The sequence below is a fragment of the Metabacillus sp. 22489 genome, from assembly GCF_052044855.1.
Taxonomy (GTDB): domain Bacteria; phylum Bacillota; class Bacilli; order Bacillales; family Bacillaceae; genus Metabacillus; species Metabacillus niabensis.
In genome coordinates, this window is the sequence record NZ_JBQENT010000046.1 from 1 (window position 1) to 44,927 (window position 44,927).

Genomic DNA, 44,927 nt, shown 5'->3' on the forward strand with positions numbered 1-44,927 from the left:
TTCCCAATGTTGGTGTTTATCAAAAAATATTCTTCTCAATATATTGGTCTCCATAAAATGAAAATACCACAGCTTAAATGACTGTGGTAGACCCAAATTTTTATACTTTCTTATCTTTTTAAAAAGACAAAAAAGGTTGGTCGAGTAAACCAACCTTTTTTACTCTCTCAATAATGGATAAAACACAGAGGTGATTTTTCATGATATATAAAATAAAACAAATTAAAGATCAGTCTTTTAGTATTAACGGTTATCGGAATAGAATCAGGATGTAACGGAAGCCAGAATCAGTTGGGTGAAAATAATAACGATTTAAGTATTTCACAGGTACATACAAGCTTTCTTTTTCGATTCTTAACACGTTTTTTCATTGACATCAACAAACTTTATAAACACAATGAGACCCCTCACAACATCGTGGGTGGTTTTTTTGCCTTCATTTTTAATTCTCTTGGGTGTATTGTGTCAAAAAGGTGAAGGTTGGATTGGTAGGGGTGAATTAGCAAACAGCGAACCCGATGGATATACGCTTGGTTATATGGTCTCTCCAAATATCTTTACTGGTTAATAAATCCTACTGCCAATAGAAAAGAAAATTTGGACAGTTTTTAATTTAATATCAGTCACCATGAAGATTCCAAACTTATTGTCGTAAAAACGGGATGACCCCCGGTTTGACAATATTAAAGAGTTCATTGGATACGCAAAGGAATCGAGTTAGCTGTGTAGATTTATAAGGTAACAACTAACATACGAGATTGACTGCTTATTAAACGGCTATTTAAAAAGGTTTGAGAATTGTAGAAGCACTATCGCTCTTTATAGAGGACTTTATTTTTGATCATAAAAATGGACACCAATTCAGTTGAAATAGATAGAGGGGAGTTAATCATCTAGTTCTTGTTTGATGATTACCTTTATGAATTCCTTGATGAATTAGCGATTGATACCAACTTTATATTTGTAAAATTGGTGATGAAGCCATTATGGAAAAATTAATTTTAGAAGTGTCTTAAATGAATCAAGTGCACGCAAGCACAACGCTATCAACAATGTCGATATTCATTGAACGGATTGAAGCGCTAAGGCAGCAACAATCACCTATACTAAAACAATATTAACGAGAAATAAATGAGGAAAGGATGCCCTTATTGAATCACTGAAACGGAAGACCAAGAAATTAGAAGGTGATAACAAACAACTTAGTGAGTAATTAGTTGCTTATACAGAGGTATTTAAAAAAGTTTAGTTTATGGAGAGAATGGTGCTCTCCATCCCTGCCTGTTGAACAAACGGGCCATTAACTGAGTAAATTCTTTTCAAATGAGACCTTCTTAAGGCACTATGGATTAAAGCACAAACTCTAAACATAGGAATATGATAATTTTATAAAAATATGAGGGAATGATCAAAATGTATAATGTTCCAATCACGTACCCATATCCTTATTACGTCAACCCATCAATATATAACTCAAACTTGATGTTAAGAAATAGTCAAGGAAAGGATCGACTAGTATTTGAGGCAATACTTGACGGAATAAAAGGAGAAGCTTCAGCCATTGATTTATATAGCCGATTAGTAAATTTAGCACCAAATCAAAAGCATAAAAATGACATTCTGAATATTTTAGAAGACGAAAAGGTACATTGGCAGCAACATACAAATCTGTATATTTCGATGACTGGAAGACAGCCTGTGTACCAAATCGAGAAAGTATCTTTTCGAAATTATCGTGAAGGACTGCAAAAAGCTTATGAAACGGAATTAGCGAATTATGAAGAATATCGAAATGATTATTTGCTTTTGCAAAATTCACCGGTTGGTGATGTATTCCTACGTGCTTCCACAGATGAAATGGAGCATGCTAAACGATTGGCCTTTTTAAAATCATTTAAGAGCAAAGATAAAATTGAATTAAAAGATTATGGACCAGAACCGTTTATCGTTAATATACAGGAGGCTACGAAGCAAAACAATACGTATCGTACCGTTTTATGGACAGGAAGACATTTGCAAGTTACCTTGATGAGTATCAATGTTGGAGAAGATATCGGTTTAGAAATTCACCCCACAGTTGATCAATTCTTGCGTATTGAACAAGGTCAAGGGATTGTTCAAATGGGGGATCGTAAAGATAATTTAGATTTTGCAGAAAAAGTCTATGAAAACTTTGCCATTATGGTACCTGCTGGTAAATGGCATAATGTAACCAATACAGGTAATATCCCGCTAAAACTTTACTCTATTTATGCGCCGCCTCAGCATCCACATGGTACCGTTCACGTAACGAAAGCTGATGCCATGGCTTCTGGTCGTTGTTTTATGGCGAACTAAAATCGCTTGCAGAAAGTACACTATAACTTATCTGAAGAGCAGTAGTAGCCTATCACTGCTCATTTTTTGAAATGTATTTTGCTATTTTCACGTGTCAAATCATTAAAAAATTAAATAATAAAGCTACTTTTAAACACATAGTTTTGTTTTTTATATAAGTATTCAACTAATTAATCCTAAATTGATTCGAATACTTGAATAGCCCTATAGGGAAAATGACTTCATCATTTTCTTTAACATACAGAAATGGGCGCCTTTAACGAAACGGTGCTTGTCCTATTGCAATTGATTATTTTCCTTTTAAAATAAACCATCACCTATTAACCATTAAACTTTGCAAAAAAAGCCTCGAAATGCTTAATTTCTGGGCTTTACTTCTTATATGAACGTTTTTGTTACGGTAATTATATAAAAAAGTCTATTTTATAAAAATTATTTTATTCCATAATCGGGCCAGATTCTTGAACAAGAGAAGGAAATATTAGAATGTGAATCGAATCTCCTTAAGGGACTTTATTGAATAAGGATCTTAAAAATTGGATATTTATATTAAAATCGATATAAGGTTTAAGAATGACATTAGAACAGAATTTAAAACAATAAAATTTTTTGGTGGTGCCATTTGGTTATGAGGTTAGTTGTAATAGGTGGAGGTTTTGTAAAACATTTTGACAATTTTCATATAAATAAGAGGATTGTAGAATTGGTCGGTAAAGTAAATCCTAAGGTTCTATTCATACCTACAGCAAGTAACGATGATGAAGGTTATATAAAAGAGTTTAAAGACACGTTTGAGAAACAATTGAGTTGTCAAGTTGAAGTACTACGTTGTATAAATGAAAATCCAAATGAAAGTCAAATAATCGAGTTATTCAGATCCTCTGATCTTATGTACCTCGGTGGTGGTAACTACGTTAATATGATGAAGCATTGGAAAAAGTACAAAATCGACCATAAGTTAGAAGAAGCACTCAATTCCGGAACTTTAATTGCGGGTATTAGTGCAGGTGCTATCTGTTGGTTTAAGAGTGGAATTCGTTCAAATTATGAAGGAGAAGGATACATAGAAAGTTCTGGGTGGCAAATTATTAATAAAATTTTTTGTCCTCACTATAATCAAAGAGATAGAGCTGAGGCTTTGCATTCAATTTTATTAAATGGTAATAGAACTGAGGATACAATCGCTTTAGAAGACGACAGTGCTTTGTATTTTACAGATAACACTACTGAACTGATAGGTGATCCATCGAAGTCATGGTTACTTCAAGTTAAAGAAAACAAATTGGTAAAACAAAAAATTAATGCTTAATTGTAAATAATCTTTAGCTACTTGAACTACCTATTTTTTCCCTATTTTACATTTCTCATTATTCAATTATCGGGCACAATTCTTTAATAATTGCGTCTTTTTGTAATTGAACTTTAAGTTAAAAAATGTAAATAACGGAAATTTCATTGTGATATTATATAAGTTAATTAGGAAGCTAAATTAAGAGGTGTTAAGTAATGTTATTAAAATTAGAAACTGAACGTCTATATTTACAACCTTTCAACAAAGAAGACTCATTTAGAGTTCAAAAATTAGCAAATAATGAAGAGGTGGCGAGTATTCTAGGTCTTCCTCACCCTTATCTATTAGAATATGCTGAAGCTTGGATCGATACCCAACCAGAATTACTAAAAGAAGGTGTTGAGTACCCTTTAGCAATAGTATCAAAGAATACCAATGAACTAATAGGTACAATAACAATTAGAGTTGATAAAAACAATAGTAAAGGTGAACTTGGCTATTGGATTGGCAGAGATTTTTGGGGAAACGGTTTTGCAACTGAAGCTGTAAAACGGATGATAAATTTTGGATTTAACGAACTCAAATTAAACAAAATTTGGGCATCTGCTATTTCTAGAAACAAAGCTTCAATAATGGTTTTAGAGAAAGCTGGGTTAAAGAAAGAGGGAACACTTAGACAAAATAGACTTCTTTTAAATAATTTTGAAGATGTTGATGTATATGGACTTTTGAAAGTCGAATTTAAATAAGTAAGAACCATGTAAATAAATTTTTCAACAATACCAGTTAATAGAAGCTTCTTTGTTATTCGAAAAGGGCGCTTTCGTTGAAGATCGATGAGCTGTTTGTGCAGTTCTGTTATATTAAATAAACGGGTATTCTAATGTTAGATAAAGGGTGAGGCTTTGTGGCAAAAGGGTTACTTCATCATATTGAAATAAATGTATCTAATTTAAAAAAATCGATTGATTTTTGGAGTTGGTTTCTTGAAGAATTAGGATACAGTCCTTTTCAAGGATGGAAAAGTGGACAAAGTTGGAAAATAGGAAATACTTACATAGTTTTTGTACAAACAGAAGAACGGTTTCTGGACGTTCCATATCTTAGATGCAGAGTAGGTATAAATCATTTAGCATTTCACGCAGGTTCACGCCAACACGTCGATGATATGACTATGAAATTAAAAGATAAAGGAATTAATATTCTTTATACAGACCAGCATCCATTTGCTGAGGGAAATGATCATTATGCTGTTTACTTTGAAGACCCGGATAGAATAAAAGTCGAGCTTGTAGCACCTTAACTATATAATAATAAGGTGCATTTCTGGAGTAACGAAAAAAGTCCAATTTCCCAATTTAATACTGAGAAATTGGACTTTTAATATTGTAATTTCCTTAACGTTTTAACAGAGTTTTCCTGACGCTACCCCTAATAGAATAAGGGTGGACCACCACTATCCTGGCTCCCCTCTATACCACTAGGAAGGCTTATATTTGTAGAGGTTTCAAGAAGTTCTCTGGATTTTTAGACGCTCATGCATATTTAACTTGAATGTCCCGTATGGATTCACATGTGCATAGATAAGTGGTGTTAAGGCTCTAAAGTCCTCCGGTATCAGCTTTTGTAGTAAAGATTTGTTTTGTTCCAGTAGCACTTCTTGAATCATCAATGTATTGATTAATACCAAACAGTTTTGTAGAAGGTGAAGAGCTAGTACAGCAATCTCTTGGTCCTCCATACGATTCGTTTGAATTTCTCCTCCTTTTCCATAAAAAATGAAGCTATTAGCAGAGTTCCAGTTTTCAACCACATTTAATCCCTCATGAATCTCTCTTCTTATTTCTTCCGATGATAAATATTCACACAGAAAAATGGTTTTGAGTGCTTTCCCCAGTTCAGCAAGTGCTCGATATGTTGGGTGCCCACTATTACGAGTAAACCGTTTGAGAACTGCCTCCGTTTCAGCCGTACCTAACCGTAAAGCTGTCGCATACTTAATCATTTGATCATATTGCTGTTCAATTATGCTCCAATTGATTGGTAGAGTTAACACAGGCTGTAAATTTGGATATAATTCTTGCATTCCTACATCTGGACGGTATAGTTTTTGTGAATGAATCGCTTTAAATCGGGGCATGAGTTGAAAACCTAGTAAATGACAAAAGGCGAAGGCCACTTCACTTTGTCCATGTGTATCCACATAGTTCTTTTCAATTTCCATATTTGTACAATGACGAAGTAATCCTTCAATCATAGATGCTACTTCTGAAGAAGAACAAGATTTGAGTTGGGAATAAATGCATGTAGAATTCTTTTCTACATGCCAATAAATCATAACTCCACGCCCCCTGTATCGAATGTGCCACTCCGTCAATAAGTTCTGATCCCAAGCTCCAAACTTTTTGCTATCAGATGCACATGCCGTTGTTCCCTCTCCCCATATTTCAGTTACACGAGTAGCCAAAATAGCATCAGTTACCTTTGATATAGCATTCCGTAAATTTTCTTTATGGATAAACTTACTTACGTCGAACATACAGTAAATCTTTATAACTTTCTCCATGTTCACCTGCAGCGATCCGTTTTAAACCAGTATTTGTTCCCAACCCATATAGACAGAGGATGAGTCTTCGTTGAAGTGTTTCCTTATCAAGAATTTCTCTATTTCCCAACGTTTGAAACATATCTGTCAGGTGGACTCGTAAATCAGCTTCTTTTAAAATATCTAACAGATTCGTCATTGGCCAACGCTTCATGACCTCTGCTTTTACAAGATTGAGGTTAACGGGTTCAGCTTGTGCTTGTAAAGATGATACAGAAATCCAACCATTTCCCTTATTTAAAATACGTACTTTAGAATCGTTCTTTACGCTTTTATCTAACTTCTCTAAAGCTGTATTCATGTTCGTTTTTAGTTCTTGAATAAGTGTTTGTGCCTCAAGGTGTTTCCGAAGCGCATCGTAATGTTTTTCTCTATTTTGTTCAAAGTCCTTTGGTAAATCTTCCTCCGGATTCCTATACCGATCGGCCCCTACACCCCATACTTCCTTGCAACGCAACCGATCTCGTAAGGCCTGAAGAACACAAATTTCATAATTCACTCGGTTCACACGATTTGTTTCTTTATCAATCACGGTATCAATCCAGCCGGGCTTTACAATTCCTTCTATTGGTATGTAATCTGTTTCGTTGTATGTATACTGATTGGTGAGCTTATATTGTTTAAGTAATTCGATGGCTTCTATAACAGGACGGTGTACATCATTATTGGAGCGAAACTCTAGGACATCCAATAAAGCTGGAACCATCCTTCGATAGTGAGTACCATAGGATGATCTCATCACGGTATATACCTTTTGTTTATAGGTTGGACCAGTATACTTCATTTCTTTAATAATATCTTTTAAAGTATCTTCCCCGACAACATGAAATAAAACATCACGTACAATCCCATCCGGTTGTTCCACTGCCTTTTCAGCCATACGAAATAAGAGGTTTGTCTTGCCACTTACCTTACGGAAATCGCGTAAAAACTCTTTTTCGACTTTTCGTTCTGCACGAGCTCCAATACGATTAACAATCTGAATAATAAGTTCCACTAAATTATCCGTTATTTCTCTTCCTCTACACCAGAAGAAAGCTGCTAATAACGTGTATCGGATAGAATCGGGATGCCTGCGTAATTCTCGAATATCTTCAGAGACGGCACGTTGTCTATATGATCGGATCATTTTAGGTGGTATCCCATTAAACAAGTCATAAGGAAGTTGTATATTCCTTACGGTTCGTAGCTTTGCGATTTCTTGTAATAAACTATGTAATCCGATTCTTCCAGGATCAGATACAAGTTCTCGAAAACTAAGAATGGTTTCATTCTCTTCTAATAGTTCTGTATGGGAGCAGGTGCGTATAAAGGCATCTAATTGGATTTTGGAATGTTCTGAAAGCTGCATGAAAATGGTGTGTGAAATATGTTCTTCATATTGACGAATAGCTGATTTAATATTTCGTTCTAGTTGGTAATGAGTCGGAGGAATAAGCTGTTGTTGTCTGAGGTGGTGAAGGACATGTTCTCGAACCCGGTCCATTTGCATTTCTTGAGGTAAAATGTTCGTTTGTAGCCATAACTTTATTTGTCCCATATCTTCAGATGTACTCTCTCGAAACCCCATAAATTCCCGGATTTGAGCACGGTGATATTTTATAGAGCGTCCATTCCAATCATATTCTTGAAAGGAATCTGCAGGTACTCCTACTTGCTTTGCAACGTATTCAATAATATCTTGATTTATTTCCTGCCTTCCTTTTGGAAAACGACCCTGGTATTGAAAAAATTTTAGGGAAACAGCAAATCCAAGTCGTGTACTTCCATATTTATTTCCAATTAAACGTATCTCTTATGGAATAACTGTAAAATGTTCAATGAGTTCCTCTAACTCCCAAGTTTGCTTCATATTATTGAGCCTCCCCTTATGGTACTTTCAATAAAATTTTATAGAATTTTGGCATATAAAAAAAGCTAACTTTATCATCTTTAATTATTACTTTGCCCCTGGTTACAGCAACGCTGGTACTGGGCCTAAAAACCAAGTATTCTTATTTTATAAACAAGGACATAAATGCATTCTTTTTTTCATACTGTATTTTTGAGGTGGAAAAATGACAAGAGTAGCTTACCGAAATGCAGACGTCGATTTAATGGCAAGGATGATGAGAGCAGAAGCTGAAGGCGAAGGATCACAAGGAATGCTATATGTTGGAAATGTCATTGTTAACCGTGTTGTAGCAGATTGTGCTGACTTTAAGGAATTAAGAACAATTAGAGATGTCATTTTTCACGTACAAGGAGGAAATTACTCTTTTGAAGCTGTTCAAAAAGGTAATGTATTTTATCAAAGAGCAAGAGAATCTGAAAGAAGATTAGCAAGAAAGAATTTGGAATATTGGAGAGATCACCCAGCGAAATATGCTCTTTGGTACTTTAATCCATATGGTCCGTGTCCTCCAACATGGTATGACCAACCTTTTACTGGTCAATTTAAACAACATTGTTTTTATGAACCAGCGCCTGGAACATGTGAAAGCGTTTATAGTCCTCGTTGAGGAAAAGATTCGAATATTTATAAAAACTAAAATAAACTTTTTAGTAACCGTATTTACCTAAGAAAGATTGTAAAATACTAACTTAACTAAAAGGTACATTAATTGAGTAAGCAGCAAAAAAGGATCTTCTTACTGGAAGATCCTCAGAGGGTTTGTCAAACCGCTGGGAGGTGCGAACCACTTCGGTTTTATGCCAATGGTTTCTTCAATGAGAGCATTCGTCTTTTCTAACTCTTGTATGGTATCACTTTTAGATCGCTTCTTAAGATCTGGATGACTATAAGCATGATTTCCAATTTCATGGCCTTCCCGATAGATCATCTTAGCTAGGTCAGGATTCTTTTTAACCCAGCTACCATCGAAAAAAAATGTCGCCTTGACCTTGGATTCCTTTAGTGTGGTAAGGATCGTTGGAATGTACTCATTACCCCAAGCAACATTTATTAATAACGCCACCATAGGCTTTTCTGGATTTCCTTTATAAATCGGGATGGGTGCTAGATTTTCTAAATGGACATTTGGAGGTTTTTCCTTATAAACAACTTTGTTTTTGTGAAAATTACCATCTGATTTCATTTTTTTATAACTAGATTCAATATCTACATCCAATCCATTGTATCCAGGAATTGCCTTCCACACTCTATCGACTTTTGCATCAATCGGTTCAATTTTATGTTCCTCTCTATACACTTTAATTTCTTTGTAAAGTTCATCATTTTTCTCCTTTAAGGCTGCTGTACCAGAGCCAATAGTATTAAATGGTCCAATAAGATCCGTAATTGTTAAAATGAAAGTACTTAAAAACACTATTAGTATTAGCGAATTTTTTTCCTCATAAAACTCCTCCGCAATATAAACTAATAATTTTAAAATACCCATCAACAATAGACTTATGTAATTAAAAAAAACAATCATAACACTAATCTTATAGGCTTATTATTCCCATCCCATTAACTACAGCGTAGGAAAAATCGGCTTTCTTCATGTCGATATTGCTTAGCGTATGTTTCCACGTTTGTTGTTGGGACTCTCAATAAAAAATTATTTTCCTTTAATTAAGGATGTTATTAAACCCACAGAGGTAATAGCTATACATGAATAAATGAAGGTATCTAATTTTAATAAAGCCAGACATGCCAACACAATAATTCCATCTATCAGTATGATTACAAGTGCAATATTTAACGAAAAAGTTTCAGAAATAATTTCAGCTAGTAAGTCAGTTCCTCCAGTGCTTGTCTTATATCGCAGCATTAGACCAACACCAACTCCAATTATTGCACCTCCAATTAGTGCGCTTGCAAGTTGGGGAATAAAAAATTGAGAACGAAGAGGAACAAGTAAATCAATAAATAAGGACGAAACCAATAAGCCTTGCAAACTACTAAAAAAATACTCTTTTTTATTTATTGAGGAAAATATACAAATAGGGATACTTAACCCCACCATTATAATACCAGTTGGAAATTTAAAAAAATAATGAAGTAATAGTGCGATCCCAAGGATTCCACCATCTATTAAATGATGAGGAACTAGAAACCCATTCACACCAACTCCTAATAACAGACTTCCAATAAGAGTAGCTATTAATTTCTGAAAAATAACAATCACCTTTTCTCATTTTTAATCTAATAATATGTCGGGGTTTTAAGGTTAAGAATAAGAATGCAGAGGAAAAATTAAATATATTAGGGAATACTTCATTTATTAGGGGATAATCGCCTCCACTTTCCCCCTTTCTTAAAAGGCATTAAAGTATCTAAAGAAAGTAATTCTTTAGGTACTTTAATGCTCCGAAATCCCATAAGTAAAAAATAATTTAAACTTCAGTAAAGTTACTATTACTCCCTTGATCCCATATATCTAAATCCCTTTTTAGTTCACTCCGTTTTTTTATTTATTGTGTAATAAGGTAAGTTTCCTTGAGCTGACGAAATAATTCGTGCAAAACTAAAATCATTTATGTTTATTTCCTTTATAGGCAAGTTAAATTATTTAAATTAATGAGAATTGCACTCTTATCACAAAGACACATATTCTATTCTAAAAATAAATTACTAACGTCTATCTGTGAAGATTACCTATACAGGATCATTTTTCCCAAACAAAATGGGACTTCTCAATGAGGTCCCATTTCCTTGTTTATTAAGTATAATAATCTCTTTAATGGAGAGATAAACCAAACTGTTGTTCGTTTTATGAACTAACCGTTTTTATAACCGGTAACTAAACCATTAGCTCTAAGCTCGTGAAGGGGTAGCGTCCCGAAAATGCGGATTTACAACGTTAAGCTGTTTTCATTGTTAAAAACGAAGGATTTAACAACGATAAGACTTTTGAGACAAGTCTTACGAGACACTAGTAAGCTTTATTTTACGTAAAATCGGTTAAGTCCCAATAGATTAGACCATATTGATATAAACCTCATACCCCTTGATATAACAACGATTGTATTCTTAACGTTGTAAATTGTGAAAATCCTGACGCTACCCCGTGAAGTGGTGTCAGCTCCAATCTGGACTCCAAACTCCTATTCTCAATTTTATACTTCAAAATACCTGTTTATAATACATGTTGTATTAGTGATGATTTTAATTTATACAGAGTCATGATGCTAAAAAAAGATATACGGATAATACGGATAATAAAAATAAGGATAACCATACCAAAATGGGCTCAATAACGTACCAGCCAACAAACCACCTAATAAACCGCCTAGAAATGGGCTTCCCCACCAATATGGTCTCCAAAAGAAGGGAGATCCAAAAAATGGTCTAAAGGGAAAAGGCCTAAAAAATGGTCTAAAGAAAATGGCCTTATACCCCAAATCCTTTGGTCTAAATTTTCAACCTGATTATTTTCCCGAGATGGATCGTAATAATATTGCGGTTCTGAATTCATGAAAAGGGATTTTAAATCAGGCTTAAATCTGTAATTGGTGCTTTGTTAAGGGCTAGAACATCGCATCTTTTTTATAAACGTCGCGACTTTCTTAAAAATATCGCGTCTTTTTTATTAGTATTGCAACTTTATTTCAAAGCTACAGAAGATTTATTTTAGTAATATTTTGGCTTAATTTTAAAACGAAAGGAATCTCAATAATTGTCTATCCAAAGGAATAAATGCTATTTAGAATTGAGGATAAAACATTTTATTCGAGGCATTCTATCTTTGTACTAAACCACAAACAGGAGGAAGTAGCATGGCTAATCAAATTGATACTAATAAATTAAAACAAGCAGAGGCAGCCTCTTCTATAGTAAAAGATATGATAACTTCAGCGATTGAACAATCTGCTGCTAATACTACTCTTGCTTCAGAAGCATTAAAACAAGCATCAAATGAGGTTGCAGGCGGTTTTCTATATTTATTGTGTTTAATTAAGTTCAGTAAAGGGAACGGTGGAAAAAATTTGAGATGAGACATATTACCCAAAAAGATTATACATCGCAAACCTATAATCGTCGCCAAATAGAAGAACTGATGGGGATTTGGAAACGAGGTTACTACAGAAAAAATGGTGCTATTCACCAAAAGTAATTTTATAACTATATTCCCAAAAAATTCACCACATAAGAAAATTCTGATTCGGGTAATCTAAAAAGGTCAAAAAATTCAAGGAGGATTCATCATGACAGTAATAAATGATGTTAAGACAGCTCTAGCAGGATTAAAAAGTGCACAAGCAAGTTTCGAAACATTTGCTCTTGGTACAGATAATCAACAGGCAAAGCAACTTTACCAAGATGCTGCTAAACAAACCCAATCTGTTATTAACAGCCTTGAACCACGCGTTCAACAAATTGAACAAGAAGAACCTCAATACAAACAACAATAATGAGTAAGATAAAAAAGGTTGGCCTCCCAACCAACCTTTTTTAATTCCTTTAAATAATGGGAAAAACGGAGATGGTTTCATGAAAGACAAAATAACCAAAATAAAAATTTTTCTTTCCATTTTAGCCGTGATCGGGTTTGGAACAGGATGTAACGATAACCAAAATCAGTTAGATGAGGATAACAATCATTTAGGTATTTCACAAGTACATACGAGTAAACCCATCGGTCAATCTGTTGCCAATAGGGCTAAAGAAAAGATTATTACCAAAGAAGAAATTTCAGATGTAAAGGCTGTGAATACAGATAAAGAGCTTTTTGTAGCAATAAAAGTTGATAATTTTGATCGCTTTCGATTAAAGAAAATTGAAAAGTCAGTAAAGTCCGACTTGGAAAAAATGTACCCAAACCATGAAATAATTGTTTCAACAGATAAAAAAATGTTTTGGGAATTGGAACAATTAGAACAAAAACTTCAAAAAGGCAACACAGATAAGAAGAGCTTAAAAAAGGATTTTAATAAAATTAAAAATCTAATGAAAGAGCAAACGTAAAGAGAAAGGGTCAAGCTATGTCAAATAATCAAAAGAAACAACTAACCCCAGTGCAACAAGAATATCAAAAATTGCAAAAAAATCGAGAGATCAAAAGACCCGTTTTTAAAAATTGTATAAAAGCCTTTCTAACAGGTGGTCTCATCTGTCTTATTGGTCAGCTTATTCAAGACTTTTACATCTATTATTTTGATTTTACAGAGCAAACGGCCGGAAATCCGACGGTAGGTACTTTAATTTTTATTACGATGCTTCTTACCGGTTTTGGAGTATATGATCGAATGGCCCAATTTGGGGGAGCAGGGACAGCTGTACCCGTAACTGGTTTTGGTAATGCGGTCATATCACCTGCCATTGAACATCGAACCGAAGGATTTGTACTGGGCGTAGGCGGCAATATGTTTAAACTAGCCGGTTCTGTCATTTTATTTGGTGTGTTTTCTGCTTTTGTCATTGCCTTAATTAAAACAATTTTAATCAGATGGGGTGGTTTATAATGCTTGCAGGTCATCGTACATGGGTTTTCGAACAAAAGCCTGTGATTATGTCCACTGGAACAGTAGGTGGACCATTTGAAGCAGATGGAGCTATATCGGAAGATTTTGATCTTCTTCATGCCGATTTATGGCTCGGACAGGATTCCTATGAAAAAGCACATAAAGTTTTTTTTGAAGAAGCTTGTCAAAAGGCAATGGAAAAAGGAGAAATACAAAAGGAACAGGTTCAGTTTCTTCTCGCAGGGGACTTGATCAATCAGATTACTCCCACAAGTTTCGCTAGTCGAACCATTGGAGCTCCTTATTTTGGTTTATTTGGTGCTTGTTCTACTTCTATGGAAGGATTGGCTCTAGGTGCTTATATTATTAATACAAAGGGGGCTAAATATATATTAACAGGGGCTTCAAGTCATAACACAGCTGTTGAAAAACAGTTTCGTTATCCGACAGAATATGGAGGACAAAAACCACCTACTGCACAATGGACGGTTACTGGTGCTGGTGCGGCCCTTTTAAGTGATTCTGGGGATGGACCGAGTGTCACTTCTGCTACGATAGGCCGTGTGATTGATATGGGACTGACCGATCCATTTAATATGGGAGGGGCTATGGCACCAGCTGCTGTTGATACGATTGAAGCGCATTTAACGGAAAGAAACATTGATCCCTCTTATTATGATTTAATCGTCACTGGGGATCTTGGCAAGATAGGGCGTGAAGTTTCCCTTGATTTATTTAAAAAGCATGGAACTTCCATTAGTGAAGGACAATTCCAAGATTGTGGACTTATGATTTATCGGAAAGGACAACCAGTCCTCGCAGGGGCAAGTGGTGCGGGGTGTTCAGCAACAGTAGTCTATGGTCATTTATTAAATCGTATGAAAAAAGGCGAATTTAAAAAAATGTTAGTAGTGGCTACTGGAGCTTTATTATCACCTCTTTCTTTCCAGCAAAATGAAACCATTCCTTGTATCGCCCATGCGGTATCGATTGAATACGGAGGTGAACAATCATTATGACCTATTTTTGGGCTTTTACCGTAGGAGGTTTGATTTGTGTCATTGGGCAAATTATGTTTGATGTGTTTAAGCTAACACCAGGACATACGCTAAGTACCCTTGTAGTAGTGGGGGCTATTTTAGATGGATTTGGTCTATATGAACCCTTGATTGACTTTGCTGGTGCAGGGGCTACCGTACCTATTACAAGTTTTGGAAATTCCCTTGTACATGGGGCTATGCAAGAAGCCGAAAAACACGGGTTAGTTGGTGTACTCACAGGGATGTTCGAAGTAACCAGTTCCGGTATTTCAGCTGCCATTATTTTTGGAATGCTGGGAGCTTTAATTTTTAAACCTAAGGGATAAGGAGGATGTAACATGACCGTAGGATCGGATGTAAAACAATGTCTTGCCAGTTTAAAAGGAGTAGAAGCAAGTCTTTCAAGTTTAGCATTACGGACTCTAGATGATGATTCGAAACGTTCATTACATGAAACCATGATGGTTGTACATGAAGTAGTCACGGATTTAAAAAAACGAGTTGGAGAATTAGAACAAGAGGAATTTCAGTACAAAGGTTTTTAAGAGATATAATTTTTATAGGGGGTGTTAAGTGGTGCCTGAATGGTTAGATATTGCCGTAAGGTCAATATTCTTTATTGTTGTTTTATTTTTTATTACAAAATGGTTAGGGAAAAAGCAAATCTCTGAATTATCTTTCTTTGAATATGTAACTGGTATTTCCATTGGAAGTATAGGTGCTGAAGTTGCTATGGGACTGGAACGGAACATTTTTCATGGAATCATTGGAATTGTCATTTTTGCAGCAATACCCTTTTTATCTAATTTGCTTTCCTTAAAAAGTAAAAAGTTCCGTGATTTTGTAGAAGGAACAGGAACTGTCTTTATAAAAGATGGGAAAATCATGGAAGATAATTTAAAAAAGGAAAGATACACGACAGATGAATTATTAGAATTACTTCGTAAGAAGGATGTTTATCAGGTGTCTGATGTAGAATTCGCTGTATTAGAGGCAACAGGGGATTTATCCGTCATGTTAAAGAAAGAAAACCAACCATTAACAGCAAAGGATCTAAACTTGACGGTTGCTTCAATTAAAGAGCCTCAGACTGTTATTATGGATGGTGTGATAATGGATGAACCACTTGCGACGATTGGACGAAGCCGTGCTTGGTTACACACTGAATTAGAAAAACTTGGTGTAACGGTAGAAAATGTTTTTCTTGGACAAGTTAATTCCTATGGAGAGTTAACAGTTGACCTGTTTGACGATCAATTACAAGTCGCATCTCCTCAAGAAAGACCTTTAATTCTTTCGACCATGAAAAAATGCCAAGCAGACTTAGAGCTGTTTGCTCTTGGAACCGAATCAAAAGAAGCTAAGCAAATGTATAGTAAAAATAGTGAAAAACTACAAGAAGCTATTGATAAAGTGATGCCTATTTTAAAAGGATAATGGTTTATTTCGCTATCTTGGATGATCTTAAGACACATAACAAAAAAGTAGTACCATTTTTTATATAATATCATTAAGTCGAATCTTGAAAATAAAATCTTTGGAAAAATATTTTTTTTAAATTGATTAGAGGGTGCTTAAAATATTAAAACATTACTGGTTAACTTTCTCTGTTAATTTTTGCCGTATAGTCAAAGAGATGAACATCCTTAGTCTGACTTCAGACTAAGGTGATTTTTCCTAAGAGGTGTTAGAAGTGTCTATTTTTTTAGTTAAATTAATTTTTATATATATTGTTTTTATTGTAGCCATAAAAATTTTAGGGAAATCAGCCCTAGCACAACTTACCCCTCACGATTTTGGAGCGATTCTTTTTTATCTTATTTAGCATTTGGGTCCATTAAAGTAAATGGAGTAACAGAGGGGATTATTGGAATCATTGTTATAACAGGTGTTCACCTAGTTATATCAAAATTAAGTTTATTAAATTGGTTAAACCCTTTTATTATAGGAAAACCGACTATTTTAGTTAAACATGGAAAAATTGTATATAAAAATTTAAGGAAATATAGATATCCTTTATCTGAGCTGTTGTCAAGTTTAAGAACAGCAAGGAAAGAATTAGTTCCTGTTACTCCAAAGGATTTACATATGAAAGTAGAATACCATGGATTACTAATAGCTGTTGTAATTGAAGGGAAAGTTCAGAAGCGTAATTTAAAATTAATCAACAAGAATGAAGAGTGGCTTAAGCAAGAACTAAAGGCAAAGGGATATCATCAAATTAAAGATATATTTTACGCTTCTGTTAGAGATACCGATCATTCATTAAGCATTAACACATTTGATATTAGCGACTAATTTTAAAACGGATTTCCCTTCTTATATTAATCCTAGATAAACGAAATATGGTTTATTAAGTACAGAAAACCAAAATTTCACCTTATCAAACTATCAAGCTCTAAGTATGTTTGAGGAAAGATATTAAACCAAATACATCACTATTCCTTTACTCGTACTATTGGGAAATAAAGAGTGAAACTTTGAGTGTGGTTATTTAATAATTAATTTTTTTTCCCAAAAAAACAGTCAAAATGCCTAAAAAACTAATGCTATAATGGAGTTTTCCAAAGGATTAATCCCTAACAAAAGTCAATTCACCAACTAATTGGTCCGAAATAATTAAAAAGCCGATTTTTCCTTGTCGTAAAAGGAGAATCGGCTTTTTACTAGTTGTTCATACTACTCATCTTTATTATCCCTATCGCCTATATCTTCTGCATCTTCTATTGGATCTTCTGGATCTGGGTCATTATCATTTTCATCATCTTTAAACATGTTATCATCTTCATCAACACCGGGTGCATTTTCAAGATCTGCATTATCATTATCATCATTCATATCACCATTTTCAATAACATTATTGTTATCCTCTGGTGGCGGATCCTGATCATTATTGTTACAACCGACTATTAACATGGAAGATAAAATTGCAACGGCTAGTATAAGAAACCATTTTTTGTTCATGGATGTCCTCCTTTCATGATTTAGTATTATGTTTAAAACTATAGATAGTATCATTCCCTATAAATGTTAAATAATGATCGCTTTTAACTAGTAATTAGGCTAGAAAATTTAAGCATTACAGCCAATCGAATAAAGAAGTAGATAATTTCTCTGAATTCATTTTTTTATCTCACAATTGATGCGTTAAGAAAAGGATATGGGTGATAAACCAATTTAGGCGAAATGTAGGTAGATACCTATCCATATGACAACAGCGGAACATATTATGGTTTAAGTTTTTCAAAAGAAGGAATTTAAGGGGATGTTTTTTTGGAGAGGAACATGGGAATGTGTATTTCTTGTGAAAATTATTTCTGGAAAAGTCAACTTTCAATGTTACCTAGTGGTTCATTTTTTCATAATAGAAGGTACTGTCCACAATGTTATCCTAAAGCCTTAGAAGAAGATACTAGAATTTATTGGGGTAACGCCTGCATCAGTGATTCTCCTTCTTAAATTAGGGAAAATATCTAATTCCGAGACAACGGTTAATTTTGTAGATGAAATTTATAAAATTACATGGTCTGATTGTGTATTGCAAAATAAAAGTGCAGAGTATTGCAAGCTGATTTGTCGTTGCTACTTTACATGGAGTGGTGGGCATGATAGCCTTTCGTGGCAAAGCCAGCCCTTGATCTTGCTGGCTTCTTGGCTTGAGACTCATGCCCGCAGAGGCTCCATGTCAAGTTGCAACATTGTGTAGTTGCAATTGCAATACTATGTATTCTTTCTTTGCAAAATACAGTCTGATTTTAATTCTATAAGACTTTTAACTTTATTACTCTTATCGCTTATTAAAAAATTTAAAAACATCGCTATAGTATTTGCCGGTGCTTTCATAGTATTGTACTGGGCGTTTTTCCAATTATCTAATATAAATTCTGTTGAAAGAGGATGAATTACTTCAACGTTTGTGTCTTCATTTTTAATTTTTATACACGCATATTGTTTTTCTATTGGCTCACCTGTTGAAGTTTCTGCATATTGGGCCATTATTGCACGTACAACAAATTTCACATTAGGTTTTATACTAACAATCTTTCTTTGGTTTCTCCCCACCGTTCCCCCACCCTAAATTAATATATCTGGTTTCAAAGGATTGAAGTTCTAAGTTCCCTTTTAAATTAGAACATAAAAACTCGTAAATTTTTTCTGTATATGATTCAGTTGTATATCTAGCAATTTTAGATATACAAGATATTTCAAATGGTTCATTTTGTGCTAATACTAACAAGTTAAAAATCCCCATACGTCTTAACATTTGAGGTGAAACCGTATAATTAATATTAGCTATCGAACTGTATTTCCGAAACATTTTGTTAATTGCATCCCTTGTCATTGGGCCTTTTTGTCCAATTAATAGTTTCTTACTTTGATAAATGGGTCTAAATTCTAAGTAATCTTTTATCATTTTAATAAGAGGTTCAGTTATGCTAATTTTTCTTATAGGAGTGGGGAATTTTCCACTTTTTAAAATTTTAAATTGTATATAACCTTGTGATGGATCAGTAATTTCTATATCATCCAGTTCAATATTAATAAGTTCAGAAATTCTGCAACAAGTTCCGAATAATAAGTGAAATATAAGAATATCCCTCTTATTTTGACCTTCTAATATTGTTTGCCGTAGTCTATCAAATTCATTAATACTCATCATTCTCATTGTCCTGTTGTTTGTTTTAATTTTGATTATTTCATTTGGCTCAATTACTAATGGAGATTCTTCAATATGATACAAATATTTGTTATACCGAGTGACACTCTTAATTTTCCTCAAAACAGTATTTTCACTATATTTGGAATATAAAAATATTGTGTATTCAGTTAGCACTTCTTCTGTTATTTTGGGGTCCAGTTCCTTACTTTTTAACCAATCGCAAAACTGAGCAATGTCAAATTCATAGCTCTTAATCGTATTTTTTGACAGACCTTGTCTTTCTAATTCATTGATAAATTTTTCGATCATGTGTGCGCCTACTCCATTTCTTTTATTTACCTTAATTCTATAAAATTCTACATAACTTGTATACATAATTTTTATTAAGTTTAATAAAAAGATGGGTTTCTTTACTAACCCATCTCTCTATCTATACTAATACTATTTATTGAACTCCATCTTCCAACTAAAATATTCGTTATCAGAATTTTTCTCATAACGTAAATTAGCATCAAACTTATTACCTTTTTTACTCGTTAGTCCTTTAACCAAAACGACTCCATTTTTTAAAAGGTTTTTAACCATTGTTTTTGTGGGCTTCTTTTTCATTGATGCTAAATATTTATCATTTTTCCAAATGACAAATTTACACCCATTTTTCCAGTTGCTACAACCAAACCCTTTTTGTCCTTCAATAATTCCATGCCCGCAAAGAGGACATTTACCAAGAACCTCAATTGACCTCTTTTCGTTTGATACTTCGTTAATAATGATATCATTTTCATTTTTTATTGTATTAACAGCCTCTGTTGTAAAATCGAAAATTAAGTTTAAGAAACTTTCTTTTGTAAATTTTTGTTTTTCAATATCAGACAATGTTTTTTCCAATCTACCAGTAAATTCTAAATCAAATAAATCCTTTACTGGAAATGTTTCAACTAACTTTCTTCCCAGATCCGTACAAATTAAATTTTTATTTTGAGTAGCAATATAACCGACATCTTTTAGTTTTTTTATTGTTTCAGCTCTTGTAGCTGGAGTACCAATGCTATAACCACTTAAAATAGCAGCCATCATTTCTTCACTGTCTTCATCCTCTTTGTCTTTACCCTTGCCGCATGTTTCCATTACTCTTAATAATGTTTTTTCAGTATGGTATTTTGGTGGTTTCGTTACATGAGAAGTCAATTTGTGGTCTTCAATACTTACGACCTCATTTATATTAACTAAAGGTAGAATAGTATCCTTCGATTCGATTTTCTCAACCTTTTTCCATCCTTCAACTAATTGAACCTTCCCTTTAGATAAAAATTCTCCCTCTACATTATTTATAGTTGTTTTTAGAGTAGTCTCTTCATATTCCGCTATAGGCATAAATTGCATTAAGAACCTATTTTTCACAGCACTATATACAATCATTTCATCGTTAGTCAATGCTTTAGGGATTAAATACGTTGGAATAATGGCACTGTGACTTTCAACCTTCTTATTATTAAACACCCTTTTTGTTCTTGTAAATCTTAGTTCACTTTCATAAGGCAGTCCTTTTTTTAGAGCATTTAAAACATTTTCTGCCCGTTCAACAAGACTCTCATCCAAAAAATTGCTAGAAGTCCGGGGATAGGTGATTAGTTTTTTCTCATACAATGATTGTGAAATCCGCAAAACTTTGTCCGAAGTCCAGCCCTGATATTTGTTCGTAATAAACCCTTGAAGATTGGATAAATTAAATAAATAAGGGGGATATTCAATTTTTTTCTCAACATTTTTTTCGGATACGGCGCCCTCTTTTCCAGACAAAAGGGAATGAATATCCATTAGAACTTGTTTATCTTTAAATTTATCCTCATTGTTAAGATAATAAATCCCTTCATATTCACTACCTGATCGGGTTGCAAATAATGCTTTTAGTTTAAAATAATCTTCTGGAACGAAATTTTCTATTTCTTTATCTCTGTCATAAATAATTTTTAAAGTTGGTAGCAAAACCCTTCCAATATTAAGCGCTTGTCCTTTACCCTTTTGATATTTTAATGTTGCCATAGAAGTAAGATTAATTCCTATTGTCCAGTCCGCCCATTGTCTACCTATACCTGCATCTCTTAAAGGCATCATCTCATCGTTGGATATTATATTTTTTAGACTCTTTAGTATTTCATTCGGTGTCCACTCATTTAATAGTAATCGATAAACCTTTTTACCATGTTTTATCATATATAAGATCGTATCTCCAATAATTTGTCCCTCTCTATCATAGTCACACGCAGATATAAGATTAGTAACATCATTTCTTTTAATTAGACTATAAATGATATTCAATTGTTTTTTTGCACCTAAATCTTCTTTATCTCGATTTTTTTGATTTGATTTCACTTTATATCTAAATTTATCTGGAATGAAAGGAAAGTTTTCTATTCTCCATTTTGCCATTTTCTCATCATAATCTTTTGCATCAAATAACTGTAAAAGGTGACCAAAAGCCCATGTGATAATATAATCGCTGCCCTCAAAATAACCATCCTGCCTACTTTTTATTTTAAGTGCATCTGCTATATTCTTAGCTACAGAAGGCTTCTCTGTTAGTATTAGTGTTTTGCCCATCTTGATGTTATTCTCCCTTCTTAACAATAATAATGAATAATTGTTTATCCACTCAAGTTCTAAAAATACAATGAGGAAATTAGTTAAAACTTTAATTTCGTTTAAAACATAATAACTATTAATCTATAATTTTTGAACTCGTAATTAATATTTTAATTTTTTTCTGTTTTCAATCTGAGGATTATTTTAAGGAATTTAGTGAAAGAACCAAATAAAAAAAGAATATATTGAAATTTAGAAGTTTTGATATAGAGGTTTTGGAAAAGCTGATGTGCTATTCGTCTACTACAAGTTTAATTCTTATTATGTATGAATAGCTATTGTATAAAATTTAAATTGCCCCAAATAATCTAAATACCTGTAATTTTTTCTCCTTTTAAATACTAATTACCTCATTATGTCCACAACATATGGACACGCTACAAACTGCTATAATTCAGCCTTTTTCATATTCAATTAATTATGTCCATATCCATTTTTGTATATAAGGTACGTGGGTAGGACACAATCCCTTTTTGATATAGTGATTGAACAACATCTAATGTTTTTTTCGGTGAAAATTTATACGTTTTATTTGCTGTCGCTTGGAGAGCTGATAAATTAAAAAGCAGCGGTGGTTGGTATTCCTTCCTTTCCGTTACAATATCTTTAATCTCTGCTCGTTTCTCTTTACAAAACTCAGCGATTTTCCGTGCCATCTGTTCATCTATTACTCTCGTTTGCTGGTCCTTTTGCCACGTTCCCTTATATTTTTTCTTATTAATTTGAAAGGTAGCAATAATTTCCCAGAATGGTTCTGACTTAAAATTTTCTATTTCCTTTTCTCTTTTTACAATTAATGCAAGTGTTGGTGTTTGAACTCGTCCAGCAGAGAAAACATCATTCATTCCCTTTTCCTTAAGTAAAAGTGTATAAACCCTTGATGCATTCATTCCTACTAACCAATCTGCACATGCTCGTGAATATGCTTCAAAATAAAGATTTTTCGTATCCTCATCATTTAATAATCGACGAAATCCTTCATTAATTGATGCTTGTGTTAAAGAAGATATCCATAATCTTTTCAATGGCTTTTTCACACCAGAAAGTTGAATAATATTCCGAATGATCAGCTCACCTTCTCGCCCAGCATCACCTGCATGAATAATTTCAGTTACATTCGGATCCAATAATAATTTCTTAATAATATGAAATTGCTTTGCCTTTGATTTAGATACTTCGTATTTAAACTTATCTGGAATGAGTGGCAACATCGATATAGACCACTTTTTCCATTCCGGTTGATAGGACTCAGGTGCACATAGTTGTGTCAAATGGCCAATTGCCCAAGTACAATATGCCCCTTTTGGAAAAAGCTCATTTGGCTTAATCTCAATATACCCATCTCTTTTTACTCTTTGAAAACCTGAACATAGCGTTTGCGCTTGATCTGGTTTTTCTGCAATTATTAATTTCATTCGAAAAATCACCTAACTATTTCTAGGAAACTAGAAATCTTTTATATCACTGATTAAGTTTACTGCATTTTTCATTGAATGAAAAACAAAAAAATATTCAATTTTTTCTTTTAAAATTTTTTTGTACCAAAGATTCTTTTCATTTTTCATAAATTGATTTTACAATTCTAAATATGAATGAATGATTTTATACATTATCTAATTTCGTCGTACTAAATGCCCTAGGTTTAGAAGCACGAAACCATTGATAACAGACTATATAGATTAGAATAACATCCACCATATCACCAGCATAGAACATGAAATAACCACCGATTTCAGCTTGAAGTTTCGGAACTCCATTTGGCGGATAAGCATACAAATATTTAGATAAAATCTCATGACCAGCAAGTGCGATAAGCAACACAACTGAGCGAAAGACAAAACTATTTTTATGAGGAATTGGCTCAATATAAATGATCGACAATGTAAAAAGATAACCAGCAATGAAAAGATAACCAGCAATGAAAAGATGAACATGAATAAACCAATGAAGAAAATGATTTTGACTCATCATTGAAAATAAGGGAGACATGTAGAGTAGCCACAAACCACCGATATTTAATAACAACGTAACAATTGGATTAAGAAGCATTTGGTTTAATCTGCTTTTTAATAATCTTGTTAAAAGGCGAGCTTGTTTTACATGAAGTGTCCGTAGCAATAATGTCATCGGTGCAGAACAGACGATAAAAAGTGGTGCAAGCATCCCTATTAAAAAATGAATGATCATATGTGCAACAAAGTTTGAATGTGACATTATTTGCAAAGGACTTATAGTGGCAACACCTATACAGCATATCCCTAAAATCCAAAAAATAGTTCTGCTAAACGGCCATTGTTTATGACGTCGATTAGAGGTTTTGACTGCAAAAAAATAATCAAATAGTGCAAGGAGAAATAAAAAACTTAAAGCAACTTGCATCACATCAATTGAAATCATATCAAGGTTATCATGATGATTATGATTACTGTGGTTCATATTGCTTTATACCACCTTGGTTTCTTTTATTAGAACGCATGAGAATAATACCGACAATCACCATAAGGAAAGCGAGAATATTCCATGTGAGATCATATGGAAGATTGTTTACATCATAGCGGATTTGATGGATGCGCATTAGCTTATGTTGAATAATTCCATCATATAGTTGAAAGCCACCAGCACCAATGAAAAATCCTCCCCACCAAACTCCTTTTAAGTAGGCATGATGACGTCTTACATCTCCATACATAAATAGAGCAGCAACAGTTGCAAACCAACTAAACGCATGGAATAAACCATCAGAGATTAGTCCCACTGCTGTTACTGATTTATCATAGAAATGATGCCAATGTAATAATTGATGAAAGATAGCTTCGTCAATAAAAGCAACAAAGCCGATTCCTAATAAAAATCCGGAAAAAAAATTTCGTGTTCTCATTGAAAAAGAACGGCTTTTCTTTGGATGACTCTTCACAATTTCCCTCCTGAAAAATGATACAAATTTCCATTAGTAGTATTTTTTGTCTATTAAATTTAGTTTACCCATTCTACATGTATAAATTTCATTTACGGGCTAATAAAGGATTGTTACTACCCTTTTTCGCAATAGTGGAGTAACAAATTATTGGATTCATCATAAAGTATTTTAGTCAAACACCTAATTACTTAAAAAAAGATATTATGTTTATCAATTGGAGGGTAATAAGATGTCTCAAACATTAGCCATTCCTAAAGGATACAAGCCAATCCTCAATCTGATGCATACAGAGATTGCTATTAAAGAACTGAAGGATTTTTTCGAAGAAACGCTAGCAGAAGAACTCAACCTTATTAAAGTATCTGCACCGTTGATTGTCCATGAAGGAACCGGAATAAACGATAACCTAAATGGGACAGAACGAATTGTTCGTTTTGATGGAATAGATATGAACGGAAAACAAATCGAGATTGTTCAATCACTTGCTAAGTGGAAGAGACTGGCACTTGCGAAATACGGATTTACAATTGACGAAGGTCTTTATACGAATATGAATGCAATTAGAAGAGATGAAATACTTGATAACCTCCATTCGATCTATGTTGATCAATGGGACTGGGAGAAAGTCATTTCTAAGGACGAACGAACAATTAATAAATTAAAAAGTGAAGTAAAAAAAATCTACAAAGCAATAAAACGAACGGAAATGTTTATGTACGAATTTCACCCACAGCTTGAGCCAATTTTACCTAATGAAATACATTTTATTACGACTGCGGAGCTTGAACAATTATACCCAACTCTTTCTCCGAAACAAAGGGAAGATAGTATAACAAAGGAATATGGTGCTATATTTATTATGCAAATTGGCGGTGTTCTTAGTAATCGTGAAAAACATGATAGCCGTTCCCCTGATTATGACGATTGGTCATTAAATGGTGACCTTTTATTATGGAGCCCAATTTTAAAGAAATCGATTGAAATTTCATCGATGGGAATTCGCGTTGATGAAAATGCTCTGTTGAAACAATTAAAGGATTCAAATGAAGAGAGAAGACTAACATTCCCTTTTCATCAAGCAGTCATTAACGGTTTACTCCCCTCCTCCATTGGCGGAGGAATTGGCCAATCACGATTATGTATGTATCTATTAAAAAAGGCACATATAGGTGAGGTCCAAGCATCTGTTTGGAATGAAACTACGATCAATGAATGCAAGTCATGCAATATTACTCTTCTTTAATGACTTGATAGATCAGATAATAAAGAAGCTATATTAAGCTCTAAATTTCATCCTTAATATAGCTTTTCTTAACCTATTTTTGATAATTTTTTTCCTTATATTCTCTATATGTTGGGCTAATTCATATTTTCATATAAAAAGAACGAGAAATTTTTCTCGTTCCCTTCTGTAAAACCTTACATAAATTCGGCAATTAATTGATTAAATTCTTCCTCCTCGATAGCTAAATCCGTTTTAGATAACGGTACTTCACTATAGCCTTTAATTAACTCCTGATAAGATTTTTGCGTGTTATTTTGGTAAATTAATCCTGTAACAAGACTGTTATGCTTCATTAACGTTTGCATTGCAAGTTCTTTATTATGTGGATCATAGCCTTCAACATCTGCTAGCTTAGTTAAATTTTCTTTAAACCAATCATAGGTATTTACTTTATTATATGTCACACATGGGCTAAATACATTTATTAGTGAAAACCCTTTATGTTGAATACCAGCTTCTATTAATGCTGTTAAATCCTTTAAATCAGTTGAAAAGCTTTGGGCAACAAATGTAGCACCTGCAGATAATGCCATTTCCATAATTGATAAGGAGGATTCAATTGACCCCTCAGGTGTACTTTTTGTAATAAAACCCGCTTCACTTCGAGGTGATGTTTGTCCTTTCGTTAAACCATATATTTGATTATCCATCACAATATACGTAATATCAATGTTTCGACGAATAGCGTGGATCGTATGTCCCATCCCAATCGCAAATCCGTCTCCGTCCCCTCCTGAAGCAATGACGGTTAAGTCTCGATTTGCCATCTTTACACCTTGCGCAATTGGCAATGACCGCCCGTGAATGCCATGAAAACCATAGGAGTTAATATATCCAGAAATTCGACCAGAACAGCCAATTCCAGAAACAACAGCTAATTGTTCGGGCTGTAAGCCTATATTGGCAGCAGCTCGTTGAATGGCAGCTTGAACCGAGAAATCACCACAGCCTGGACACCAATTTGGTTTTACATTATTTCGGAAATCTTTAAATGTTACTGCCATTTAGATCAACTCCTTACTACGTGTGTAGATTTCATGAGGAAGAAAAGGATTTCCATCGTATTTTAATAACGAAGCAATTTTATTTGCATAACCGATATTCATTTTTAAAAGATTCGCTAATTGCCCTGTTGCATTATTCTCAACAACAATAACTTTTTTTGCTGCCTCAACTAATGGAAGCAGCTCTTCTGTTGGAAATGGATGAATTAAGCGAATATGTGCATGATTTACTGCTATACCATCATTCTCTAATCTCTCCATTGCCTCTTCAATTGTTCCTCGTGTTGAAATAAAGCCAACGAATAAGATATCTGGGTGATCATGATAAATCCTTTTATGAACTGGAGTGTTAAAGGTTATGTTTGCTAACTTCCTTAAACGTTTATCCATTTGCTCAATCCGATTTATTGCTACCTCTGAAGGCTTTCCTGTCTCATCATGCTCTACACCAGTAACATGATGAATCCCATTTTTCGTACCAGGAAGAACACGAGGTGAGACACCATCTTCAGTTACTTTAAAACGTTTGAAGTATGCCTTATTTTCAAGCTCTGGTAAGTCATCCGTAAGCAGCTTTCCACGGCGAATGTTGATTTTATGATAATCTAACGGCTCAACAGTTTGTTTTCCTAGTGAAAGCTGTAAATCAGTTAAGAGAATAACCGGTACTTGGTACTCTTCAGCAATATTGAAAGCTTCAATTATATCATAAAATGCCTCTTGAACTGTACTTGGTGCCATGACCACTTTTGGAATTTCACCATGTGTACCATAAATCATAGCCATTAGATCAGACTGCTCCTGCTTTGTTGGTAAGCCTGTGCTAGGTCCTCCCCTTTGTGTGTCGACGATCACAAGCGGCTGTTCCGTTATTCCCGATAAGCCGATCGCTTCCATCATAAGTGATAAGCCAGGACCAGCGGATGCAGTAAAGGTACGTGCTCCTGCATAATTGGCTCCAATAGCCATCGTACATGCGGCAATTTCATCTTCTGTTTGAATAACAACTCCACCAAATTTCGGAAGCTTTTTAATTAAATATTCCATAATTTCAGATGCAGGTGTTATTGGATATGCAGCCATAAACCGAGAACCAGCTGCTATTGCGCCTAATGCAATCGCATCATTCCCAATCATGAACATTCTTTTTTGCCCATCTGCCTTTTCAAGATACATATCTGTTCGATCAAATCCTAATACATCTTTTAAATATTCCGCACCTTTTTTGATTGCTTCCATATTTTTTTCGACAATTTTTTCCCCTTTTCGGCCATATGTATCCTGTACAACTTCATGATAACCATTAGGATTGATATTGAGAATTGCACTTGTTGCTCCAATTGCCACCATATTTTTCATTAAAGATGTTCCTAATTCAGTAGCGATTGCTGTAAACGGAACAGAATATAATGTAACGTTTACATTCTCAGGAATTGTTGGATTAAACTTTGAATCCGCTAGTACGATCCCACCATTGCGAAGCTCATGAAAGTTTACATCAATTGTTTCCTGGTCAAAGGCAACTAATATATCTAAATCATCCGAAATAGAACGGACTTCAGATGTGCTGACACGGATTTTATTATTCGTATGCCCGCCCTTAATACGTGAAGAAAAATGCCGATATCCATATAAGTAATAACCTAGTCGGTTTAAGGCAATTGAGAATACTTCACCAGTACTTTCGATGCCCTCTCCTTGTTGCCCTCCAACTTTCCATGAAAGTTGACTTATCATGTTCTTACACCCCTCTAAAGTTCAATAGATACAATTTTATAAGTTTTATAAATCTAGAAAAATATTATTTACTTAAACTGAGTAAATTGATCGGATTTAAAACTAAACGTTTTAATTGTAGACCCTACTTAACAAAATTACAAGTATTTCTAATAAAAATGTCGAAGAATATAGAGTTCCATACTTAAGGCATTTTCATTTTTTGCTAAAGCAATTTATGTGAGATGATTATTTACGATTATTTTTCTGTTTTCATTGATTCTAAGGCCATATATTAGAATCAAAAGGAAATATGATCGTAAAAATTTTGAAATAGGAATTTTTCTACCAAGCTATGAGAGTAATGAGTAAGTAACTGATTGATTAAATTGTCATAGCAAGAATAATTTTCTAGGCCAATAATCGTTTCATCAATACCATCAAAATCTGACCCAAAACCAATATGATTCTCTCCTCCAAGCGCACATAGATAATCAATATGTTTTAATAGATCCGTTATTTTTGCTATACCACTTGTCGTAAAATATGGGACAAAGCTTAATCCGATCATACCGTTTTTCTTAAACAACCCGATTATTTGCTCATCTTTAAGATTCCGAACATGTGGACATAAATTAAAAACATTTGAATGTGATGCAATTGGAAACCGTGCAATATCTAACGCTTCCCAAAAACTCGATTCACAAGTATGTGATAAATCAGTCCATAATCTTTTTTGATTAAGATAGTTGATTACTTTTTTCCCAAAAACCGTTAGACCACCATTTCGTGTTTCATACGCACCATCTGCAACAAGATTAGCATAATTCCAAGTTAGCCCGACTGACCTTACCCCTAATTGATAGAAAATTTCTAACTGCTCAAGCCTATCACCGATCGCATCACAGCCTTCTAACGTTAATATTGCACCAATCTCATGATCAGCTAATTGCTCCATATCCTTTTTACTCTTTATTAATTTTATCTCAGGATAATTCCTTAGGATTTTCTGATAAAATAGCGCTATTTGTGCTTCCGCCACTTGAAGTCGCTGATGAAATGGTATTTCCTCTGGTACAAATATCGCAAAACATTGTACAGGCTTTTCCTTGGATTTAAGCCTTGAAATGGAAACATGTAAGTCTTTATCATTTTCTACATTTATGCAAGGGTTTCTCCAAAGTTTTAATAACATATCACAATGGGCATCAAATACTCTCATTTCTACGAAACTCCTTTCAAAAATTAAGGGTTTGACTCATAAATTGAGTCAAACCCTTAATGATATTCTCTGACTTATTGTTATCTAGGCTCAACAATTAGTTTAATTGCTGTCCGTTCCTCACCATCTATTTGAATATCTGTAAATGCTGGTATACAAATTAAATCGACACCACTCGGCGCTACAAAGCCCCTAGCAATCGCTACAGCTTTAACGGCCTGATTAAGAGCACCTGCTCCTATCGCTTGAATTTCTGCAGCACCACGCTCTCTTAAAACACCAGCTAATGCACCGGCTACAGAATTAGGATTAGATTTTGCTGAAACCTTTAATATTTCCATTTCTAGCTCCCCCTTAATTTTCAATGAATCCTTGAGTGTTCATTAGAACAGCTTTGGCATCATTCGTTTAAAAAGGCCTCCCCTGTATCCTTTCTAAACGGTATTAGATATTCATCCATTGATACTATATTCACTAGAAATAGAAAGTATTCCTGCTTGGATTCATTTTATTTAAGAAAACAGCCTTATTAAATGTTTGCTTTCTGTAAATAAACATTTAGCAAATTTGCAAACTTTTACGATTCATCTCTGAAGTTTGGTTTTCTACACATAAGACTCATGCATTTTTCGTAAACCTTGTCGCCTTTATTAATTCGTTATGGTTGATTTCCTCTTACTGTGCTTGGTGGAGAGTCTTTTTGGTTTAAGCACCTGCTTACGTCTCACCTATCCTACGCAACCAGTAGAAATTTTGAACTTATGCTCCAATAACCTTTACATGTTTATAAAAACGATAATATTCTAGAAAAAGTATTAATAAATAAATTGTAAAATAGCAATTAAAGGCATGAAATTTAAGAAAGAAATGCATCTTTCTTTTTACTCAAAAAACATGTGATCATCATTAATAAGAATTCGTTCAATTTTCTTGGCCTTACCCGTTTTATCATCAATATCAATTACGACAGCGCTTAGCTGTGTGCGACCATCTGCTACATCATGTCTTACTGGTAGATTTGTTAAAAACCTTTTCATAATCATTTCACGGTTTACCCCTAAAATACCATCGTAAGGTCCTGTCATTCCGACATCAGAAATATAAGCTGTTCCTTTGTCAAGAATTCGTTCGTCTGCTGTTTGAACATGTGTATGTGTACCAACTACAGCTGACACTCTACCATCTAAATACCATCCCATCGCTTGTTTTTCACTTGTTGCCTCTCCATGAAAATCAACAAAAATTATGGATGTTCGCTTTTTAGCTTCTTTAATTAATTCGTCAGCTTTTTTAAATGGACAATCTGTTGGAGGTAAAAAGGCACGCCCTTGCAAATTAATGACCGCCACTTCTTTACCTGCGATCGTAACAAATGTCATCCCTTTACCCGGATTATCTTCTGGAAAGTTTGCAGGTCGTATCATTTGATGTGCGCGATCAATAAATTCAAATATTTCTCGATTATCCCAAGTATGATTTCCCATCGTTATAACATGTGCACCACTATCAATAAATTGTTGATAGATTTTTTCAGTAATCCCTTTACCGTGTGCTGCATTTTCGCCATTAACGATGACAACATGCGGATTATATTTTGTTTTTAACTTTGGTAGATATTCCTTTACCATTTGACGGCCTGGTGAACCAAAAACATCTCCCACAAACAATATTTTCATTTTCATTTCCTCAATTCTTTGCAATTAATTCATCTTTGTATTTCGTCTTTTACTTCTTTGCTTATTTATTCTCACATAGTTTTACAAAAAAATAAAGTGGCGCATTTCTGCCCCACTTTATTTTGCATATTCAACTGCTCTTGTTTCACGAATAACCGTAACTTTAATATGACCAGGATAATCGAGCTCTTCTTCAATTCTTTTTCGGATGTCACGTGCCAAGCGGTGTGCTTGTAAATCATCAATGCTATCAGGTTTTACAATAATTCGGACTTCACGTCCTGCTTGGATAGCAAATGACTTTTCAACACCTTCATAAGATTCAGAGATTTCCTCGAGCTTTTCAAGGCGACGTATATAATTTTCTAATGTTTCACTACGTGCACCAGGTCTTGCAGCTGATAATGCATCTGCTGCTGCAACGATTACAGCAATAATAGACGTTGGTTCTGTGTCTCCGTGATGTGAAGCAATACTATTAATTACGACTGGATGTTCCTTGTATTTTGTAGCAAGCTCAACACCAATCTCAACATGGCTTCCTTCTACTTCATGGTCAATTGCTTTACCAATATCATGAAGGAGACCTGCTCGTTTCGCTAATAATACATCTTCTCCAAGTTCCGATGCCATTAGTCCCGCTAAGAAAGAAACTTCCATTGAATGCTTCAACACGTTTTGACCGTAGCTTGTTCGAAATTTAAGTCGACCAAGGATTTTTATTAAATCAGGATGAAGTCCGTGAACACCCACTTCAAATGTGGTTTGCTCTCCAACTTCTCTAATATATTCATCCACTTCTCTACGGGATTTTTCAACCATTTCTTCAATACGAGCTGGATGTATACGTCCATCCTGAACAAGCTTGTCTAATGCCAATCTTGCTGTTTCTCTACGAATTGGATCAAATCCTGATAAAATAACAGCTTCAGGAGTATCATCGATAATTAAGTCGATTCCTGTTAATGTTTCAAGTGTACGAATATTCCGTCCCTCACGGCCAATTATACGACCCTTCATTTCATCATTTGGGAGATTTACAACAGATACAGTTGTTTCTGCCACATGATCTGCTGCACATCGCTGAATAGCAAGTGACAGGATTTCTTTAGCCTTTTTGTCTGCTTCTTCCTTTGCACGATTTTCACTGTCTTTAATCATGATTGCAATATCATGTGTGAGCTCATTTTCAACCTTTTCAAGTATGATTGATTTTGCTTCATCTCGTGTAAGGCTAGAAATGCGTTCAAGCTCTGATTGCTGCTTACGCACCATCTCGTCCACTTTGCTTTCCATCTCTTCAATATGCTGTTGTCTTTGATTCAGAGAATCTTCTTTTTTCTCTAGGATAACTTCACGTTTATCTAAAGACTCATCTTTTCGGTCTAGATTCTCTTCTTTTTGTAATAAGCGATTTTCTTGTTTCAGAAGCTCATTTCGTCTTTCACGAACTTCTTTTTCTGCATCTGTTCGCAACTTGTGAATTTCATCTTTCGCTTCAAGAAGTGCTTCTTTTTTCGTTGCTTCCGCATCACGCTTTGCGTCTTCAAGAATCTGCTCAGCTGCATGGTTTGCACCTGCAATTTTTGCTTCAGCAATTGATTTACGAACAAAATAGCCAACAACTGCACCGACGATTAGGCCAAGCAAAATGGAGATGAGTATTGATACAACTTCCATCATTACACCTCCTCTTGCTATGAACTTGTTTTTTCTAGATTAAAGTGTCGGCATGTACATTGTTCAATTATAAGTTGTCAACATACAGCTCAAAGCTTTCGTATCATGTTGAACTTTACGTCTTATGAACTATTATTTAAGAAGACAAATTCAAGTACCAACATTTTTGCTTTCAAAATGCTTCAATCAACATTCTACAAAATTGTAAAATATACATCTTAATTGTAAATGTGTGAATTTTTCTTGTCAAGCCTGTCAAATTGACGAAAATAATGTCTTCATAAGCTTTACAAGCGGGTAGCACTAAAACAGATAAACCTTTTTGTGAACTATGGTCTATATTGCTTTATAAATTGGGTTATTATATCTTTATTATACCCCTAAAAATTGCCATATATACTAATGTCCTTCACATAGTTTGTTATATATAGTATAGGAATTAGATAGCTTTTTTTTCTAACTAAAAAAGCTATCTCTATAAGGCTGTTTTCCTAAACTTTGTTGCTATTTATTAAGTTGCTATTTTCGTTGATTTCCTCGTGCAGTACCAACTTTTCATGGGATGCAATAAAATTAATGCTAAGAAATCAACAATTTGTACTTTAACGCGGCCTATTTATGATAAAAAAAAAGGGCCAAATGCCCTTTTTTAATCTTCTAGTAAATCTAATGCTTCTTGATCTACTGCTTCACTATCTTTCGCAAGAATTACTTCATCATCTAAGCCATAATGTTTGCGAATTTGTTCTTGGATTTCAAGACGAATTGCTGGATTCTCCTTGAGAAATTGCTTCGCATTTTCTCTTCCTTGTCCCAAGCGCTCTTCATTATATGAATACCAAGCTCCACTTTTTTGTACGATGTCAAGCTCTGAACCTAAATCAATGATTTCTCCTTCTTTAGAAATCCCTTCACCATACATAATGTCAACTTCTGCTACCTTGAACGGAGGAGCAACTTTATTTTTGACAACTTTAATTTTCGTTTTATTACCAACCATATCATTACCCTGTTTAAGTGTCTCAGCACGACGAACCTCTAAGCGGACAGTTGAATAGAATTTTAACGCACGGCCACCTGGAGTTGTTTCAGGATTTCCGAACATAATCCCAACTTTTTCACGGATTTGGTTAATAAAAATAGCAATTGTATTTGATTTATTAATAGCACCTGATAGTTTACGTAATGCTTGTGACATTAATCGAGCTTGAAGACCAACGTGAGAGTCTCCCATTTCCCCCTCGATTTCCGCCTTTGGAACTAATGCTGCAACAGAGTCAATAACAAGAATATCGATAGCACCACTACGAACAAGGGCTTCAGCAATTTCAAGCGCTTGCTCACCTGTATCTGGTTGTGATAATAAAAGTTCATCGATATTAACACCTAGTTTTTGAGCATAGACTGGATCTAGAGCATGCTCAGCATCAATAAATGCAGCTTGTCCACCTTGATTTTGCACCTCTGCAATTGCATGTAGTGCAACAGTTGTTTTACCTGAACTTTCAGGACCATAAATTTCTATAATTCTACCACGTGGATATCCACCAACTCCTAATGCAGCATCAAGTGCTAGTGACCCACTTGGGATAGTCGAAACTCTTCTATCTGTTTGTTCCCCTAATTTCATGATGGAACCTTTACCGAATTGCTTTTCTATTTGTTTTAACGCCATATCTAACGCAGCTTGACGGTTACTCACTAAATTTCCTCCTTTAATCGTATCTATAATTAATATAACGCTTTTTAAACCATTTGCCAAGTAAAAAATCGAACATTCATTCGATTATTTTTACAGAGAAAACTCTTTAAAAAGTTTGTTTTCATTAAATGAAAAATCGATTACCTGCCCATTTCTCTATTAAAATTTCTTATTTTAATTCAGATGAATTTTCTCTCAAAAATAAAGAGGGCTGCCTCATAAAAGAAAGACAGCCTTTAAAGTTTAATTATATCATTCTTCTGATAATAGTTTAATTAAATGGTGGCATCCATATTTTACCGTTCTTATTCTAATTCCGTTTCTTGTACCAGTGAAATTAAATTTGAACGTTTGAGTATCTGTTCCTTCTGCTGAAATCCCGATATAAACTGTTCCAACAGGATGTCCCTCAAGGGAATTAGGGCCAGCCACACCAGTAAAGCTTACTCCAATATCACTATTTGCCATTTTCCTTACCTGGTCCGCCATTTCTTTAGCACATTGACTGCTTACGGCTCCATATGTTTCTAATGTCTTTTCAGATACACCAAGTATATTTGCTTTCACTTCATTCGTATATGTAATAATGCTCCCTTTAAATGCTTTTGAAGCACCATCAATTCCAGTCATGTACTCTGAAAACATTCCACCCGTTAAGCTCTCAGCTGCTGATAGTGTTTTGTTTTTTCCAATTAAAAGCTTAAAAAGCTCTTCAACAAGTGTTGTGTTCTCATATCCATAGAAAAATTCTCCAACACGTTGATTAATTTTTTGCTCAACCTCATCTAGCATTTGATTCGCAACCATTTCGTCAGTATGCTTAGCTGTCAGGCGTAAAGTTACTTCACCATTAGCAGCTAATGGAGCAACTGTTGGATTCAGTTGTTCATCAATAATATCTTGAATATCTGTTTCAAGTTGGGATTCACCAATTCCAAAATATCTTAATACTCTTGAAATAATCTTTTCCTGAATACCGAGAGTTTGAATGAAATATTTACTACCATAGTTTTGAAACATTGGTTTCATTTCACTTGGAGGTCCTGGTAATAGCATATAAATCTTTTGCTCTACTTCAACTGCCATACCTGGTGCCATACCAAAATCGTTTTTCAATATATGAGCCCCATCAAGAACAAGTGCTTGCTTTTTATTATTTTCAGACATTGTACGCTTCGTTCGAATAAAATATTGTTCAATGCTCGCCAATGCTTCTTCATCATACACAAGCTCTTTTCCTAAAACATTAGCAATTGTTTCTTTCGTTAAGTCGTCCTTTGTCGGTCCTAAACCACCGGTAAAAATGATTACATTTGAACGTTTTTGTGCAACCTCTATCGCTTCTTTCAGTCTGCCAGCATTATCGCCAACAACAGTGTGATAATAGACATTTATCCCCATTTTAGCTAATTGCTCAGATAAAAATTGTGCATTACTGTTGACGATTTGACCGAGTAATAGCTCGGAACCAACTGCAATAATTTCCGTACGTGTATTCATATTAACGCATCCCCATTTCACAAATTTTATTTTGAGTTCACAAACACATGCTTATTTTTAATAAAATAGTCATACCCTGAAATAATCGTGAAAAAGGTTGCTACCCATAGAGCAAGATCTGCAAATGGAAGATTGATAAATTCAAATGGTAAATTATGTAGCAATAACGCGCTTATTGCAATGATTTGCGTCCACGTTTTAATTTTCCCTAACATATTTGCAGCAACAATTTCACCTTCACCAGCAAGAATCGCTCTTAATCCTGTAACTGCAAACTCTCGACTAATGATCAAGATAACCATCCATGAAGGTGCAAGACCAAGCTGAACTAAAATAATCAATGCTGCTGATACAAGAAGCTTATCCGCTAATGGATCTAAAAACTTTCCGAGATTTGTCACTTGATTCAATTTCCGTGCATAATAACCATCAATCCAATCAGTTGTCGACGCTACGATAAAAAGAATTGCCCCAACTAAGTGTGTGACTTGGATCGATTCATTGCCAAAAGTTAACACTCCCCAATTAAATGGGGCTAACATAATAATCATGAACACTGGGATTAAACAAATTCTTGAGATTGTAATTTTATTAGGTAAATTCATCTTCTAATTCCTCCGTTGTTGTGTATACAATTTCATAAATTATAAAATAGTTCTGTCATAAATCAAATTTCTGCAAGTAATTATGTATTTAAAAGCTAGAAATTCCTTCTTTAGTAGGATAAAGAAAAGGACGACACAAAGATCGTACACCAATCTCAACTTATCAATCAAGATTGGTGTACAAGAACAATACTTGTGTCAGTCCTACTCTTTTTTAAAGACAATCGTAATATTTTGCGGAGAGCTTTTCGCATCCTCATACTTAATCAGTTCACCATTAACTTTTAAATCAGTACCTGGAATATTACCTACTCTTACAGTAATTTCAGATTCAGCCGTATAATCTCCTACTTCAGATTCACCTTCAGAAATCACTTTACCAATAAACGTTTTACCTTTATCATTTTTTATACTTACCCATGATTTACTTTTCGCAATAACTTCAAGTTCAAACTTGTCAGTACCAGTAAGTTCATAAACTGTAGAAGATCCACTGGACTCCTTAACTGTTATTGCTTGTTTTGGTGTTTCCTCTTCTGGAGTTACCTCTTCAGCATTTGTAGAATCATTTTCATCTACAGCTGGCTCTTCTTCTGCAGCTTGATTATCGTTTGCTGGTGTATTTTCAACATTATTTGTATATTCGGTCTCGCTTTGGTCTGTAATGGATTCCTGTTTTGCATCTGTATTATTTTCGGCAGCATTTTGCCTCCAAACCCATAGCCCAACTGCAATTGCAATAATGACAACGACCGTTAATATTTTTGGGAAAAGATCCAAAAATTTAGATGCTGATTTTGGTAATTCCCTATGAGTTTTCACTCTCGATAATTGTTCAGGGATCTCATCATTGCTCGTACTTGGAACCTCATTTTTAAAGTCCTCAAATATCGAATCTGGATTTATATCAACAGCTTCCGCGTATTGCTTAATAAAAGCTCTAACATAAAATTTCCCTGGAATGATTGAATAATTTCCTTCTTCTAACGCTAAAAGATAACGCTTCTGAATTTTCGTCATATTTTGAAGGTCATCTAAGCTAATGTTTTTTTCCTCTCTTGCTTGTTTCAGTCGATTTCCTAATTCACTCAACCGTAACACCCCATAACTAAAAGTCAAATCCTGAAAAACTTGATGAATCAAACGACATTTGTGGCTCTTCGACATCCTTATATGTGATCTCTTCATCAGGTTCATTCCGAATTTCAATTATATAATCAAAATCGTCAATTGTATATTCCGTATTTTGCACAAAAATATCAGGATGTTCAACAACCTTTGTTGCTGAAAGCCTCATAATTTCTCTAACTAATTGGAGATGCTGCTCAGTACCTCTTCTAGTTGAGACAATTCCATCGATAATGTATACATTATCTTCGTGATATTCCTCTGCAATTAATTGGCTGCGAATCGTTTGCTTTAATAGAGTGGAGGAAACAAATAGCCACTTTTTATTAGCGCAGACGCTTGAAGCGACAATTGATTCTGTTTTTCCAACCCTTGGCATACCTCTAATGCCAATTAATTTATGTCCTTCTTGTTTATATAATTCTGCCATAAAATCAACAAGTAGTCCAAGTTCATCTCGAACAAAACGGAAAGTTTTTTTATCATCTGCATCTCTTTGTATGTATCTGCCATGGCGAACGGCTAGTCGATCCCTTAATTTTGGAACTCTTAGCTTTGTTACCGTTATATTATCCATCGTTTTTAGAATTGATTCAAGGCGTCTTACTTGATCATTGCTTTCACATTTTAGCAAAAGCCCCCGCCTGGAATCATCAACACCATTTATCGTTATAATATTAATCGATAGCATTCCTAGTAAAGATGAAATATCACCTAGAAGCCCGGGACGGTTTTTTTGAATTTGATATTCAAAATACCATTCATATGGCATAAAATAAGTCCCTCCTTTTTTCAACCACTATTACATATCATATATGATTTTACCAAAAGAGGAAAGAATTATGAATGAACATTTCGAGAATATTAATAAATTATAATAGAAGACTTTAAAATAAGGCTTTCCTCAATTTAAAATCGGATATTCTTAACATTTAGGATGACAACTACTAAGGAAATGATATAGTAAAAAAGAGAGGATTAGCTCCTCTCTTTTTTACTGTTGTGATCCGTTATTTTGAACAAGTTTAACCATCATATTTGCGATTGCCTTTTGCTCTTGTTCATTTGCAACACTCCAAAGATCTGCAAGGACACGTTCTTGAGTGTTTTTTGGGTCGACCTGTTTAGCTAAGTAGTCACCAACTTCAAACGCTAAATTATTGATAACCTGATCATTCATACCTTCATTTTGTGCATGATGTAAACGGTCACCAAGGAAATTTTTCCACTCATCCCAATTTTCTAATACAGACATAGGAGTACCTCCTTTATAATTGTTACATGCTTTATTGTTCCTTACCCACTAAACAATTATTCCTTATAAATTCAAAAAACATGCTATATTTTTAAAGAATGAGACTCCTTTGTCCATGTGATTTATACCCAACCACCATTTACGGAAAGAACTTGTCCAGTTATGTATGAGGATTGTTTAGAGGCAAGAAATGAAACTGCATCCGCTACCTCATCAGGATGGCCTAATCGTCCAAGAGGTATCTCCTCTTTTAACTCATTTAGCTCTTCAGATGTAAAATTTGAAAGCATTTTTGTTTCAATTGCTCCTGGCGCAATCGCGTTGACACGAATTTGACTTGGAGCAAGCTCCTTCGCTAACGCCTTTACAAAGGAGTTTTGTCCTCCTTTTACCATTGAATATAAAACTTCACAAGAAGCACCAGTAATTCCCCAAATTGAAGAAATGACAATGATATTCCCAGACTTTTTCCTAATCATAGATGGGATGATTTTTTGCGTAAGTTTAAAAGGACTTGTAAGATGAATGGCAATCATTTGCTTCATCTCCTCCTCACTCATATCGGTCATTAGACCGTAAAAGCTAATCCCACTATTTATTACTAATAATTCAATAGGCATTTTCATTGATTGAACAAGATGATCGACACCAGTGCTATTTGCTAAATCAGCCTGAATCGGTATAATCATTTGCTTAGCATCAGAAATGGAATCAATTAAATATTGGACTTCCTGCTCGTTTTGATGATAATGTGCATAGACATGATAACCATCCTCTATAAGCTTTAATGTTATTGCTTTACCAATTCCACCGCTTGCACCTGTAACTAAAGCATACTTTTCCATTATTACCTCTACTCTCTCCCTAAGAAGAGGGTGACTCAGGAAGGGTCTGACACCTTCAACAAACACCGATATATAGTAGACGAACCTATATTTTGTGTTTGAGGGGTCTAAAACCGTTGCTCTTGAGCCACCCTCTTATAATCATTTCATATTATTTAGGTATTACTTGGCATACTGTAAATAAATTTTCTTCAACTGCTTCATTTAAAGTCTTCGTAACATCCTCTTCAGTTAGTGATTCTAGCATTGGCACAACATCAAATAAATTCATGTCATTAAATGCATATCGTGTAAACTGATTAGCAATATATTCAGGTGAGTTAATTGCTCTTAAAAAAGCACCAATTTTTTTATTTTTAGCTGCTGTAAAGGATGTAAAATCAAAGCCATTATTTTTTGCATTAAGTAAGATCTGTTGAATTTTATTTGCTAATTCATCTGGGTTATCCGTGTCCCCGCCAATCATAGCAAATCCGAAGCCGCTCTCTTCTGTGTAATCATAGCTAAAGGTATCATCTATTAATCCTTGGCTATATAACTCTTCATAATGTTTTGAGCTTTTACTAAATAACATATCTAAAATAATGTTCATTGATAGCTCGTATTTTAATAAATCTTTTCCTTTTCTATTAGGATTTTTCGCCTTCAATCCAACTAAGCATTTTGAGCTTTGAACATTCATTTTCAATTTTTCAATTTTTTTGTGTACCTCAGCAGGCTCATTAGGAAATTCTCTCTTTATTTCAGATTGTGGAGTAAAATCTTTTTTCTGCTGATTCTCTCTTACTTGCTTTAAAATTGCTTCTGGCTCAACAGCTCCGACAATAAACAACAGCATATTGCTCGGATGATAAAATGTATGGTAGCACTCATATAAAGAATCCTTCGTTATTTTCGCAATCGACTCGATTGTTCCCGCGATATCTATTCGTACTGGATGATTTTGATATAGGTTTTGGATTAATCCAAAATATAGACGCCAATCAGGATTGTCATCATACATATTAATCTCTTGACCAATAATTCCTTTTTCTTTTTCCACCGTCTTTTCAGAAAAATATGGTGATTGTACAAAATCGATCAATGTTTCAAGGTTTTGCTCTACATTACTTGTACTCGAAAATAAGTAGGCGGTTCTTGTAAACGATGTAAATGCGTTTGCAGAGGCACCCTGTTTACTAAATTGTTGAAAAACATCTCCATCCTCTTTTTCGAAAAGCTTGTGCTCAAGAAAATGGGCAATTCCATCAGGAACTGTTTCCATCTTATCTTTGTTTAATGGGACAAAGCGATTATCAATTGATCCATATTTCGTTGTAAACGTTGCGTACGTTTTATTAAATCCTTTTTTAGGTAATACATAGACATCTAACCCATTTTCCATCTTTTCATAGTAGAGCTCTTCTTGTAACTGGTCAAAGCGAATAGGATTTGTCATGCATTCTCCCCCATTCCTTTTAAGAAGTAAATTGTATCTAACTCAATTTTTTCTGCTACCTTTACAATTTCGTCTTTCGTAACTTTTGCAATTCCATTTAAATAGTCATCATATGAACGATTTATTTGAGCAATCACATTATGATAAACGATTTCAACTAATCCATATGGAGTATCGATTGTTTCCAGTAGTTGATTTCGAATGACAGCTTTCGTTTGCTCAATTTCTTGGTCTGAAAAATCACCCTTTTTCATTGCGTTCATTTGTTCCTTAATAATCGAAACCGCTTGCTCATAATTTTTTTCCTCGATTCCGGACATGACCATCAAGAGTCCTTTATGGCTCTCAATTCTTGAAGCAGCATAATAGGCCAAGCTTGCTTTCTCACGAACATTAATAAACAATTTAGAATGAGAAAAACCGCCAAATATACCATTGAAAAGTTGTAGAGCATAGTAATCGTTATCACGATATGTACTATTTGTACGATACCCGATATTTAATTTTCCTTGCTTTACATCCTGCTTCTCAATTACTTCATTTTCTTGTACTTCCTGCTTGTTTATAGTTGGCGTTATTTGTTGGTGTGAATTTTCGAAATCAAAATATTTTTTAACGTAGCTTTCTACCTCCTGCTGCTCGATATCTCCAACAACATATAAATCGATTTTGTCTGTTTTAAGCACTGACTGGTAGTATTCATAAAGTGATTTCGCTGTAATTTTGTCGACATCATCTTTTTCCCCATTAACGTGTAGAGCATAAGGCTCGCCTTTACACATTTCTTGAACTAATCGTAAATTTGAGTACCTCATTTTATCGTCAAACACTGATTGGATACGTTGTTTTAATGTTCGTTTTTCTTGTGTGACAACGTCCTCTTTAAATGCTTCTCCATCAAGAACTGGCTTTAATACGATTTCAGCTAGCAGCTCTAATCCCTTTTCCAATAACGGTGTTTGATTAGATAAAAATTTTTCATTTGCAATTTCCATCCGAAAGGAAATGACATGGTTTTCACCTTTTTTAGATAAATCAACAAAAAGTGTTGCACCGTATAATTCATCTAAATGCTGCCTTAAACTTGTACTTGTTTGAAAGCTCTCTGTCCCTCTTTGAAGAACATATGGAAGTAAAGCTCGATATGTAACATCTTTCTCATTAAGTGGGGAAAGTAATTTTAACACAATTGTATTCGTTTTAAATTTTGTCGTTGGGATTGTATGTAATGACAATCCATTTATCTCTGTTGTTTCTTCATTAATATAAGACATGGATACCCTCCTTTTTGAATCGCTTATTTTCTTGTATATCCTGTAATTATATCAATACGTGAATACATTAGAAAATAATATACCTTTTTCTACTTCTATTCTTTCTATAAAAAACCTTCTATATTCAAACAAATAAATACATGAGGTACCTCTTAAGGAAAGCTTTCCCTATTGAAGAGACACCTCATGTCCAATTTACGCAAGTTTAGGCATACGATTTGATTTTGATTCTTTTTGCGGATCCTTTTTTGGTCTTATAAAAAGTAAAACAATTACTACAGCCAAAAGACTTATACCACCAGAAAAGTAATAAACAAGGTGTTCATTTTTAGCCATTATATAAGAATAGATCGGTGGTCCAAGAGCTACTCCAATAAAACGCATTGAACTATAGATAGATGTGATTGTGCCTCTTTGCTCCTTTTTGATTCCTTTTGTAATGATTGCGTCAAGACTTGGCAACGTCATGCCAATTCCAATACCGGTTATTACTAAAAATGCGATTAAATAATAAAGGGAATGTTGTACTCTTAATGCAATAAACGATATTGTTACTAAGCCCATACCTACTACGGTCACAGCCTTCATCACACTTTTACTTTCACCAATTTTCTTACCAGCAACAAAGGAACTTACTGAAAGAGCCAATAAAGGTATAGCTAGAACTAGCCCCTTTTGAATGCCATTAATTTCGTATCGCGTCTCAAGCATATCTGATAAATAAAATAATATGCCAAATAAAACAAACATAATGATACAACCGACCATAAAAACCGCAAAAAGCCACTTGCCATTATTTTTAAAAACCACTTTTATACTAATTGTAAATTCTTTAAATGTCTGTTTATTTTCCTTTTTCTTTTTCGGTACTTTCACAAGGAAAAATACTAAAATAACACTTATTAAACTAAAAAAAGGAATAAACCAAAATGGAAGATACCATATAAATGATGCTAATGTGGCTCCAATTATGGGACTCAAGACTTTTCCCGCAGTATTTGCTGTTTCTGTCATACCTAACCCTGCAGTGACCTCGTCATCATCCTTAAACATATCCCCAACTAAAGGAATTACAACAGGAAAAGCACCAGCAGAACCAACCCCTTGTAATATTCTCCCAATTATAATGAATAGGAATGGGTCATCTAGTGTTAAAGAAGCCCAACCACATACCGCTCCACCTAAGCCTGCAATGATTAAGCACGGAACCATTATCATTTTTCTACCATATCGATCAGATAAATATCCTGCAATTGGTATTAATACAATCGCCACTATCGAGTAAACTGTAATGATTAACGAAACTTGAAATGCACTAATATTTAGTTTTTTAGCGATTTGAGGTAGAACAGGGATTAGCATAGAATTTCCTAAAGTCATTACAAGTGGAACAGATGATACTGCTAACAAATCGAGCTTCTTTCTTCCATCCATCTTTGCTTCACCTTTTGTCTGCAATATTTTTAACACAATTTCATTTTGTGTAATATGTTGTAAACATATACTGGGATAATGTAGCAGACATATTCTTTTCAAAAAAGTTCTCTTACAAAATCTTCATCATAAAGGCCATGATGAAAAATTACTCAAAATAAAGGTTCAACGTCAAATGTTGGGGTGAAGTAAATCTTACTTCTCCCTTATCCAACATGAACACCCACTTTTTTATACTTATGTGTTAATAAAATCTTTGCTCTAAAACGCTTGAAACTTCT

At 34.3% G+C, this 44,927-nt stretch carries 39 protein-coding genes and 3 pseudogenes; 16 read left to right on the plus strand and 26 right to left on the minus strand.

Features of this window, described 5'->3' with window-relative positions:
* Positions 1-732: 732 nt before the first annotated feature.
* The 5 genes and pseudogenes from ACTJJ9_RS21105 to ACTJJ9_RS21125 form a co-directional block, all read left to right on the plus strand.
* Positions 733-972, plus strand: a pseudogene (locus ACTJJ9_RS21105) (tyrosine-type recombinase/integrase); the annotation flags it as partial.
* 441 nt (positions 973-1,413) lie between these two features.
* Positions 1,414-2,337: a cupin domain-containing protein gene (locus ACTJJ9_RS21110; RefSeq protein WP_145582941.1), complete on the plus strand. Its 924-nt coding sequence runs from the start codon at positions 1,414-1,416 to the stop codon at positions 2,335-2,337.
* Positions 2,338-2,965: 628 nt separating this feature from the next.
* Positions 2,966-3,646: a Type 1 glutamine amidotransferase-like domain-containing protein gene (locus tag ACTJJ9_RS21115; protein ID WP_110928009.1), complete on the plus strand. Its 681-nt coding sequence runs from the start codon at positions 2,966-2,968 to the stop codon at positions 3,644-3,646.
* Positions 3,647-3,843: 197 nt separating this feature from the next.
* Entirely contained in the window at positions 3,844-4,377 is a 534-nt protein-coding gene (locus ACTJJ9_RS21120; protein WP_110927725.1) for a GNAT family N-acetyltransferase, read from the plus strand.
* 158 nt (positions 4,378-4,535) lie between these two features.
* Positions 4,536-4,931 (plus strand): VOC family protein, encoded by a 396-nt coding sequence (locus ACTJJ9_RS21125; RefSeq protein WP_145582943.1) that lies wholly within the window; start codon positions 4,536-4,538, stop codon positions 4,929-4,931.
* 204 nt (positions 4,932-5,135) lie between these two features.
* Here ACTJJ9_RS21125 and ACTJJ9_RS21130 read toward each other — a convergent pair.
* Positions 5,136-8,025, minus strand: a pseudogene (locus ACTJJ9_RS21130) (Tn3 family transposase).
* Positions 8,026-8,290: 265 nt separating this feature from the next.
* On the opposite strand from ACTJJ9_RS21130, the gene ACTJJ9_RS21135 reads away from it, so the two are divergent.
* Positions 8,291-8,734 (plus strand): cell wall hydrolase, encoded by a 444-nt coding sequence (locus tag ACTJJ9_RS21135; protein ID WP_145582945.1) that lies wholly within the window; start codon positions 8,291-8,293, stop codon positions 8,732-8,734.
* Between the two features lie 129 nt (positions 8,735-8,863).
* Here ACTJJ9_RS21135 and ACTJJ9_RS21140 read toward each other — a convergent pair whose 3' ends face one another.
* The gene (locus tag ACTJJ9_RS21140) at positions 8,864-9,613 is read right to left on the minus strand and encodes a polysaccharide deacetylase family protein (RefSeq protein WP_110928011.1); all 750 of its coding nucleotides are present in this window, start codon (positions 9,611-9,613) and stop codon (positions 8,864-8,866) included.
* Between the two features lie 162 nt (positions 9,614-9,775).
* On the minus strand, positions 9,776-10,345 hold the full coding sequence (locus ACTJJ9_RS21145) for a YitT family protein (RefSeq protein ID WP_224428600.1): 570 nt from the start codon (positions 10,343-10,345) through the stop codon (positions 9,776-9,778).
* A 1,591-nt stretch (positions 10,346-11,936) separates the two neighbouring features.
* Between ACTJJ9_RS21145 and ACTJJ9_RS21150 the strand changes: the two genes are divergently transcribed.
* The 9 genes and pseudogenes from ACTJJ9_RS21150 (at position 11,937) to ACTJJ9_RS21190 (ending at position 16,960) form a co-directional block, all read left to right on the plus strand.
* Positions 11,937-12,155: a hypothetical protein gene (locus ACTJJ9_RS21150; protein ID WP_035416354.1), complete on the plus strand. Its 219-nt coding sequence runs from the start codon at positions 11,937-11,939 to the stop codon at positions 12,153-12,155.
* Positions 12,156-12,365: 210 nt separating this feature from the next.
* Entirely contained in the window at positions 12,366-12,572 is a 207-nt protein-coding gene (locus ACTJJ9_RS21155) for a DUF1657 domain-containing protein (RefSeq protein ID WP_031537037.1), read from the plus strand.
* 79 nt (positions 12,573-12,651) lie between these two features.
* Positions 12,652-13,125, plus strand: a complete 474-nt coding sequence (locus ACTJJ9_RS21160) for a YhcN/YlaJ family sporulation lipoprotein (protein WP_145582947.1) — start codon at positions 12,652-12,654, stop codon at positions 13,123-13,125.
* Positions 13,126-13,142: 17 nt separating this feature from the next.
* The gene (spoVAC, locus tag ACTJJ9_RS21165; RefSeq protein WP_145582949.1) at positions 13,143-13,622 is read left to right on the plus strand and encodes a stage V sporulation protein AC; all 480 of its coding nucleotides are present in this window, start codon (positions 13,143-13,145) and stop codon (positions 13,620-13,622) included.
* On the plus strand, positions 13,622-14,641 hold the full coding sequence (gene spoVAD, locus ACTJJ9_RS21170; protein ID WP_145582951.1) for a stage V sporulation protein AD: 1,020 nt from the start codon (positions 13,622-13,624) through the stop codon (positions 14,639-14,641). Before spoVAC ends, spoVAD begins: the two co-directional genes overlap by 1 nt.
* Entirely contained in the window at positions 14,638-14,988 is a 351-nt protein-coding gene (gene spoVAE, locus ACTJJ9_RS21175; protein ID WP_136832774.1) for a stage V sporulation protein AE, read from the plus strand. The genes spoVAD and spoVAE overlap by 4 nt, the downstream gene beginning before the upstream one ends.
* Positions 14,989-15,000: 12 nt before the next feature.
* Positions 15,001-15,207, plus strand: a complete 207-nt coding sequence (locus ACTJJ9_RS21180; RefSeq protein ID WP_145582953.1) for a DUF1657 domain-containing protein — start codon at positions 15,001-15,003, stop codon at positions 15,205-15,207.
* Positions 15,208-15,238: 31 nt separating this feature from the next.
* Positions 15,239-16,099, plus strand: coding sequence for a DUF421 domain-containing protein (locus ACTJJ9_RS21185; protein ID WP_145582956.1), 861 nt, complete (start codon positions 15,239-15,241; stop codon positions 16,097-16,099).
* A 256-nt stretch (positions 16,100-16,355) separates the two neighbouring features.
* Positions 16,356-16,960 (plus strand): annotated as a pseudogene (locus ACTJJ9_RS21190) (YetF domain-containing protein).
* A 381-nt stretch (positions 16,961-17,341) separates the two neighbouring features.
* Here ACTJJ9_RS21190 and ACTJJ9_RS21195 read toward each other — a convergent pair.
* The 7 genes from ACTJJ9_RS21195 to ACTJJ9_RS21225 all read right to left on the minus strand — a co-directional run bounded on the left by ACTJJ9_RS21195 (position 17,342) and on the right by ACTJJ9_RS21225 (position 24,843).
* Positions 17,342-17,626: a hypothetical protein gene (locus ACTJJ9_RS21195; protein ID WP_145582957.1), complete on the minus strand. Its 285-nt coding sequence runs from the start codon at positions 17,624-17,626 to the stop codon at positions 17,342-17,344.
* Between the two features lie 756 nt (positions 17,627-18,382).
* Entirely contained in the window at positions 18,383-18,724 is a 342-nt protein-coding gene (locus ACTJJ9_RS21200) for a hypothetical protein (RefSeq protein WP_440768860.1), read from the minus strand.
* Complete coding sequence (locus tag ACTJJ9_RS21205; RefSeq protein WP_186324245.1) at positions 18,696-19,631, minus strand: tyrosine-type recombinase/integrase; 936 nt, start codon at positions 19,629-19,631, stop codon at positions 18,696-18,698. Before ACTJJ9_RS21205 ends, ACTJJ9_RS21200 begins: the two co-directional genes overlap by 29 nt.
* A 132-nt stretch (positions 19,632-19,763) precedes the next feature.
* Positions 19,764-21,923 carry a type IA DNA topoisomerase gene (locus ACTJJ9_RS21210; RefSeq protein WP_110927716.1) on the minus strand — a complete coding sequence of 720 codons (2,160 nt, stop codon included), beginning with the start codon at positions 21,921-21,923 and terminating at the stop codon, positions 19,764-19,766.
* Between the two features lie 452 nt (positions 21,924-22,375).
* Positions 22,376-23,380 (minus strand): DNA topoisomerase, encoded by a 1,005-nt coding sequence (locus ACTJJ9_RS21215; protein WP_145582961.1) that lies wholly within the window; start codon positions 23,378-23,380, stop codon positions 22,376-22,378.
* Between the two features lie 187 nt (positions 23,381-23,567).
* The gene (locus ACTJJ9_RS21220; RefSeq protein WP_440768861.1) at positions 23,568-24,401 is read right to left on the minus strand and encodes a cytochrome c oxidase assembly protein; all 834 of its coding nucleotides are present in this window, start codon (positions 24,399-24,401) and stop codon (positions 23,568-23,570) included.
* Positions 24,388-24,843 (minus strand): DUF2243 domain-containing protein, encoded by a 456-nt coding sequence (locus ACTJJ9_RS21225; RefSeq protein WP_145582995.1) that lies wholly within the window; start codon positions 24,841-24,843, stop codon positions 24,388-24,390. The genes ACTJJ9_RS21220 and ACTJJ9_RS21225 overlap by 14 nt, the downstream gene beginning before the upstream one ends.
* 268 nt (positions 24,844-25,111) lie before the next feature.
* Here ACTJJ9_RS21225 and asnA point away from each other — a divergent pair, with 268 nt between their 5' ends.
* Positions 25,112-26,125 carry an aspartate--ammonia ligase gene (asnA, locus tag ACTJJ9_RS21230; RefSeq protein ID WP_145582966.1) on the plus strand — a complete coding sequence of 338 codons (1,014 nt, stop codon included), beginning with the start codon at positions 25,112-25,114 and terminating at the stop codon, positions 26,123-26,125.
* 176 nt (positions 26,126-26,301) lie between these two features.
* Here the strand turns inward: asnA and ACTJJ9_RS21235 are convergent, their stop codons facing one another.
* The 16 genes from ACTJJ9_RS21235 to ACTJJ9_RS21310 form a co-directional block, all read right to left on the minus strand.
* Positions 26,302-27,171, minus strand: coding sequence for a 2-oxoacid:ferredoxin oxidoreductase subunit beta (locus ACTJJ9_RS21235; protein ID WP_145582968.1), 870 nt, complete (start codon positions 27,169-27,171; stop codon positions 26,302-26,304).
* A complete protein-coding gene (locus ACTJJ9_RS21240) occupies positions 27,172-28,908 on the minus strand; it encodes a 2-oxoacid:acceptor oxidoreductase subunit alpha (RefSeq protein WP_145582970.1) in 1,737 nt (578 codons plus the stop codon).
* A 280-nt stretch (positions 28,909-29,188) separates the two neighbouring features.
* Entirely contained in the window at positions 29,189-30,109 is a 921-nt protein-coding gene (locus tag ACTJJ9_RS21245; RefSeq protein ID WP_145582972.1) for a dipeptidase, read from the minus strand.
* Between the two features lie 80 nt (positions 30,110-30,189).
* Positions 30,190-30,450 carry a stage V sporulation protein SpoVS gene (spoVS, locus tag ACTJJ9_RS21250; RefSeq protein ID WP_003181955.1) on the minus strand — a complete coding sequence of 87 codons (261 nt, stop codon included), beginning with the start codon at positions 30,448-30,450 and terminating at the stop codon, positions 30,190-30,192.
* A gap of 540 nt (positions 30,451-30,990) precedes the next feature.
* Positions 30,991-31,785 (minus strand): TIGR00282 family metallophosphoesterase, encoded by a 795-nt coding sequence (locus ACTJJ9_RS21255; RefSeq protein ID WP_145582974.1) that lies wholly within the window; start codon positions 31,783-31,785, stop codon positions 30,991-30,993.
* 117 nt (positions 31,786-31,902) lie between these two features.
* Entirely contained in the window at positions 31,903-33,465 is a 1,563-nt protein-coding gene (gene rny / locus ACTJJ9_RS21260) for a ribonuclease Y (RefSeq protein ID WP_440768862.1), read from the minus strand.
* Positions 33,466-34,114: 649 nt separating this feature from the next.
* Entirely contained in the window at positions 34,115-35,167 is a 1,053-nt protein-coding gene (gene recA / locus ACTJJ9_RS21265; protein ID WP_095297673.1) for a recombinase RecA, read from the minus strand.
* 252 nt (positions 35,168-35,419) lie between these two features.
* Positions 35,420-36,667 (minus strand): competence/damage-inducible protein A, encoded by a 1,248-nt coding sequence (locus tag ACTJJ9_RS21270; RefSeq protein WP_145582979.1) that lies wholly within the window; start codon positions 36,665-36,667, stop codon positions 35,420-35,422.
* Positions 36,668-36,693: 26 nt separating this feature from the next.
* Positions 36,694-37,272 carry a CDP-diacylglycerol--glycerol-3-phosphate 3-phosphatidyltransferase gene (pgsA, locus tag ACTJJ9_RS21275; RefSeq protein WP_095297677.1) on the minus strand — a complete coding sequence of 193 codons (579 nt, stop codon included), beginning with the start codon at positions 37,270-37,272 and terminating at the stop codon, positions 36,694-36,696.
* Positions 37,273-37,476: 204 nt separating this feature from the next.
* Positions 37,477-38,364 carry a helix-turn-helix domain-containing protein gene (locus tag ACTJJ9_RS21280; RefSeq protein ID WP_186324246.1) on the minus strand — a complete coding sequence of 296 codons (888 nt, stop codon included), beginning with the start codon at positions 38,362-38,364 and terminating at the stop codon, positions 37,477-37,479.
* A gap of 16 nt (positions 38,365-38,380) precedes the next feature.
* Positions 38,381-39,172 carry a DUF3388 domain-containing protein gene (locus ACTJJ9_RS21285; RefSeq protein ID WP_095297681.1) on the minus strand — a complete coding sequence of 264 codons (792 nt, stop codon included), beginning with the start codon at positions 39,170-39,172 and terminating at the stop codon, positions 38,381-38,383.
* Between the two features lie 222 nt (positions 39,173-39,394).
* Positions 39,395-39,655, minus strand: coding sequence for a DUF3243 domain-containing protein (locus tag ACTJJ9_RS21290; RefSeq protein ID WP_095297683.1), 261 nt, complete (start codon positions 39,653-39,655; stop codon positions 39,395-39,397).
* Positions 39,656-39,777: 122 nt separating this feature from the next.
* Positions 39,778-40,500: an elongation factor P 5-aminopentanone reductase gene (ymfI, locus tag ACTJJ9_RS21295; RefSeq protein ID WP_145582983.1), complete on the minus strand. Its 723-nt coding sequence runs from the start codon at positions 40,498-40,500 to the stop codon at positions 39,778-39,780.
* Between the two features lie 151 nt (positions 40,501-40,651).
* A complete protein-coding gene (gene yfmH / locus ACTJJ9_RS21300; RefSeq protein WP_145582985.1) occupies positions 40,652-41,938 on the minus strand; it encodes an EF-P 5-aminopentanol modification-associated protein YfmH in 1,287 nt (428 codons plus the stop codon).
* Positions 41,935-43,212 (minus strand): EF-P 5-aminopentanol modification-associated protein YfmF, encoded by a 1,278-nt coding sequence (gene yfmF, locus ACTJJ9_RS21305; RefSeq protein ID WP_145582988.1) that lies wholly within the window; start codon positions 43,210-43,212, stop codon positions 41,935-41,937. The genes yfmH and yfmF overlap by 4 nt, the downstream gene beginning before the upstream one ends.
* 195 nt (positions 43,213-43,407) lie before the next feature.
* Positions 43,408-44,646 carry an MFS transporter gene (locus ACTJJ9_RS21310; protein ID WP_145582990.1) on the minus strand — a complete coding sequence of 413 codons (1,239 nt, stop codon included), beginning with the start codon at positions 44,644-44,646 and terminating at the stop codon, positions 43,408-43,410.
* Positions 44,647-44,927 lie beyond the last annotated feature (281 nt).

What these genes read in the sequence shown, in the direction of transcription:
- spoVS (WP_003181955.1), bottom strand. Translation starts at nt 30,450, where the DNA reads ATGGAAATATTAAAGGTTTCAGCAAAATCTAATCCTAATTCTGTAGCC.
- ACTJJ9_RS21180 (WP_145582953.1), top strand. Translation starts at nt 15,001, where the DNA reads ATGACCGTAGGATCGGATGTAAAACAATGTCTTGCCAGTTTAAAAGGA.
- yfmH (WP_145582985.1), bottom strand. Translation starts at nt 41,938, where the DNA reads ATGACAAATCCTATTCGCTTTGACCAGTTACAAGAAGAGCTCTACTAT.
- ACTJJ9_RS21270 (WP_145582979.1), bottom strand. Translation starts at nt 36,667, where the DNA reads ATGAATACACGTACGGAAATTATTGCAGTTGGTTCCGAGCTATTACTC.
- ACTJJ9_RS21255 (WP_145582974.1), bottom strand. Translation starts at nt 31,785, where the DNA reads ATGAAAATATTGTTTGTGGGAGATGTTTTTGGTTCACCAGGCCGTCAA.
- ACTJJ9_RS21245 (WP_145582972.1), bottom strand. Translation starts at nt 30,109, where the DNA reads ATGAGAGTATTTGATGCCCATTGTGATATGTTATTAAAACTTTGGAGA.
- ACTJJ9_RS21310 (WP_145582990.1), bottom strand. Translation starts at nt 44,646, where the DNA reads ATGGATGGAAGAAAGAAGCTCGATTTGTTAGCAGTATCATCTGTTCCA.
- ACTJJ9_RS21215 (WP_145582961.1), bottom strand. Translation starts at nt 23,380, where the DNA reads ATGAAATTAATAATTGCAGAAAAACCAGATCAAGCGCAAACGCTATGT.
- ACTJJ9_RS21235 (WP_145582968.1), bottom strand. Translation starts at nt 27,171, where the DNA reads ATGGCAGTAACATTTAAAGATTTCCGAAATAATGTAAAACCAAATTGG.
- pgsA (WP_095297677.1), bottom strand. Translation starts at nt 37,272, where the DNA reads ATGAATTTACCTAATAAAATTACAATCTCAAGAATTTGTTTAATCCCA.
- ACTJJ9_RS21195 (WP_145582957.1), bottom strand. Translation starts at nt 17,626, where the DNA reads ATGAACAAAAAATGGTTTCTTATACTAGCCGTTGCAATTTTATCTTCC.
- ACTJJ9_RS21225 (WP_145582995.1), bottom strand. Translation starts at nt 24,843, where the DNA reads ATGAGAACACGAAATTTTTTTTCCGGATTTTTATTAGGAATCGGCTTT.
- ACTJJ9_RS21205 (WP_186324245.1), bottom strand. Translation starts at nt 19,631, where the DNA reads ATGATCGAAAAATTTATCAATGAATTAGAAAGACAAGGTCTGTCAAAA.
- yfmF (WP_145582988.1), bottom strand. Translation starts at nt 43,212, where the DNA reads ATGTCTTATATTAATGAAGAAACAACAGAGATAAATGGATTGTCATTA.
- ymfI (WP_145582983.1), bottom strand. Translation starts at nt 40,500, where the DNA reads ATGGAAAAGTATGCTTTAGTTACAGGTGCAAGCGGTGGAATTGGTAAA.
- ACTJJ9_RS21140 (WP_110928011.1), bottom strand. Translation starts at nt 9,613, where the DNA reads ATGGGTATTTTAAAATTATTAGTTTATATTGCGGAGGAGTTTTATGAG.
- ACTJJ9_RS21290 (WP_095297683.1), bottom strand. Translation starts at nt 39,655, where the DNA reads ATGTCTGTATTAGAAAATTGGGATGAGTGGAAAAATTTCCTTGGTGAC.
- ACTJJ9_RS21220 (WP_440768861.1), bottom strand. Translation starts at nt 24,401, where the DNA reads ATGAACCACAGTAATCATAATCATCATGATAACCTTGATATGATTTCA.
- ACTJJ9_RS21155 (WP_031537037.1), top strand. Translation starts at nt 12,366, where the DNA reads ATGACAGTAATAAATGATGTTAAGACAGCTCTAGCAGGATTAAAAAGT.
- ACTJJ9_RS21210 (WP_110927716.1), bottom strand. Translation starts at nt 21,923, where the DNA reads ATGGGCAAAACACTAATACTAACAGAGAAGCCTTCTGTAGCTAAGAAT.
- spoVAD (WP_145582951.1), top strand. Translation starts at nt 13,622, where the DNA reads ATGCTTGCAGGTCATCGTACATGGGTTTTCGAACAAAAGCCTGTGATT.
- ACTJJ9_RS21150 (WP_035416354.1), top strand. Translation starts at nt 11,937, where the DNA reads ATGGCTAATCAAATTGATACTAATAAATTAAAACAAGCAGAGGCAGCC.
- spoVAE (WP_136832774.1), top strand. Translation starts at nt 14,638, where the DNA reads ATGACCTATTTTTGGGCTTTTACCGTAGGAGGTTTGATTTGTGTCATT.
- ACTJJ9_RS21240 (WP_145582970.1), bottom strand. Translation starts at nt 28,908, where the DNA reads ATGATAAGTCAACTTTCATGGAAAGTTGGAGGGCAACAAGGAGAGGGC.
- ACTJJ9_RS21285 (WP_095297681.1), bottom strand. Translation starts at nt 39,172, where the DNA reads ATGCCATATGAATGGTATTTTGAATATCAAATTCAAAAAAACCGTCCC.
- ACTJJ9_RS21115 (WP_110928009.1), top strand. Translation starts at nt 2,966, where the DNA reads ATGAGGTTAGTTGTAATAGGTGGAGGTTTTGTAAAACATTTTGACAAT.
- spoVAC (WP_145582949.1), top strand. Translation starts at nt 13,143, where the DNA reads ATGTCAAATAATCAAAAGAAACAACTAACCCCAGTGCAACAAGAATAT.
- ACTJJ9_RS21160 (WP_145582947.1), top strand. Translation starts at nt 12,652, where the DNA reads ATGAAAGACAAAATAACCAAAATAAAAATTTTTCTTTCCATTTTAGCC.
- ACTJJ9_RS21120 (WP_110927725.1), top strand. Translation starts at nt 3,844, where the DNA reads ATGTTATTAAAATTAGAAACTGAACGTCTATATTTACAACCTTTCAAC.
- ACTJJ9_RS21135 (WP_145582945.1), top strand. Translation starts at nt 8,291, where the DNA reads ATGACAAGAGTAGCTTACCGAAATGCAGACGTCGATTTAATGGCAAGG.
- asnA (WP_145582966.1), top strand. Translation starts at nt 25,112, where the DNA reads ATGTCTCAAACATTAGCCATTCCTAAAGGATACAAGCCAATCCTCAAT.
- rny (WP_440768862.1), bottom strand. Translation starts at nt 33,465, where the DNA reads ATGGAAGTTGTATCAATACTCATCTCCATTTTGCTTGGCCTAATCGTC.
- ACTJJ9_RS21110 (WP_145582941.1), top strand. Translation starts at nt 1,414, where the DNA reads ATGTATAATGTTCCAATCACGTACCCATATCCTTATTACGTCAACCCA.